Source organism: Pseudomonas sp. B2M1-30 (genome assembly GCF_025447575.1).
GTDB classification, from domain to species: domain Bacteria; phylum Pseudomonadota; class Gammaproteobacteria; order Pseudomonadales; family Pseudomonadaceae; genus Aquipseudomonas; species Aquipseudomonas botevensis.
Genome location: NZ_JAOEJT010000003.1, coordinates 1 through 55,910, shown reverse-complemented (window position 1 = coordinate 55,910; position 55,910 = coordinate 1). Strand labels below are relative to the sequence as shown.

Sequence of the window (55,910 nt, the reverse complement as noted above, 5' to 3'; positions counted from 1 at the left end):
CTGAGCCGCTGGCTCGGGCCGATCCAGCAGCTGCGCTGGTTCGGTGGCACCTGGGCCGATCTGGCAATGGGCAGCCAGGGCTGGCAGCAACTGCGCAATCCACGGCTGGCGGTGGAGCCGTTGCGGGTCGATGAGAGCCTGACGTCACGCCAGCGCGAACGCCTGCAAGCCTGTCTGCTCGATCAGCACATCTGGCGCTGGTGTCAGGCGGTGGGGGCGGATTTTTCGGTGCTCGCCGCCCATGTCCAGCAGGGGCTGGCGCTGGGTTTCGGCGAACGGGCGATGCTCGATGGCTGGCTGTGGCTGCGCCTGCAGTATCCGCGTGCCACATGGGTGCCGCCCCCGGCGGGGCTGACGCCACAGGAACGGCTCGAACACCTGCGCCGGCAATGGCAGGGCGATCAACCCTGAGACGTCGCTTCAGTGTGCGGTGCCGCTGAACCAGCCGTCATTGCGTCGCAGCCACAGGGCCAGGGTGCCGAGGGTCAGGCTGCGCAAGACCATGAACAACAGGAACGAGATCCACAGGCCATGGTTGCCCAACCCCTGCAGCACCCAGGCGACCGGCAGCATCAGCAGCACCGTGAGCAGCATGCCGTTGCGCATTTCCCGGGCACGGGTAGCGCCGATGAACAGGCCGTCGAGCAGGTAGCTCCAGACCGCGATCAGCGGCAGCATGGCGAGGTAGGGCAGGTAAACGAACGCGGTGTCGCGCACGCTCTGGATGTCGGTCTGCATCTCGATGAACAGATGCCCGGCGCACAAAAACAGCAGGGCGAAACCGACACTCGCCAGCAGCGACCAGCCGCCGGCCACCACCAGCGAACGGCGCAGGGCCAGCCGGTCGCGGGCGCCGATTGCGTGTCCGCACAGGGCTTCCACGGCGTGGGCCAGACCGTCCAGGGCGTGGGCGGTCAGCAACAGGCCGTTGAGCAGCAGCGCGTTGGCTGCGACCGTGGCGTCACCGAGACGTGCACCCTGCACGGTGATCAGGAAAAACACCGATTGCAGGGCCAGGCTGCGGATGAAAATGTCGCGGTTGACCGCCAGCAGCGCCCGCCAGCTCTGCCAGACCCTCAGCGCGGCCCAGACGATGTGCCCGGGATAGGCGCGCAAAGCCTTGCGGGTCATCCACAGACCGAGCAGGGCACCGCTCCATTCGGCGATCACCGAGGCCCGGGCCGAACCGACCACGCCCCAGTCCAGGCCGATCACGAACCACAGGTTGAGGGCGATGTTGATCAGGTTGGTGCTCAACAGAATCGCCAGCGGCGCCCGGGCGTTCTGGGTGCCGAGGAACCAGCCGACCAGCGCATAGCTGGCCAGCGCCGCCGGCAGTCCGAACAGACGGGTGTGGAAGAAGTCGCGGGTCAGTTGATCGAGTTCCGCCGAGGGTTGCATGAAGTGCAATGCGATGCCGCTCAGCGGTACGCCCAACAGGCCGAGCAGCAACGCCAGCCCCATCGCCAGCAGCAATCCCTGCAACAGAATCTGTCGCAACGCCGCGCCATCACTGCGCCCGGCCGCTTGGGCCGCGAAACCGGTGGTGCCCATGCGCAGAAAACCCATGGCCCAGGCGAGGAAGGTGTACAGGCTGGCGCCGACCGCCACGGCACCCAGTTGATGGGCGTGGGGCAGGTGGCCGATGACGGTGCTGTCGACCAGCGCCACCAGCGGCACGGAAATGTTCGAGAGAATCATGGGAGCGGCGAGCGCCCAGACCTTGCGGTGGGTCGCGCGGTCGCGCCAGTCGGTGATCAGCTTGGACATGCGGGCTCCTTGGGGGAGCTGGCATTGTAGCGATTCATTCGGGATTTGCTGTGGCTGTGATTGCCGACGCCCCTCACCCCAGCCCTCTCCCAGGGGGAGAGGGGGCCTGCCGAGGTATCTTACGTTCTCCATCGACCTGAAAGATCTTGGCGATTATGGATTCGGCAAAGGGCTAGTGAATAATCCAGCTCAACAACCACAACCCCAGCAACAACCAGATGATCCCGGCAACGATCGACGCATTCATGAACGCACGAATCGCCGACCACAACAGCATCAGCCCGACGATCAGCGCGATGATGCTGATGATCGACGTGTCCATTCCCAGGGTCTTGGCGAGTCCGTCGATAAAGTTGCCGCCGGCATTGCCCAGCACATTGAACAGACCGCTGAGACCGTCGACGATGAAGCGGATGATCGAGCCGAGCACCTGGCCGAGCCATTCGAAAAAGCTTTCTACCTGCATGTGTGCATCCTGATGAAAGAGCTGAGCCTTGGGCCGCGACGAGGTCGGCGTAGTTCCCTGCAAGCATAGAGGGTTTGCGCTGAAGCCGTGCAAGCGCGCTTGCCCACAAAAGCGACCGGCAGCCCCTTGCCTTCCCCCGGCATCCCCCCGAAGCTATACGCCTTCAGGAGAACCCGATGAACCTTGTTGAACTGACCGAACGCCTGCACGCCATTCGCGACCGCAATGACTGGCGGCAATTTCACAGCCCGAAAAACCTGGCGATGGCCGCCAGCGTGGAAATGTCCGAACTGGTGGAGATCTTCCAGTGGTTGACCGAAGACCAGTCGCGCCAGCTGCCGGCGGATAAGTTGGCCCACGCCGGGCAGGAAGTCGGCGATATCGTCCTGTATCTGTTGCTGCTGTGCAGCGAACTGGGACTGGACATGAATGAAGTGGTGCGCAGCAAGCTCGCCGACAGCGAACGGCGGTTCAGCTGATGAGCGACCGTCATTTCGATCAGTTGGCGACCCGTTTTGCCGAAAAAATCTACGGCGGCGCCAAAGGCGCGATCCGCCTCGCGGTGTTGCAGGCCGACCTCGCCGAAGCGCTTCCGGATCGTCCGCTGCGGGTGCTGGACATCGGCGCGGGCCTGGGCCACATGTCGTTGTGGCTGGCCGAGCGCGGGCATCAGGTGACACTGGCCGAGCCGGCCGAACCGATGCTCGAAGGCGCCCGCCAGCGCTTCGCCGAGGCCGGCCAGCAGGCCACGTTCATTCAGGCGCCGTGGCAGGATCTGCTCGGCCAGCTTACCGAGCCCTATGATCTGGTGCTGTGCCACGCCGTGCTGGAATGGCTGGCCGAACCCCATGCGATCCTGCCGGTGTTGCATCAACTGACCCAACCCGGTGGCTGGCTGTCGCTGGCGTTCTACAACCGTGATGCGCTGATCTACCGGAACCTGCTCAAGGGCCATTTCAAGAAGATGCGCAAGAACGACATGGCCGGCGAAAAGCAGAGCCTGACCCCGCAACAACCCCTCGATCCGCGAGAACTGGCCACGCAACTCGAAGGCTTGTGGCAGGTCGAAACCCAGAGCGGGGTCAGGGTTTTCCACGACTACATGCCGGTGGAATTCCAGTCCCGCGCCGAGCTGCTGGACTTACTCGAGATGGAGCTCGCCCACCGTCGTCACCCAAGCTTCGCCGGGCTTGGGCGTTACCTGCACTGGATCTGCCGGCCGATCTGATCGGAGCATGAAATGAAGGGTCATTCAGGGTTACTGCTGATCTGTCTCGGGTTGGCCGCGTGCCAGGGCAGCAACCCTTATGTGGCGCAGTCGCGGCCATTGCCGCCGGCCCCGCCGCAAGCGGCCACCACCTTCGACCGCAGCGCCTATCCGGCGCCGCCTCGGGACTATGGGCGCTACCGCAGCTGGGCGTGGCTCAACGGGCAACTGCCGCCGGGCACGGCCTGGGCGGATTCGGCGCAAGTGGCCGAAGCGGTCAGCAATGCCCTGGATCAACGCGGGTTGCGCCCGTTGCATGACAATCGTCCGGCGGATCTTTTCGTCAGCGCCCATTTGAGCCTGGAAACCCGCCTGCGCCAGGTGCAGGACGATTACGGTTACTACGGCGGCTATGGCGGTTACGACCGTTATGGCCGGGGCTACGGCATGTACAACACGGTGCCGATCGTGCGCACCTATCAGGAACAGGTCGTGGTGGTGCGGGTCGATCTGTTCGACGCCAGCAGTGGTCAGCCGGTCTGGAGCGCCAGCGCCGAAACCGGCACCCAGGGCAACCAGAGCGATCGCAGCGATGCGATCAGGGAGGCTGTCGAAAAGGCAATGTCGGCGTATCCTCCCAGTTAGCTTCCTGCAAATGAGAAGCTCTCACAGGTTCATGTCTTCAACCGGAGAAAAATCATGTTCCGCCGTCTCGCTCTACTGGCTGTGGCCGCGCTGCTCAGTGCCTGCGCCGCCAACCAGGTCAATCATGACTTCGATGCCAGCCGTGACTTTGCCGCTTATCGCAGCTGGAGCTGGAAAGAACCCGCCCTGCAATACCGTCCCGACGATCCCCGGATCAAGAGCGACCTGACCGAACAACGCATCCGCCAGGCCGTCGCCGATCAGCTCGATCAACGCGGCCTGCGCCCGGCCGCGGGCGGCAGCCGGGGTGATTTGAATGTGCAGACCTACCTGATCGTCGAGGATCGCCAGCAGCAGGTGACCACCAACTACGGCGGCGGTTGGGGCAACCCGTGGAACGGCTACTGGGGCGCCCCGATGTACAACGAAACCCGCAACATCACCTACAAGGTCGCGACGATCCAGGTCGATCTGCTCGACGGCAAGGACGGCAAACTGGTGTGGCGCGGCAGCGATGAGCAGATGCTCAGCAGCACGCCGAACCCGGCGGATCGCAGTAATGCCATCCGCGAAACCGTGACGCGGATCCTGGCCAACTACCCACCGCGTTAACGCTATCCCATTGTGGGAGCGGGCTTGCCCGCGAAGACGACGGCACAGTCGACTGGAACGTGCCAGACAGACCGCCTTCGCGAGCAAGTCCGCTCCCACAGGTTTTTTGGGGCTCAGTTTCTGTGGGGGAGCTGGCGGGTTGCCAGCAGTCTCGTCAGGTCGTGTCTACACTGATATTCACCAATGGAGGTTGCGCCCGGCGGTGCGCCGGCAAAGGAGTGCGCCATGTCTCCCCGTTCGCCGTTCAACGGCCCGGCTCGACAGCGCGGGGCCATCGGGTTGATCGCGGCATTGACCCTGGGGCTGGCGCTGGTGTTGATTCTGCTGGTGCTCGACAGCGGTCGTTTGTACCTGGAAAAACGCGATCTGCAACGGGTGGCCGACATGGCCGCCCTCGAAGCCGCGTCCCGGGGCGGCACTTGTGGCGCCGGGGCAACCGCCGATGCCTACGCCCGGGCCAGCGTGGCGCGCAATGATTTCCCGATCCCCAGCGCCGGCCGCACCCTGGCGGTCGCCTGTGGCGGGCTGACCGTGGATGCCAACAACCTGCGGGTGTTCACCGCCAACGCCGCCAGCAGCGAAGCGATCCGGGTCGTGGTCAGCCAGTCGGTGACCCAGAGTGTCGCCGGCGGTGTCGGGGCCTTGTTCGGCGGGGCCGGCCAAGGCGCGACCGTCACGCTCACGGCCACCGCTGTTGCTGCGCTGCCGCCTCCTTTGGCTTCGCTGACCATTCGCAGCAGCGCGGTGACGATCGATTCCTCCCGGTCGGCCGTTCTCAATGCGCTGTACGGTGGTCTGGTGGGCGGCAATCTCAACCTGAGCGCAGCCAGCTGGAACGGCCTGGTCAACAGCAACATCAGCCTGCTGGGCTATCTGGATCGCTTGAAAGTGGATATCGGCCTCAGCGCGGGCGGCTACGAACAAGTCCTCGGCAACAGCATCGCCGTCAGTCAATTGGTACAGACCGCAATCAACGTCCTCGACCCCAACGGCACCCTCGGCGCCACCGCCACCATCGTCGGCCTGCAAGCGATCAAGACGGCGGTCGGTGCTACGCAGGTGGTGCTGGGCAATCTGTTGAATGTGCAGGCCGGCACCCAGGCCACGGCACTGGCCGCGAATCTGCGGGCGTTCGACCTGATCCAGGGGTTCCTGCAACTGGCCAACAAGCAGAACGGCCTGGTCACCAGCCAGACGATCAATCTGGGCGTGGCGCAGGTCACCGCTCGGGTGCAAGTGCTGGAACCGCCACAACTGTCGGCCATCGGCGACCCGCGCAAGATCATGGCGCCGAACAATCCCTTGGGGGCGAACCGGATCTATGTGAAGACGGCCCAGGTGCGCACGTTGCTGTCGGTGCAACTGCCGATCCTCGACGGTATCGCGTCGCTGGTCAGCGGAGTCGCCGATCTTGCGGCACCGCTGGGCAGCATCCTCAGTTCGCTGCTGCATCTGGATATCAAGGGAGTGCTGGATTCGCTGACCTGTGCCCTGGGTATTCCTTGCCAGACCCCGGATGTGCAATTGCTGCCGGGGTCTTTTCGTCTGGATGTGCTGGTCGATGCCGCCAGCGCCAACAGTTACGTCACCGCCTACAGTTGCCTGACGCCGACCAACAAAACCCTGACCACCAATACCACGACATCCGTGGTGAACCTGAAAATGGGCACCATCGATGCCGCCACGGCGTTCGGCAATAACGTCACGCCTCCCACTGCCGTCGTGACACCGTTGAAGCTGATCGACATCGGCGTGAAAACCTGCTCGCGCGTGCTGCTCGTCCTGCCGTTCAACTGCACCCCGCGTACCGCCGGAGTCGGGGGTGGTATCAGTATTTCCGCCGACACCACCATCGGCCAGAACGCCAACCTGTCTCACGTCTATTCGGCGCCGGCGGCCAGCAGCCTGCCGGAGATCAACCAGCCGCCGTTCTATTACACCTACAGCACCACCAATATCGTCAGCAGCCTGAGTGACACCCTGACCAACATCAATCTCAACATGTACGGCCCGTCGGGTTCGCTGGTGAGTGCGCTGGGGGCGAGCCTGGGCACGGTGAAAGGTCTGCTGGTCACCGCGATCAATACGGTGCTCAGCCCGCTGCTCGACACGCTGGTCAACACCCTGCTGGCCGCGCTGGGGATCAACCTCAATCAGGTCGATGTCGGCGCCAACCTCAGTTGTCAGTCGGGGCGGGCGACGCTGGTGATCTGATCGTCCTCGGCAATCGGCAGCTCGATGCAGAACCGCGCGCCTTCATCGCCGTTGCGCACGCTCAGGCGTCCGCCCATGTTTTCGACGATGCCGTAGCTCACCGACAGCCCCAGACCAGTGCCGATCCCTACCGGTTTGGTGGTGAAGAACGGTTCGAAGATCCGCTCCAGCAAGCGCGGATCGATCCCGCCGCCGTTGTCCTCGACCCACAGCCGGACCACATGTTCATCGTGTTCGGCGTACACCGAAATCCACGGCTGGAAGTCGCGGTCGGCCTCGCGTTTGCTCAGCAGCGCATCCCGGGCGTTGACCATCAGGTTGATCAGCACCTGTTCCAGTTGATCGACGTAGCCGCGCACCTGTAGCTGGAACGTCGCCTCTCTGATTCGCAGCTCGACACCCTTGCCGCGCAAGCCTTCGGCGAGCAGCGACAGGGTGCCCTCGATTGCTTTCAGCGGATCGAACGGATGCTGCTCGATCTCCGAACGCCGACCGAATACCCGCATGTGATCCACCACCCGCGCGGCACGCTGGACCTGGGCGTCGATGCGGTTGAGCTTGTCGGTCAGGTAGTCGACCTGCACATCGCCGTTGCCCAGGCGTTTGAGCACATTGACGATGGCCATGCGCATCACGTTCAGCGGCTGGTTGATCTCGTGGGCCAGACCCGTGGCCATTTCGCCGAGGGTGGCCATTTTCGCGCTCTGGGTCAGTTGCTGCTGCGAGCGGCGCACTTCGGTGTTGTCGCGGCCCACGGCCTGCACTTCGAGCAAACGGCCGTGTTCGTCGAACACCCCGCGATCCGACCAGATCCACCACGCATGCTCGCGGCCCGGCAGGCGCAGATTGATTTCGGCGGTGCTGACCGGTTGTTCCGGGGTCAGTTGCGCGAGGCGCTGGACGAACGCCTCGAGCTGCTCTTCCGACATCCAGCCACCGAGATTGACCCCCGGCAGTTGTTCCGGGGTGCATTCGAGGTAGTTCGCCAGCGGCCGGTTGCCGAAGGTCAGCGTCAGGTCGGGGCGATAGCGGCAGATCATCGCCGGCGAGTCCTCCACCAGAATCCGGTAGCGCTCTTCGCTGGCCCTGACCCGTTCGGCGGCCAGGGTCGCCTCGGTCACGTCCAGCCACAGGCCCACGGCTTCCACCGGCAGTCCGAGGTCATCGCGCAGCAGCCTGGCTTCATCCAGCATCCAGTGGACGTTGCCCTGCGCGTCGAGTACGCGGTAGCGGGTACTCACCGAGCCTTCGCGCAGCAACTGGCGGCTGCGTTCGAAATAGAGCGCCTGATCCTGCGGATGCACATGCCTGACCAGTCCGTCATCGACGCAATCGGCCAGGCTCCAGCCCAGCAGCGATTGCAGGCTGGCGCTGAAAAACACCGGTTGCAGCGCACCCTCGTCATAGCGCTGTACGTAGATCACCGCCGGCGAACGGGCGATCAGATTGTCCAGGCGCGCGTGGGCAGCGGCGGCCTGTTGCTGCTGCTCCTTGATGTCGCTGATATCGAGCATGAAACCCACCAGCCGCCGCTCGGCGCCGATGCCCAGCGACTGGCCCTGCAAGCGATACCACGGCGGCAGCGGCGAATGCCCGACAGGCTGCAGGCGCACGCACAACTCCAGCGGCTGACCCTCATCCTGCAAGGCTTGCAGACGACCGCGCAGTTCTTCGCGATCGGCGGGATGCACCCGGTCGAACCAGTCCGTCAGCGGCAGCCGGGCGCGATCAAGCCCCAGATTTTCCGCCAGTCGCGGCGCCAGCAACACCTCGGCGCTGTCGCCGAGGACCTCCCACCAACCGCTGCCGAGCAAGGCTTGCAGGGTTTCCAGGCGCTCCAGTTGCAGGTGGTGACGATGCTCGCGCAAACGTTCGAGCAGCGGCGCGGCGACGGCCGCGGCGAGTTGCAGCCAGTCATGCTCGCTGAGATCCGCCGCGTGCTGCTGCACTGGGTAGCAACCGCACAGCAGCCACGCGGCCACGCCCTGGGCATCGCGGTAAGGCACGGCAAATCCTTCGCTCGGGCCGAACACTCCGGTCAGGCGCGGTTGTTCGTTCGCCAGCAAACGTTGCGGTGCGGCACCGTTCAGGCTGTCGAGGCCGGTGCCCAGCGACTGGCCGTTATGCCACAACTCTGGTGCGTCGTGCGCCGCGTAGTGCTGATGAATCAGCCAGGCCTGCTCGTGTTCATCGAGCAGGGCAACCGCCAGGCACGGAATGCTGAAACGCTGGCTCAGGCGCTCAAGCTGTTCGCCAAGCACAGGCGTCAGGCGCGCCAGACCGCACAGGCGCAATTGATCGCGGATCTGCGCGGCGAGCAATTGGCTTTGTTCGCGGCTGCGGGTCAGGCGCCGTTCGGCCAGCAGATCGCCGATGTCCAGCAATTGCAGGAGCCAGCCGTCGCCCTGCGGCTGCACCCAGCCACGCAAATGCAGCGGCGCCCCGGCCAGGCTGAAAAAATCCAGATCGAGCAGTTGCCCTTGCCAGTCCGCGGGTTTGCCTTCCACCGCGAGGATGCTGTGGGGCAACAGGTAGGCCAGCAGGTGCGGCGTGCGGTTGCCTGACTGTTGTTGCGCCAGCAGATGACGCAACGGCCCGGTGAGGTGATTAACGTGGCCGCCGTCATCCAGGTACAACTGCAGGCCGACGCTCAGCGCGCTCGGGCTGTCCACACTGTCGGACGGCGCGGACGATGGGCGGTTGAGCAGGCGACCGAACAGCTTGTCCCCGGAACTCAAAATTGCAGGCTCGAACTGGCGGTGAGGTTGGCAGGCAGGTTCGGCACCGTCCCGATGCCCGGCAACACCAGAAACGGCAGGGCCTGATTGAGTTTGCTGGTGGGGTAGTTGATGCGCACGGTCAAGAGTCCGCCGACGTAGGTGATGGTCGTGTCGGTGGTCGCGTTGAAGTTGAGGGCCGTGGGCAGCCAGGCCAGGCGCAGGGCCAATTCGTTGCGGGCGACGCTCTGGATGACGGTGGCGTAATTGGCCGTCGACGGGTCGAGGGCGACGCTGCGTCGCACGGCTTCGGCAGTGGACTGGGTGAACGCCTGCATCAGCAACAGCGGCAGGCTGTAGCTGACCAGCCCGTAGAACACCGCGAAGAAAATCACGAACACCAACGCGAACTCGATCGCGACGGCACCTTTTTGTTTGCGGGGGAGGGCGGTTTTCATGAGTGCGTCTACCCTGACAATCACTACGTAATATCAGCATAGAATCATTCAGCCAAAACGGACGTTTTTTACCGGATGCACAGCTTTGTCCTACTCATCTGGCTGACGCTGTGTGCGGCGCAGGATGCCCGACAGCGGCATATCGGCAATGGCCTGACCCTGGGCGTCGGCGGCCTCGCGCTGGTCTGGCTGCTGGGAACCGGCCGCACCTGGCTCGGTGCCGACGCGGCACAGGGCGCCTGGGCGGTGCTGCTGGCACTGGCCTTCACGTTGCCCGGTTATGCACTGCGCCGACTGGGCGGCGGCGATGTGAAACTAATGACAGCCTTGGCCCTTGCGACGGACGGCACACACCTGCTCGGCACCTTTATCGGCGCCGGATTTGCCACGGCCCTCTGGACGTTGCTGGCGCCGGGAATTTGGATGCATATGAGTCAAGGGCTTAGAGATCGTTTGCAGCTTTTCCGGCCTGAAGCGTCAAAAAAGCTGCCATTTGCACCGTTCGTGCTGGTTGGCCTGCTGGCTACCTTGCTCTGGATCCATTAGTCGCCAGATGCCACTACTGCTATGTACATAGTCGGAAAGTGCGTCTACTTTCAATTCATGGGTTTTACATTCACAAGCTGTCTGTACAGGAATTGTCAGCCTTGATCGAGCATGGAGTTGCAAGTGAACAAGCTTATGTCTGCTGTGAAAGTGCTGGTGGTCGACGATCAACCGCTGATTGTTGAAGAGCTGTGCGAATTCCTCGAGAGCAGTGGTTACCGGTGTGTGCCATGCGATTCGAGCCAGCAGGCGATCGAGCAGTTCATCGATGATCAGGATATCGGCCTGGTGCTGTGTGACCTGCAAATGCCGGACATGAACGGTATTGAACTGGTGCAGGAGCTGCAGCGTCTGTCGGGCAAGCATCGGGTGTTTGAAGCCATCATGCTCACCGGTCGCGCCGACAAACAGGATGTGATCAAGGCGTTGCGCGCGGGGATTGCCGATTACTACCAGAAGCCGATCGAGCTGGATGAGTTGCTCGAGGGGTTGCAGCGCCAGGAAGTGGCATTGCAGGAGCGGCAGAAGACGCTGCAACTGGGGCACCTGAATCAGAAGCTGCAGTTCCTTTCCGAGTCGATCGATGATCTTTATCAGGATCTGGACAAGGTGCGGCGCGGGCCTGCGCCGGTGAGCGATGAGCCGAGCGGTGAGGCGGACAGTCTGGAGATGCCGGCGATTTTCAATCAGTTGTCGCCCCGGCAACTGGACGTGGCACGGCTGGTGGGCAAGGGGCAGACCAATTATCAGATTGCCTGTGAGTTGGGGATTACCGAGAACACGGTGAAGCTTTATGTTTCGCAGGTTTTGCGGTTGACGCATATGCATAATCGGACGCAGTTGGCGTTGGCGCTTTCGCCGGGTTCTTCTGCGGTTCGGCAGCGGGTTACGGCGCACTGAGCTTGACCTTGGCGGCCTCTGGGCCGACCAGGCTCTTGGGGTTGGGGTGAATATCCGTTGCTTCGGTAACGGCGGCTTATGGTTTCGCCCTGACGGCGAGTCACCTTTTTCAGACGCCAAAAAGGTAACCCAAAAGGCTTGGCCCCGGCGTTCGGCTCCTCGCTGAGGCTCGGAGTTCCTTCGTTGCGGGATTCATCCGGGGGGCATCGCCTACGGTTTGCTTCGCTGCACCTCCTCTCGATGTGTTTGGCTGCGCCAAACGGTCGCTGCGCTCCCACCCCCGGATAAATCCCTCCACTCAGCCTGCCGAAGGGGCCGGCACGGCAAGATCAAAAGCGGTACTCGAGCTAACGCTCATTGTGTTGAGTGGTGGGAAGCGGGTGTGGACGGTTTTTGCTTTTGCTTTTCTGTGGGAGTGGGCTTGACCACGAAGGCGGCCTTCGGGCCGACCTGGTTCTGGTGGGTGTACGCCTTCGTCACTGCCACCTCACCCTAGCCCTCTCCCTCCGGGAGAGGGCTAGGGTGAGGGGCTTTTGATCTGAGTCCACAACCCCGGCCCTATCAATCAACTCCCGTTCCCGCTATCAACCTTCCCTCCCTGATCCTGATCGAAGAACTCCGGAATCTCATGCTGGTAGCTCTTCAGCCAGCGCTGCATGCTCAGTTCGCGTTCCGTCGGTGTGCTGGTCTGTGGTGTGGGCGAGGCGGCTTTGTTGCGGCTTTGCAGCAGGAGCCAGCCTTCGGTTTCCTGTTGTTGGGGTGAGGCGGGGCCGGCGTCGATGGCGTGGGTGGTGAGGGGCAGGGTCAGCAGGGTCAGGCACAGCAGGGTGGATTTCATGGCAGGCCTCCTTACGGGAGCGTCGCGGCGGCGAGGCGGTTGGCGGGGGCGGGGAGTTTGAGTTTTTCGGCGCGGGCCTGGGCCTCGCTGAATTGCTCCGGGCTCAGTTTCAGGCGGCTGACCAGTTCGGCGGCACGGGTCCAGTCGTCCTGGTAGAGCAGCAGCGTGACCAGGTTCAGGGCGGCCAGTTGATCGCTCTGCTTGAGCTCCATCGCGGTGAGGAATTCGAAGCGGGCGTCTTCCAGGCGCAGTTGGTTGAGGTACACCACGCCCAGGTCGTTGCGGATTTTTTCGTCGGTCGGGGCCAGGCGGGCGGCGCGTTGCAGGTGGGCCTGGGCCTGGCCGTAGTCGGCGCGGGCGGCGGCGAGTTGGCCCAGGCCGTGTTCGGCTTCGGCGGCCAGGCAGCTGCCGAGCAGGCTGCGGTAGAGCGGTTCGGCCTCGCTACGGCCGAGCAGGCGATAGACCTTGGCCTTGCGCAGGCGCACGTCGGCGAGGTTGTCCGGCAGGCTTTGCAGGTTGGCCAGGCTGGCGTGGAGTTTGCCGTCGTTGGCCATGTCGTCGGCCAGGTTCAGCGACAGCTGTTGCTCCGAACTCAGCTTGCCGCAACTGGCCTGGTTGGTCAGGGCATCCCATGGGGTCTGCCCGGTGTTCGCGCAGCCGCCGAGCATCAGCAGCGTCATACCGGCAATCATTGCTTTCATCACGATCCCTCTAAGAACCCAGTGCCCGCGCCAGGGCGGTGAAGCCCGGGCCGGCCAGGACGATCAACAGCGCCGGGAAGAGAAACAGCATCATCACGACGGACATTTTTGCGGACATTTTCGAGATGTATTCCTGCAGGCGCGTCAGGCGCCGGTCGTCGAGCAGTTGCTTGAGCGCGAGCAGCGATTTCATCGCGCCGCCACCCTGGTGCAGCAACTGCTGGAGGATCACGCAGGTGTCGGTGAATTCGTCCACCGCCATCAGGCGCGTGGCTTTGTTCAGTTCTTCGCCCAGTTCCAGACCGGAGTCGACCCGGGCCAGCACCAGGCGCAATTCGTGGGTGAGTATCGGCAGCAGCGCCCGCGCTTCATGGCTCAACACCCGTAGGGCTTGTTCCACGGCCATGCCGGATTCGAAGAGGATGCGCAGCAGCGGGATGAAGGTGGAAATCTCCGTCGACAGTTGCTTTTGCCGGCGGTTGGCCGCCATGGCGAGCAAGCGTTTGGGCAACAGGTAACCCAGACCCATGGCAAACAGCGGGGCGATCCAGTGCTTCTCCACCTGTGGGAAAAACACGCCCTGGATCAGTGCGACCATGACCAGTAGCAACAACGGTGAGCCGATCTGGCTGGCGGCGAACAGCGAACGCTGCCGGGCGCTGCGCCAGCCGAGGCGGTTGAGCAGGGTCTGGGTTTCGTTGTCGAGCCTGACGCTGTGCTGGCCTACCCTGCTCTCGCCGAGCACCTGCAAAAGCGTACCGAAGCGGTTGTCGCGGGTCAGCGTGCCTGCCAGTCGGCGGTTGATCTGGCGGGCGCGTCGGCGTTGCTCCAGAAGGTGGCCGAGCAGCAACACCGCCGCTGTCAGCAACAGCAGGGCGCCGAGCATCAGGGGGGCGTTCATAGGCTGCGCAACATCCGCCAGAGCAACAGACAGCCGAACACCTGCAAGCCGAACGCCGTGGCGAGCATCAGCTGGCCGGAATGGTCGTTCCACATGGCGATCAGGTATTTGGGATTGGAGATCAGAAAGTAGCCGGCGAGGCTCACCGGCAGCACGCCGAGGACCCAGGCCGTGACGCGGGTTTCGCCGGTCATGGCGCGCAACTGGCGCGAAGCCTGGTCGCGTTCGCGAATCATCTTGATCAGGTTCTCCAGCAGTTCGCTGGCGTTGCCGCCATAACGATGGTTGACCCGTAGACCAAGGGCGAACAGGCGCAGTTCGTCCCTCTCATAGAGTTCGGCCAGGTCCGACACGGCATCCGCCAGGCTGACCCCCAGTTGCACGTTGCGCTGCACCCGGCCCATGGCGTTTTTCAGAGGATCTTCGCTGGCCTCGATGGCGCCGAGCACCGCGTCGGCGAGGGTGCGACCGGACTTCAGGCTGCGCACGGTATGGTCGAGCAATGACGGCAGTTGTTCGATCATCCGCCGTAGCCGTCGCTGGTAACGCCAACTGACATACAGCCGCAGTGCCAGCGGCGGCAAGACCATGAACAACAGCAACCCGAGCCACTTGCCGAGGACGAACCCGAGCAAAACGCCGAATGCCCACAGCAACAGCCACACCCCGAGACGCTCGGTCGGGCGACCGAGGCCGGCCCGCAGGAAGGCCCGTTCCAGTCTGGCCCAGCGCGGTGCCTCGCTGCTCAGTTGCGGTTGTCCCTGATTCAGGCGTTGCAGCACGCGCTCGGTGCCGTTCTGCCGCCAGCCGTTGTAGAACAGGCGCAGCGACAGGCCGAGCAAGGTCAGGCAGACGAGGATCAACAGCAGTGGCTTGAGCATGGGCGGGCTCCCTCAGTGCGCCAGCACTGCGTCGCGGCGCAGCTTGTCGCCCGCCGGGTTGACCGCTTCGCGCAGGAAGCCGAAACCGCCGCGTCGGTCGAGGCGGAACAGGGTGTTGGTCACGTACACGTCGTCGCGGATGCCGACCACCTCCACCACTTCGCTGACGCAGCGACGGCCGTCGGGCATGCGCGTCAACTGGATGATCACGTCGAGCGCCGCGCAGATCATCTGCCGCAGGGTACGCTCGGCGATGCTGCGGCCGGTCAGGCCGACCAGGGTTTCCAGGCGCAACAGCGCGTCCTGGGCGTTGTTGGCGTGGACGGTGCTCATCGAGCCGTCATGGCCGGTGTTCATCGCGGTGAGCACGTCGAGCACTTCGACCCCGCGAATCTCGCCGAGGATGATCCGGTCCGGGCGCATCCGCAGGGCGTTGCGGATCAGGTCGCTGGCCTTCACTTCACCGTGGCCCTCGGCGTTCGGCGGACGGGTTTCCAGGCGTACCACATGCGGATGGCCGAGTTGCAGTTCGGCGACGTCTTCGATGGTGACGAGACGCTCGTGCGGGTTGATCAACTGGCTGAGGATGTTCAGCAGGGTGGTTTTGCCGGTGCCGGTGCCGCCGCTGATGAGGACGTTGCAGCGCTTGCCGACCGCCTCTTCGATGAAGTCGAAGATTGCCTGATCGATGGTCTGCATCGCCATCAGGTCGGTGCTCTTGAGCATGTCCTTGCGGAATTTGCGGATCGACAGGCATGGGCCGTCGAGGGCAATCGGCGGGATGATCGCGTTGACCCGGCTGCCGTCGGGCAGGCGTGCGTCAACCATTGGTGACGACTCGTCGAGGCGCCGGCCGAGCGGGGCGAGGATGCGTTGCATGACCCGTTCGACGTGATGCGCGTCGATGAAACGCAGGTCGCTGAGGTGCAGCACGCCTTCGCGTTCGATGAACACCCGATGCGGGCCGTTGACCAGGATTTCGGTCACCGCGCTGTCGCGCAGCAGCACTTCCAGGGGGCCGAAACCGGTCAGCTCATCGACGATTTCTTCGGCCAGGCGTTCCATCTCGTAGCGGGAAATCGCCAGGTGCAGACGGGCGATGTATTCGGCGACCTTGTCGATCACGAATTGCGCCAGCACCTGCCGTGAACCTTCCAGCAGATTTTTCCCCGACTCCTCGATGGCGTCGATGATGTAGCGGTGCAGCACCCGTTTCAGGCCGTCGTGATCGGCGTTGCCGACGGGTGGGCGCTGCGGCCCGCCGAAGAGTTGTTCGCTGCTCATGAGCTACCTCGCAAGCGTTCGAACCAGGTGGACTTGGGTTTGGCCAGGCCTTCGGAGCGTTTGGCCAGGCGTTCGCCGAGGGTGCGCAGGCTTTGGCTGAGGCTTTCGCGCGGGGCCAGTTCGAACAGGCTCACGCCCTGGTTCTTGGCGTTCAGTCGCACCTCGGGGCTGTAGGCGAGCACGGCGATGACGTCCAGGCCGAAGGTGCGGCCGAGGGTGTCCGAATCCGGGGCGACGTTGCGCAGGTAGCGATCCACCAGCAACCGGCCGTGATCGAGCTTCATGCCTTTTTCCCGCCACAGATTGAGCACGGCGAGATTGCGTCGGCAGTCGAGGACGTTCTGGTCGGTGTACCACAGCAGCTTGTCGCAATGGCTGACGAAGGTGCGCAGCGCCTCGCTGTCGGACTGTCCGGTGAGGTTCACGACGATGTGCTGGAAGTGTTGGCGCAGGGCGCTGAGCAACATGTACAGCTCGGCGGCGCTGGTACGTTCCAGCGGCTCGTCGCCGGGGGCGTAGGCGAGGATGCGCAGACCCGCTTCGGTGCTGGTGAAGGCGCTGTCGATCAGCGTGGTGTCGAGCCGGCGCAAGTGGCGCAGGGCGTCGCCGAAATGAAACGAACTCTCTAGGCCGAGCAGCGCCAGACTGTCACCCCGGGACTGGCCGAGATCGAGCAGCAGCGTCTGCTGACCGCTTTTCTGCACCACCAGCGCCATGTGGTTGGCGAGCAGCGCGCCATCGGCGTTGGTCTGTGGGCTGTACAGCACGGTCAAGCCGCCGAGCTGGGTGCTCGGCGCCACGGCGGGCAGGCGTTTGCTCAGGCGGCGCACCAGCCCGGCGACTTCGCTGGAGCGCGAACCGTAGGCGACGAAATCCCGCGCCCCGGCGCGCATCGCGTTGAGCACAAGCTGATTGTCCATGCCGTCGCCGAGGGCCACGATCGCCAGCATCGGCTTGGCTTCCAGCACCCCTTCGATCAACGCGCTCTGGGCCACCAGATGCTCGCGATCGAGGCCGACAAACACCAGGCTGGCAAAGGTTACGTCGACCAGCGCCAGCAACTCGTCGAGGCTGCCACCCCCGGCGCTGACCACCTGGCCCAGCGGCGCGAGCGCGCCTTGCAGCCACTCAAGATCAGTGTCGTTACGGGTGATGGCGAGGAAGGTCTGGCTCAGGTTCTGGCTCATTGCGATAATCCGCTGCGTTTATCGAAGTTGCCGTTTTCCAGGAAGTACAGGCGATACCAGTTCGGATCGTAGTTGCGCAGTTTCTCGCCGGGCAGCGCCGGCAATGGCGCGTTGGCTGCCAGCGGTTGCACCAGATGCGGCGTGACGATCATCAGCAGTTCGCGTTCTTCGCGATTGAGCGAGGTGTCGCGGAAGAACGCGCCGATCACCGGGATGTCGCCCAGTCCCGGGAACTTGTTGACCTGAGAGGCGTTGTGGGTGCTGATCAGACCGCTGATGACGAAGCTCTCGCCATCGGCCAGGGAGATGCTGGTGTCGGTACGGCGGATGGTGAATGCCGGCACCGTGGTGCCGCCGATGGTCACGCCGTTGTTGTAGTCGAGTTCGCTGACTTCCGGGGCGACCTTGAGGGCGATGCGCTCGTGACTGACCACGGTCGGGGTCAGGGTCAGGCGGATGCCGAATTCCTTGTACTCGATCGAGTAGCTGTTGCTGTTGGCGCTGGGCACCGGGATCGGGATTTCGCCGCCGGCCAGGAAGCTCGCACTCTGTCCGCTCAGCGCCACCAGGCTCGGCCGCGCCAGGGTGTAGGCGAACCCGCTGCCTTCCAGCGCATTGACGATGCCGAGGAATTTACTGCTGCCGCCGCCCCAGACGATGTTGAACATGTCGTTGGCGAGCGGGATGCTCGGCACCGCGATGCGCGGGTCGGGCAGGTTGCGCAGCGGCACCACGCCGGGGGTGACGGAGGTGTTTGGCACGGTGCCCGGTGCGCCGAACAGGAAGTTGTTCGAGCCCTTGCCGTAGATCGAGGTGCTGGCTTCTTTCAGTTTGGTGCGGCTGACTTCGACGAAGCGGATGTCGGTCTGCACTTGCGACGGCAGCGTCGGGTCTTCGCCGGCGGGCAACGTTACCGCAGCCATCGCCGCGCTGGCCTTGCCCTGGACGAATACCATGCTCTGGCGTGGCGCACTGGCGCAGGCGCTCCAGATCATCAGCGTGGTCGCACCGGGACCGACGCCGGTGAGCAGCACGGCCCGGTCACCGGTCACGCGTACATCGGCGATTTTTGGATCGCCAACGGCGACCCGAGTGATCGCCACCGGCGACTGCAATGCCTGCTGCAAGCCTTCACCGACTTCCAGCACCGCCGGCAACGGCCCGAGCGCGGAGCAACTGCCGGTGCCCGTCGCCGCAACGGCGCTGCCGATCGAGGCGGCACTCAGCAGCGAAACCCGGAGCAAACCGTGGAACAGGGGCGTGAAGCGTCTGCGCATGTAAGTGCGTCCTTGCTCGGATTTCAGGGAGTGGGTTGGACGGATTCGGTGCCACGGATGACCTCCACGGCGGGTTTGCGCAGGGCCGGTTGGCTGGCGACTGCAAAGGGTTTGGGCGGCGCCACCTGCGACAGTTGGCTGAACTCGATCAGCTCGCGGTGCGGGGTGTCGAGCGCGGCGGCAATCGCATCGTCGCCGGCCCAGTACTTCGCCAGTTGCTGTTCGTCGGCACTGCGCACGGCCAGCCGCAACACCCCGGCGCTGGAGGCGAGCATCAAGCGATTGCTCAGCGCTTCGGGCACGGCCAGCACCACGCTGCGGGCGACGGCGCGCAACTGTTCCTGCTTGAGTTTTTCCTCTTCAGTGTGGGCCGGGCTGGCGGGCTGGCCGTCGTTGGTCAGGCCCATCTGGCTACCGACACTCAGCACGCGCACCGCCGGCACCACCAATTGTGCGGAGGGCTGCGGGTTGCTCTCGTCCTTGCGCAGAAACAACAGCACATCCACGTAGTCACCGGGCGCCAGTTGCCCTCCGGCGTTGACCACCTCGTCCACCGACACCGCCAGCGCCCGTTCACCGGGGCGAATCATCCGCGCCAGCGGACTGCCCGGCGCGAAGCTTTCTTCATTCAACCAACTGCCGGCGGTCAGGGCTCGCCAGGGGGTACGGCCGATCACTTGATCGACACCGCCGAAGCTGCCGACGGGTGCGGTCCGCAGTTTCTCCACGGCCACATCGGCGGCAGTGATTTTCACGAATGGGGCAATGTCGCGCAGCAGTACCACCACCGGTTTGCGCGTCGGATCGTCTGCCGGTGAAGGGGCGACAGACGTCGGCGTCACGTCGACGGGAGCAGCGGCAACGGGTTCGGCGGCCGGTGCCTGGCGGCTCAATGTGAGGCCCCAGTAACCGGCGAGAATGGCACCCAGCAATAACAAGCCGGCCAGGCCCAGAGTGACGCGACTGTTCATGACGGCTCTCCCTTTCCCGCTGCGCTTTTATGTCTCTTGCAATGACCCGTGAATCCCGACGAGACAACTTCGCAATCAGGCAGCTATGAACAAGTAACTATTTCGCTATTTGACGGTAGCGCAGGGTGAACAAAACGCCATTACCGAGGCGGAAATATCGAGCAAAAGTAGGGGGCTAAAGCGCCAAACATGGTTTTTTGCAGTTATTTGGCGAACTACTACTTTTGGGTTAATTCGTTCTTACAGTTGTAGGGCCGGGGAATGCCGACAATGCTGATGCTGGCACAGGGGAATCATGTTGCGAACGCGCAACGCCCGTGCCTTTCAAGGAGAAGTCGTCATGTCCTTTGCAAAAAAAGCGCTGCTGAAAATCCAATCCGAAATTGCGTTTTATAAGGGGCTGGCCAAGGACACCGAAGGTGCCTCGGGTATCGAATACGCGATTGTCGCCGCCATGGTGGCGTTGGTGATTGCAGGACTTAGTGCCGGTATCGGAACGGATATCACCAACTTGTTCACTCGTATCTCTACCGCACTTCAATAACCGATGGGCCAGCGCCGGCAACTTGCGAATGCGCCCAAGGGGTTCTAACGTCAGGGCTCGGTCCATTGCAGGTATTGCCCATGAACTCCACCGCCAACTCCCGCCAACAATTGCTTCTGGTCGATGACGAGGAGGACGCGTTGCTGGAGTTGGCGGAGTTGCTGGAGGGGGAGGGGTTTGTCTGTCATACCGCGACGTCGGTGAAGCTGGCGTTGCACCATTTGACCCGGCATCCGGATATTGCGCTGGTGATTACTGATCTGCGGATGCCGGAGGAAAGTGGCATGTCGTTGATCCGGCGCTTGCGTGAGCATACTTCGCGGGAGCATTTGCCGGTGATTGTGACGTCGGGGCATGCGGATATGGAGGATGTGAGTGATATGTTGCGGTTGCAGGTTTTGGATCTGTTTCGCAAGCCTATCTATCATGTTCGTCTGCTCGAGACGCTCGATAATCTGTTTCCCCGGCTTCGGTGACTTGGCGGCCTCTGGGCCGACCAGGCTTTGGGTGTTTGGTGTACATATCCGTTGCTGCGGTAACGGCTTCCTATGGTTTCGCCCTGACGGCGAGTCACTTTGGCAAACGCCCCAAAGTAACCAAAAGTCTGTGCCCCGGCGTACGGCCCCTCGCTTAGGCTCGGGGTTCCTTCGCTCCGGGATTCATCCGGGGGGCATCGCCTACGGTTTGCTTCGCTGCACCTCCTCTCGATGTGTTTGGCTTCGCCAAACGGTCGCTGCGCTCCCACCCCCGGATAAATCCCTCCACTCAGCCTGCCGAAGGGGCCGGTACGGCAAGATCAAAAGCGCAGGCGAGCTGACACTCGGCCTATGGGTGGGCGCGTGATCTGCTTTCGCTTTTGTGCTTTTGTGGGAGTGGGCTTGCCCACGAAGGCGGCCTTCGAGCCGACCTGGTTTTGGCGGGTGTACATTTTTTTTCTGCCACCTCGATCAGTTCCCTCTCCCTCCGGGCGGTCCGACGTTTCGGGAGGGCTAGGGTGAGGGCTGCGATTCTGGATCTGTTTAAAGAACTGTCTGAATCCACAGATCCTTCCCACAAGGTTTTCAGGTTGTCCGTCGGAAGCTCGCTCTCTAGTCTTTTGGCTGTCGCTGAACACTCAGCGATCGGGTGTGAGAACCCGGCTACTTATGGTCATACAGAGTCTGTCCCCGCATAATCGCCGCCAGCAAATCCGCTGTCTGTAAATGCGTAATGGCGGCTGTGTGCGGGCAGGCTTTGGTCTGGCCGGGTGTCCATAACCGGTTTCTCACCCCGTACATAGCTGCCACCTTTTTGCCGTGTGAGAACGGCAAACATGGCACTCCAAGACATGTGAGGATTGTTTTAATGGACAAACTAATTCCCGACCCACCCCTCGAAGAATCAACCCCCCTCGCCGACGCCATGCGCGAAGAGGAGTTCGCCCGTAACCGCGAAGCCATCAAACGTGCCCTCGATTTTTACCTCGTCCCGGATTCCCGCAAGCCCGGTAAGCCGAGTCTGATGTTCATGGTTTGTCCCAACATCGATACCGAAAGTCTGCTGGCCCATGCTTGTGAATCCCTGGCGTCGGCCAATGTCATGTCGAGCAACTTTGCCAATGAGCTGGGCGGTGAGCAGCGCAGTACGGCGCTGGCGATTCAGCAGATTGTGATGCTGGCGCAGTTGGCGGTGAACCGGGCGCTGGATCGGGTTGATCCGCGAACCTGATTCTCCGGGAGACGGGGCATTGTCCTTCGCGAGCAACCCCCTGTGGGAGCGGGCTGCCCGCGAAGGCGGCGTCTCAGCCAATCCGTTTCCAACAAACAGCTCTCTACAACTGATAACTGAAACTGATGCTGTACCGCGCCCGTCGGTTGAACGTATCCAGTGCTTCATCCGACATCGGCTTCGCCGCTTCCAGGGCGATGTTGTAGTACTTGGCGTCGCCGAAGCGCAGGCCGATGGCGGCCGAGGACAGGTCGTTGTCCTGGACGGCCAGTCGGTTGAACCAGGATTTCGAGCGGTCGAGCACGAAGTACGGTTGCAGGATGCGCACCCAGTTGCCGTCGCGGTTGAAGCTGTAGTTGATCTCGTAGGCCACGCCCCAGCCCTTGTCGCCGGAGGCCTGGTCGTCGGGGTAGCCGCGACCGAAGTTCTGCCCGCCGAAGACGGCGCGTTCGCTGTCGGGCAGGGTGTCGGCGCTCCAGTACAGCGCGGCGGAGATCACGCCTTGCCAGTTGTCGAAGAACTTGTCGCTCTGCACCCCCGACAGTCGCAGCCGGAAGAAGTCCAGGTCGATGGCGCTGTTGTTGGTGTGTGCGCCCATGCTGTCGAAGCCCTGGTAAACACCGCCGCTGAGGATGCGCAGTTGGCGGGCGTCGGCCACGCGCCAGTCGCTTTCGAAGGCGAGGGCGCGGATGTCGGTGCGTACTTCGGCGCTCAGCGGATAGCCGATCACTTTGTAGCGGGTCTTGTCGTTGACCGCGTACAGGCGTGAGCCGGCGGTCAGCAGTTCGTTGGGGGCGGCGATCAGGGGCAGGCTGAAGCCGAGTGAGTAGCGGTCGTTCTCGCGGTGGGGCTTGAGTTGCAGGCCGTTGTCGAGCAGCAGGTTGGTGCCGGGGTCGGCGCGGTAGCGCGAGGCGGAGAGGGCCAGTTGGGTGCCTTCGTCGTCGATGAACTGGTTGTAGTCCAGGCGATAGTAATGTTCGTGATCGTCCCCCGGCGGGAACAGGCCGCTGAGCGACAGTTGCTCGCCCATCGAGGTCTGCGAGTTGCTGGTGATGCCGAACAGGGCCTGGGTGCCGTTGCGGTTGTCTTCGGTCATGTTGAGGCTGGTGGTGACCGGTTTGCGGCTGGCCTGGGCGATCAGCGACGTGGCGCCGTCGGTGGTGCCGGGCGGTGGCACCTGGGCCTGGATCGTCACGCCGGGGATGCGGCTCATGAGCGTGGTGTAGCGCTCGAAGGTCTTGCGCGTCAGCGGGCGTTCGGCCTGGAGTTTCGCCACCAGTTTGTCGAGCAGGCCCTTGACCCGGCCGATGTCGCCCTGCAACTGGTAATCCTTGACGTAGCCTTCCACCAGCACCACCCGCGCCACGCCGTCGTCGAAGGTTTGCTGCGGCAGGAAGGCGTAGGACAAAAGATAGCCGTCCTGCTGGTAACGGCGGGTGATGGTGCGGGTAGCTTCGATCAGGTCGGCGAGGCTGCTCTGTTTGCCGATCAGGGGTTTGTAGACCTCGGCCAGTTCGTTGAGCGGATAGATCGTACCGCCCTCGATCTGCACCGTTCTGAGGTTTATCCGGGTGCCCATCATCAACGGTTCCGCCGCTGCGGCGCCGGGTTCCGGTACTTGCAGGGGCGTGGCGCCCGGACGGTAGGCATCGGCCGGGAGGTTGGGCACCGGCAGGTTGCGGATCGTTTCGTTGCTGTTGAGAAAGCTGGGCAGCGTGTCGGCGAGGGCAGCAGAACTGAGACTGAGGAACAGCAGGGATGCCATTACGCGCATAGGACACTCCATGTTCAAACCGCAGCACCTGGCGGGTTTTCTTCCAAGAAAAAGGCGGAAGATTCGGGGGAATCTTCCGCCTCCAACCAAGCGTAGGCGCTGTAGGTAAGGCCGTCGAATCGGCCAGGTGCAATTCAGCGTTTGTTGCCGCCCAGGGTGCCGGTCAGGCCGCCGAGCACACCGCCCAGACCACCGCCGGTTGTGCCGCTGGCGCCGGTGTTGAGCACTCCGCCGACGGTGCTGGTGACGGTGTTGACGGTGTTGCTGACCACCGTGGTGACCGGACTGACCACCGGAATAGTGGCGCCTGTGCCGGTGCCTCCATTGAGCGCCCCGCCGACAGCGGCGACGGTCGTGCCGACAGTCCCGACGGTGCCACCCACGGCGTTGACGATCGGGTTGCTGGTGCTGCCCGCGAGGGTGCCTCCCAGGTTGCTGACGGCCCCGCCCACTTGTGCGGTGAGGGTCGAGACCGGACTGCCGAGGCCGGTGCTGGCGCCGACGTTCTGGGTCAGGTTGGTGACGGCGGTGGTGACTGGCGCCAGGCCCGCGCCAATGCTGTTGGTGGCGGTCGCCAGTGGTGTGGTTGGCGGTGTGATGGTGGTGCCCGGGCCACCCAGCGCGGTGTTGAGCGAGGCCACGGTGCCGCCGGTCGAGGCGAGGACGTTGCCGGCCGGTGTCAGGGCGCCATTGCCGGTGCTCAGACCGCTGCCGACGTTGGCCACTGCGCCGCCAACGGTTTGCAGCAGACCGGTGCCGCCGAGGCCGCCAGTGTCGCCTCCGGTGCCGTTGGACGTCAGCCCGCCAGACTTGGCGACGGTGGTGCCGACGTTGTTCAGGGCGCCGCCGACGCTGTTGGTCAGTACGTTGCCATTGCCGGCTCCGGCGACCTTGTCGCCCAGGCCATCGACAGTGCCGCCGACTTTCTGGATCATGCCATTGAGCGGACTGCCCAGGCCGGTGGTGCTGCCGATCTTGTCGGTGGTGCTTTCAACCATGGCGATCACCGGCACCAGTTTCTGGCTGACCTGCGTGGTGAGGCCGCCGAGAGGACCTGTGGTCGTGGCGGTGCTGAGGGTGTCGCCGAGCATGGTGACTCGCTCGCCAACGCCGCCGAGTACCGGCGCCACCCGGGTGACCACGCCACCGACGACCGGAATACTGCCGGTGGCGGTGGCCAGTTTGCCGCTGACATCGGTGACTCCGTCGCCAACATCCTGCACCACGCCACCGACCGACGAGGCGGTCACGCCCACACCGTTGGGCGTGCTGGCCAGTTTGCCGATGCCGTTGGACACGCCGTCGCCCAGCGTGGTGACGACATTGCCTGCGGTTCTGGCTGCGCTCTGCACCACACCGCCGACCAAGGGAGCACCGCTGAGTGCATCCCCGACCTGACCGACGCTATCGCCAACGCCGCTGACGGTGTTGCCGACATCCTGAACCAGTGTGGTGGTGACCAGCGCAGGCGTGGTCGGGTTAGTCGGGTTGGTTGGATCGGTAGGGTTGGTTGGGTTGGTCGGGTCGGTGCCGCCAGTACCGCCGGTGCCTCCTGTTCCGCCCGTGCCACCAGTCCCGCCGGTGCCTCCCGTGCCCGCTGTGCCGCCGGTGCCGCCAGTACCTCCTGTGCCCGTACCGCCCGTACCGCCGGTTCCACCCGTGCCCGTCGTACCATCGGTTCCGCCAGTGCCACCAGTGCCACCAGTGCCACCCGTACCGCCTGTACCCGCCGAATCACCGCTGCCACCCGTGCCGCCACTGCCTGCTGCCGCGCTGTCCGGCGATGAACTGCCGGAGCTGCTGTGATGACCGCCACCGCCGCTGCTGCAACCGGTGAGGCCGAGGGAGAGGATCAATGCCAAAGCTGTTGCCGATTTGTACCAGACTTGAGTTTTCATGATTGAGAGTCCTTGCACCTGTCACAACGTTCGTTGCCTTCGATGGCTCGCCGATTCTGTTGCCGGCAATGCCTTCGTCCGTTGTGCCCATCTCAATCCCGGGGTTGGATCCACGCCATTCTCAAGTTGGTATTAACGCCTTTATATACAGCGCCGAGGGTACTTCCCAAGGACTAATCCACAAGATATAGGCGGGCAAAAAAAAGCCTTGAGAATCAAGGCCGGAAGATTTTCGTCAGCGCGCACAAGCGCCGGAAACACTTAAGTTATATACACACAATTGACATGCTCTCCGGCGCTCGGGCCCCTTTGTCACGAAGATACTCAGGCAATCGGCTGCCAGTTGCCGACCATGTGTTCCAGATCCCCGGCTCCGATCAGCCGCAGTTCGCCACTGGAACCGGCCGCGCTCGCCAGCAGGGTCACTTCGCTGGGCAGGCGAACCGGTTTACGGAAATGCACGGCAATTTCCAGATTGGCCCTGGGCAAGTGATCGGCCAGCGCCGCCAGGGTACGGGCCTTGTTCCACAGGCCATGGGCGATTGCAGTGGGGAAGCCGAACAGCCGGGCGCTGACGGCGCTCAGGTGGATCGGGTTGTAGTCCCCGGACACCCTGGCGTAGTGGCGACCGATGTCCGCCGGTGCCGGCCATTGCGCCACTTGCACCAGGGGCAGCGTCGGCTCCCAGGTGCGCTCGATGGCTTCCCCCTCCAGTTTCACGCCGCGACACAGCATCTGGCTTTCCGCTTCCCACAGCGGCCCGAGTTGATCGTCGAGGGTGGTGAGCAGATCGAACGTCGCGCCTTTCGGGTGTGCTTGCAGGTTATGCACGCGGACGCTGATCTGCGCCCGGCTGATCCCGCCCATCGGGCGCAGCACGCGAATCCGGTTGCTCAGGTGAATCAGCCCCAGCAGCGGGAACGGAAAGTCTTTGGCGGTGAGCAATTGCATTTGCAGGGCGAACGCGAGGATGTGTGGATAAGTCGGCGGCAGCAGACCGTCATCGACAAAGCCGCAGACCTTGCGATAGGCCGCCAGGCGTTTGCCATCGACGTCGACCCAACAGCGCAAACCGCTGTCGGGCAGGTGGGTGCCGGTGATTTTGCGGCGCGTCGCCGCCCGCGCGTAGAGGCCTGGCAGGCTCGGTTCGCGCGGCAGGTCTTGCCATTCGATGCTCATGCCTAAGCCCCCAGAACACTTTGTCCACAGACCCGCAACGCCTGTCCGGTGAATGCGCCCGTACCCGGTTGCGCCAGCCATGCCACGGCTTCGGCGACGTCCTGGGGCAAACCGCCCTGGCCCAGCGAACTCATGCGCCGCCCGGCCTCGCGCAGGCCGAACGGGATGTGCGCGGTCATCTGGGTTTCGATGAAACCGGGCGCCACGGCGTTGATGCTGATGCCACGTTCGAGCAGGCTCGGTGCCCAGGCCTGGGCCAGGCCGATCAGCCCGGCCTTGCTCGCCGCGTAGTTGGTCTGCCCACGGTTGCCGGCGATGCCGCTGATTGAGGCCAGCAGCACCACCCGTGCGTTGTCGCGCAGGGTGCCGTTGTCGAGCAGGGCCTTGGTCAGCACTTGCGGCGCATTGAGGTTGACCGCCAGCACCGCATCCCAGAATTCCGGGGTCATGTTGGCAAGGGTCTTGTCGCGGGTGATGCCGGCGTTGTGGACGAGGATATCGAGGCCGTCCGGCAGTTGTTCGGTCAACTGCGCGGCGGCGTCTTCGGCGCAGATGTCGAGGGTAATGGCGCGTCCGCCGAGACGCGCGGCCAGGGCTTCAAGATCGTTTTTGGCCGGTGGCACGTCAAGCAGGATCACTTCGGCGCCATCGCGCGCCAGGGTTTCGGCGATCGACGCACCAATACCCCGTGCCGCTCCGGTGACCAGTGCCTTGCGTCCGGCCAGTGGTCGCGTCCAGTCGCTGACCTGGGTCGTGCAGGCGTTCAGGCGAATCACCTGGCCGGAGACGAAAGCGCTTTTCGGCGACAGGAAAAACCGCAGCGGCCCTTCGAGTTGTTCCTCGGCGCCGTCACCGACATAGATCAGTTGCAGCGTGCCGCCGCTGCGCAGTTCTTTGGCCAGCGAGCGGGAGAAACCTTCGAGTGCCCGTTGCGCACTGGCGGCAAACGGCTCGCGCAGGGTTTCCGGCGCGCGACCGAGGATCACCAGATGCGCGCTGGCAGCGAGGTTTTTCATCAGTGGTTGAAAGAATTCGCGCAGTTGCTTGAGCTGGTCGGTGTGCTGCAAGTCGCTGGCGTCGAACACCACGGCCTTGAGTTTCGGGCCATGGCCGGGGATCCATTGGGTGGCCCCCGTGGGTTGCTCGCCGTAACGGTAGATCGCGTCGGTCAGGCGATTGGCGAAAGCGCTGACGTGCTCGGCCAGCGGCCCGCCACCGATCAGCAGCGGCCCGTCCACCGGCCGCAGGCGCCCGGCCTGCCAGCGTTCCAGGCGCACCGGCGACGGCAGGCCCAAGGCCCCGACCAGGCGGTGGCCGATGGACGAGTTGGCGAAGTCGATATAGCGGTCAGACATGGAACGCTCTCCAGAAGATGGGGTTCAAAGTGTGGACTGCATCGGGCAATCAATCGTTCGATCCACGCAATAAGGCCTACGCTAGAACAGCAGAGTAGTTTGCCCCCGGTGGTTTTGTGGGCGGATTGGATTTCAAGAAGTGACTGGCCCGGCGAGAGCGGGCCAGCGGTGAATTCGATATTTTTTGAAAAGGAGCTTTTCATGACCCAGCTGCGCCGCGTCGCGATCATCGGTGGCAACCGCATCCCTTTTGCCCGCTCCAACGGCCCCTACGCCACCGCGAGCAATCAGGCGATGCTCACCGCCGCCCTGGAAGGATTGATCGAACGCTACAACCTGCACGGTCAGCGCATCGGCGAGGTGGTGGCGGGGGCGGTGCTGAAGCTGTCTCGGGATATGAACCTGACCCGCGAATGCGTGCTCGGCTCGCGCCTTTCACCCACCACGCCCGCCTATGACATCCAGCAAGCCTGCGGCACCGGTCTGGAAGCAGCGTTGCTGGTGGCAAACAAAATCGCCCTCGGCCAGATCGATTGCGCGATTGCCGGCGGGGTCGACACCACGTCCGACGCGCCGATCAGCGTCAGTGAAGGCCTGCGCAAAATCCTCCTGCAAGCCAACCGCGCCAAGACCACCGGCGACAAACTCAAGACATTTCTGCAGCTGCGGCCCAGGCACCTGATCCCGGAGTTTCCGCGCAACGGCGAGCCGCGCACCGGGCTGTCGATGGGGCAGCATTGCGAGCTGATGGCGCAGACCTGGAATATCCCTCGCGAGGCGCAGGATCAATTGGCGCTGGAAAGCCACCAGAAACTGGCCGCGTCCTACAGCGAGGGCTGGCACAACGATCTGATGACACCGTTCTCCGGTCTGACCCGCGACAACAATCTGCGCCCGGACGTGACCCTGGAAAAACTCGCGAGCCTCAAACCGGCCTTCGAAAAAAGCGCCAGGGGCACGCTGACCGCCGGCAACTCCACACCGCTCACCGACGGTGCATCGGTGGTGCTGCTGGGCAGCGAGGAATGGGCGAAGGAGCGGGGGCTGCCGATTCTCGCGTACCTGCGCGATGGAGAAGCGGCGGCGGTGGATTTCGTCAACGGCGCCGAAGGCTTGCTGATGGCGCCGGTGTACGCGGTGCCACGCTTGCTGGCGCGCAACGGCCTGACCTTGCAGGACTTCGATTACTACGAAATTCACGAGGCATTCGCGGCGCAGGTGTTGTGCACATTGAAGGCCTGGGAGGATGCGGAATATTGCCGAACCCGGCTGGGACTTGAGGCGCCGTTGGGTTCGATTGATCGCAGTCGTCTGAACGTGAAAGGCAGCTCGCTGGCGGCGGGACATCCGTTTGCGGCAACGGGCGGGCGGATCGTTGCCAACCTGGCGAAGTTGCTGGATGCGGCGGGGCAGGGGCGGGGGTTGATTTCGATTTGTGCGGCGGGCGGGCAGGGGGTGACGGCTATCGTTGAGCGCTGAAAGCCCCCTCACCCTGACCCTCTCACGGAGCGAGAGGGTCAGGGGGGCGTTCCGATGAGGGGCTTTTCAGCCCCTTGATCTCAAGTCTTGAACCGACGCACCAACCCGTCCAGTTCATTCGACAACCCGGCCAGGCTCTGCGAGTCCAGCCGCGCCGAGTTCGCCAGTTCCGCCACCAACTGCGCATCGCCATGGATCTGGCTGATGTGCCGGTTGATGTCCTCAGCCACCTGATGTTGTTCTTCGGCGGCCGTGGCGATCTGGGTGTTCATGTCGCGGATCACGTCCACCGATTCGCGGATCTGCCCGAAACTTTCCCGCGCCTCACCAATGCGTGCCACCGACTGTTGCGAGACATCGAGACTGGCGCGCATCTGCTGCGTCACCGCGCTGGTGCGCTTGGCGAGGTTGCCCAGCAGCCCGTCGATTTCCGCCGTCGAATCCGCCGTGCGTTTGGCCAGTGCGCGAACCTCGTCCGCCACCACCGCAAAACCGCGCCCCTGCTCGCCGGCCCGCGCCGCTTCAATCGCGGCGTTGAGCGCCAGCAGGTTGGTCTGTTCGGCGATGGAGCGAATGGTGCCGAGAATCGACTGGATGTCGTTGCTGTCGCGTTCCAGTTGCTGCATCGACTGCGCCGACTGCTCCAGTTCCTGGCTCAGTTGATCGACGCTGTTCACCGCCGCATCGATCTGCTGCTGGCCCTGGCGTGCCTGGCGCTGGCCGCTGTCGGCCGACTCGGCGGCCTGGCTGCACGAACGCGCGACTTCGTTGGCGGTGGCGACCATTTCGTGGAACGCGGTCGATACCATGTCCACCGCTTCACGCTGGCGCCCGGCGGCTTCGGCCATGTCGCCGGAGACGCGGGTCGAACTCTGCGACGTGGCGAGGATTTTCCCCGCTGCGCCACCGATGTGCTGGATCAGGCTGCGGATCGCGGTGAGGAACTGGTTGAACCAGTTGGCCAGTTGCGCGGTTTCGTCGCTGCCCCGGATGTCGAGGTTCTTGGTCAGGTCACCTTCGCCCTGGGCGATGCCTTCCAGACCGCTGGCGACGCTGCGGATCGGTCGCACGATGAGACTGGCGAAGCTGGCGCCGACCACCGCGAACAACACCGCCAGCACTGCGGCGATGATCGCGATCAGCCAGGTCAGTTGGGTGGCCGAGCTCATCACTTCGTTTTGCTTGATCAGGCCGATGAAGGTCCAGCCCAGTTGCTCCGACGGCCAGACGTTGGCCATGTAGCGCTCGCCGTTGAGTTCGACTTCGACCAGACCCTTGCCGGCTTTCGCCAGTTGCGCGTAGCCGTCACCGAGGCTGTCGAGACGTTTGAAGTTGTGTTCCGGCTGCTTTGGATCGACCAGCACCGTGCCGGTGTTTTCCAGCAGCATCAGGTAACCGGTGTCGCCGAGTTTGATCTGCTTGACGATCTCGGTGAGTTGCTTGAGCGAGACGTCGATGTTGATCACACCGCCCTGGGCGCCCAACTGGTTGGCGACGGCTCGCACGGTGCTGACCAGCACGGCGTCATCGCCGGCCCAGTAATAGGCCTCGGTGCGCAGGGTCTTGCCCGGATTGGCCATGGCCGTCTTGTACCAGGGGCGGGAGCGCGGATCGTAGTTGGACATCTTCGGATCGCCCGGCCAGAAGGCATAGCCACCGCTGCTCAAGCCGTAGGACACGTAGGAGTAGGCCGGGTGCGACTTCGCCAGGCCTTCGAACAGGGCGAACAGTTGCTTGTCGAGTTCGCCATCGGAGGTGTCGGACGCGTTCGCGCTCATGCGACTTCTGACGGTGCCGTCGGCGCTTTTCACCAGCGGTTGCGCCGCCAGGTAATCGACGTTCTGGCTGATGCCGTCAAAAAACAGCTGCATGGCATTGCTGACCTGGCGGATCTCGCGTCCGCTGCCGTCGACAAAATCATCCCGGGCATCGCTGCGCAGGTTCAGTACCACCAGTGTGGCGACCAGCACCACCGGCAAGCAGGCGATGATTGCAAACGCCCAGGTCAACTTCTGTTTGATGTTCATCCGCGCTCCAGATTTTCTTGTAGACCCACGAAGTGCAGATGACCCGCGGTTTATTGGCAGCCGAAAACGTTATGCGTCCCCCGAATCCTTGAGAGCGGCAATTTTTTGAACGATTGTCGGACAAATCCCTCTGTCACTGAGGAAATCGGCTGCCCTTGAGGGAAATTGAGGCCTGCCGCGAAAAATCTTGCGGGCGAGGAAAACCGGGATGTCAGATTCTGTCGCAAATGCCCTCAAGTCCTGTGGCCAACAACTTGTGCAGGCTCGGCTATGATTCGCAGCGGTCGAAATGAGGACGGATTGTGCCGACGGATCCGGCATGGTGTGTGCATTCACAGGTTCACAGGTCGGCAACCCCTCCCCGTGGTGCGAGGATTGCCGTATAACGACTGTCATTCGCGTGTTTGGTAATAAAGGACCCACAATAAAAGCTGATGAAGACTCCAAAACGCATTGAACCCCTGATCGAGGACGGTCTGGTCGACGAAGTGCTGCGCCCACTGATGAGTGGCAAAGAAGCAGCTGTTTATGTGGTGCGCTGCGGTAATCAGTTACGTTGCGCGAAAGTCTACAAGGAGGCGAACAAACGCAGTTTCCGCCAGGCGGCCGAGTATCAGGAAGGTCGCAAGGTTCGCAACAGCCGGCAGGCCCGGGCGATGGCCAAGGGCTCCAAGTTCGGTCGCAAAGAGGCCGAGGACGCCTGGCAGAACGCTGAAGTCGCGGCGCTGTTCCGATTGGCCAACGCCGGTGTGCGAGTGCCCAAGCCGTACGACTTCCTTGAAGGTGTATTGCTGATGGAAATGGTGGCCGACGAATACGGCGATGCTGCGCCGCGTCTGAACGACGTGGTGCTGGAGCCGGATCAGGCCCGCGAGTACCACGCTTTCCTGATTACGCAGATCGTGCTGATGCTGTGTACCGGTCTGGTGCATGGCGACCTGTCGGAGTTCAACGTGCTGTTGACCCCGAACGGACCGGTCATCATCGACCTGCCGCAAGCGGTGGACGCGGCGGGCAACAACCACGCGTTCAGCATGCTTGAACGTGACGTCGGCAACATGGCGTCGTACTTCGGCCGGTTTGCCCCGGAGTTGAAGAAGACCCGCTACGCGAAGGAAATGTGGGCGTTGTACGAAGCCGGCACCTTGCACCCCGGCAGTGTGCTCACCGGTGAATTCGACGATCCCGAGGAGCTGGCGGATGTCGGCGGCGTGCTGCGGGAAATCGAAGCGGCGCGGCTGGACGAAGAGCGCAAGCAAGCGATCCGCGCGGCGGACGACGAGCCGAAGGGCAAGTCCGACGAACCGCCTCCGCCACCGTGGATGCAGTGATTGCCTGAATGGAAACCCGGTCTTGGCCGGATTTCTTCTGGGCGTCTGTTCTGTTGCGGTGCGCCAGTGCAATCGCTGCCCTCACCCCAGCCCTCTCCCGGTGGGAGAGGGAGCCGACCGGGGGGGCTGCCGTTATCCGTTGACCCGAATGACCGAGTCGATTGTGGATTCGGTGAAGAACGCTCAGGTCGGCGTATCTCTGCCATATCCCCCGATCAGTCCCCTCTCCCCCTGGGTGAGGGGATATCCACCGCCCCACCCACACTCAAGGATTGAATGTGACCACCCCGCGCAATGCCCACCTGATTATCACCGCGCGTCTGATCTCCGACTTTGGCGCATTCCTCAACATGGTCGCGCTGGCGACATACGTTTATCTGCTGAGCAACAGCGCCATGAGCGTCGGGATCTTTCTCGCCAGCCGCGTCGGTGGCGGGATCTTCGCCAGTCTGATCGGCACCGCGTTCTATCGGCGATTCAGCGGACGCCTGCCATTGATCGCGTTCGATCTGCTGCGTGCTGCCGTACTCGGGCTGTTGCTGATCGTTCCGGTCAGTCAGCAAGCGTTGCTGTTGCCGCTGATTGCCTTTGGCCTGGGATTCGGCAACTCGATGTTTGCCATTGGCCTCAACAGTCAGTTGCCGCACCTGATCGAACCTTCGCAACTGCTCAAGACCAACGCCTGGATCACCTCGGCTTCGTCCATCGCGATGGTCAGCGGTAGCCTGGTGTCCGGGTTGCTGGTGGCCGGATTCGGCTTCGAAACGGTGTTCGCACTGAACGCCGTAACGTACTTGCTGGCGGCGCTGTTGATCGTGCCGCTGCGATTCACGGCGCCGGAGTCTGCCACCGAATCAGAAGCCGGGCGCGGCGAATGGTCAGCGCTGTTGCAGGGCCTGCGCCGCGCGCCGGTGGTCGCGGCGATGCTGGCGGTCACCATGGCCGATACCCTCGGCAGCGCCGCGCACAACGTCGGCTTCCCGATCATTTCCAGACTGCTCACGCCGGACTCGGCCAGTACCACCCTGGGGCTGATGCTGGCGGTGTGGGCATGCGGCAAACTGCTGGGCGCGCGGATCGCCAGCCGACTCAAAGGCTCGGAAAACATCAATCTGGAGCGGCGATACTTCGGTGGGGTGTTGCTGATGTCCTGCGGTTTCATCCTGATGTTCCAGCAGCACAGCCTTTACGGCTTGCTGCTGTTTTCTCTGCCGGCCGGGCTGGGCGACGGTTTCTCGGAGGTCAGCCTGATGTCCCGGCTGCAACGCGAACCCGATCATCTGCGCCTGCCGATCTTCAGTTTCCTGACCCTGTTGCAGATGACCGGATTCGGCATCGGCATGCTCATCGCCGCGCCGTTTTACGGCTGGTGGACGCCGGGGGCCGTGGTGCTGCTGTTCCACGGCATTCCCCTCGGCACGTTGCTGACGGTGAAAGGGCTGGCGCTCAGGCGCGGGCGGGTTGCGCGCAGCAGCCCGACGCCAGTTCCTTGAGGATCGGGCAGTCCGGGCGATGGTCGCCGTTGCAGTGCTCGACCAGATCCTGCAGGGTGTCGCGCAGCTCGCCGAGTTCGCGGATCTTCTGGTTCAACTCGTCGATGTGCTGACGGGCCAGGGCCTTCACATCGGCGCTGGCCCGCTGGCGATCCTGCCAGAGGGTCAGCAGCTTGCCGACTTCTTCCAATGAAAAACCGAGGTCGCGCGAGCGCTTGATGAACGCCAGGGTATGCAGGTCGTCGTCACCGTAGACCCGATAGCCGCTGTCGGTGCGGTGCGCCGCCTTGAGCAGGCCAATGGACTCGTAATAGCGAATCATCTTCGCACTCAGGCCACTGTGGCGGGCCGCTTGGCCGATGTTCATCGGTTGTCCTCCAGATCCTCGGGTTTCCAGGTTTTCAACAGTAGTGCATTGCTCACCACGCTGACGCTCGACAGCGCCATTGCCGCCCCCGCCAGCACCGGGTTGAGAAAACCGAACGCCGCCAGCGGAATGCCGACCAGGTTGTAGACGAAGGCCCAGAACAGGTTCTGACGGATCTTCGCGTAGGTCTTGCGACTGATCTCCAGCGCCGCCGGCACCAGGCGCGGATCGCCGCGCATCAGGGTGATGCCGGCCGCGTGCATGGCAACATCGGTGCCGCCGCCCATGGCGATGCCGATGTCCGCCGCCGCCAGCGCCGGGGCGTCGTTGATGCCGTCGCCGACCATCGCCACGACTGCGGTTTTTTTCAACTCGGCAACGGTCGCGGCCTTATCCGCCGGCAGTACTTCGGCGTGGACACTGGCGATGCCCAGTGCTTCGGCGACCACTCTGGCGCTGCCACGGTTGTCACCGGTCAGCAGATGGCTGTGGATATCTCGCGTTGCCAGTTGTTGCACGGCATGCAGGGCGCCGGGCTTCAAGGTGTCACCGAAGGCGAACAGGCCGAGGACGCGCGGCTCGGGGCTTTGTTCGAGCAGCCATGACAATGTCCGGCCTTCGGCTTCCCAGGCGTTGGCGGATTCGGCCAGGGCGCCGGCATTCAGGCCGCTTTCTTCCAGCAGTCGACGGTTGCCCAGCGCCAGGCGCCGACCGCCGAGATGACCGGCGATGCCGCGACCGGTCAGGGACTGGCTGTCGCTGACGTCGGGCACGTTCAGATCGCGTTCGGCGCAGGCGTCCAGCACCGCTTTGGCGAGGGGATGTTCGCTGCCCCGTTGCAACGCGCCGGCCAGTGTCAGCAGGGTATTTTCATCGCCGTCGAGCGCAGTGAAATGCGCGATGCGCGGAGTGCCGGACGTCAGCGTACCGGTCTTGTCGAACACCACGGCGCTGACTTCGTGGGCGCGCTCCAAGGCTTCGGCATCCTTGATCAGAATCCCGTGACGCGCCGCCACGCCGGTGCCGGCCATGATCGCCGTAGGTGTCGCCAGACCGAGAGCACACGGGCAGGCGATCACTAATACTGCGACCGCATTGATCAGCGCGGTTTCCAGCGGCGCACCGTACAGCCACCAGCCGATCAGCGTCGCCAGGGCCAGCAGCAGCACGGTCGGCACGAACACCTGGCTGACTTTATCCACAAGCTTTTGAATCGGCGCTTTCGCCGCCTGGGCGTCCTCGACCAAACGGATGATCCGCGCCAGTACGCTTTCCGCGCCGAGGGCCGTGGTGCGCACCAGCAAGCGACCTTCGCCGTTGATCGCACCGCCGGTGACGTTGTCTCCCGGTTGCTTGGGCACCGGCAGGCTCTCGCCGCTGATGAGTGCTTCGTCGGCGTGGCTCTGGCCTTCCAGCACTTCGCCGTCCACCGGGAAACGTTCGCCGGGTTTGACCAGCACCACGTCATTGAGGCGCAGGGCGCTGATGGCGACATCCTGTTCGCGGCCATCGATGACTTGCAGCGCTCGCTCCGGGCGCAGGGCTTCCAGTGCCCGGATGGCGCTGGCGGTCTGACGCTTGGCGCGGCTCTCCAGGTATTTGCCGAGCAGCACCAGGGCGATGACCACCGCCGACGCTTCGAAATACAAGTGCGGCATACCGTCGGTCGAGGTCGCCCATTCGTAGAGACTCAGGCCGTAACCGGCGCTGGTGCCGAGGGCGACCAGCAGGTCCATGTTGCCCGCCCCGGCGCGCACAGCCTTCCACGCCGCCACGTAAAACCGTGCGCCGAAGATGAATTGCACCGGCGTGGCGAGGACGAATTGCACCCAGGCCGGGAGCATCCAGTGAATGCCGAACGGTTGCAGCACCATCGGCAGCACCAGCGGCAAGGCGAGGGCGATGGCGCAGATCAGCGCCCAGCGTTCATGGTGAAGGCGTTGTTCGCGGTTGTCGGTTTGGGGTTGTTCGGGTTCAAACACGCTGGCCGAATAACCGGCCTTGCCGACGACGCTGATCAGGCTCTGTGGATCGACCGCGCCGAGCAGTTCGAGGTGCGCGCGTTCATTGGCGAGGTTGACGCTGACGCTTTTCACCCCCGGCACTTTATTCAGCGCCCGTTCGACGCGACCGACGCAGGACGCGCAGGTCATGCCGTCGATATTCAGTTCCAGGGTCTGCTGCGGCACGCTGTAACCGGCACGCTGCACCGCCTCCATCAACGCCGGCAGGCTGTCGCCGGGCGCCTGCACGCGGGCCTGTTCGGTGGCGAGGTTGACACTCACGGCACTGGCGCCGCTGACCTTGCTCAACGCCCGCTCGACACGCCCGGCGCAACTGGCGCAGGTCATGCCGGCAATCGGCAGATCGAAGGTGGTGGAATCGGACATCGGTCGTACTCCCTGTAGTGGATGTCTACAAGGATCAACCTTGCCATGCGGGCAAGGTCAAGCGCCAATCTTCAGACCCCGCTCAGGGCAGGTCACTCAGTAGCCGAGGGTCGCAGGCTTGAGGTACATGCCTTCGGCGTTCATCGCGATCCGGAACTTCAGGATATCCCCGGCATGCAGTCTGATTTCCTGGGAACCCGGCGCGAGCATCCCCGGATTGCAGCCCGGCATCTGTCCCGGCAGCAGCTTCAGCCGCAGCGAGACATTGCCCGCCGGCAGGTTGAACGAGGTGCTCTGTTCCTGGAACAGCCGTGCCGACAGTTGATCCTGGATGTACACACCGATCTCGCAGGACGTCGCCACTTCCAGGCGCTCACGGGAAATGATCAGCACCCCGTAATCCTCCCCGGCGGCTTGCACCGAAGGGACTGCGGCAAAGAGGCTGAGTAGGCCAAACAGGCTGAAAGCTGACCAGCGCATAGCTGAATCTCCTGAATTCGAATCATTGATGCACGCAGCTTGGCCGAGCGCGGCGCCGATTGCCAGCCCGGCAGTTTTTTGCAGAACTTGACCTTGCCATGATGGCAAGCTCGAAACTGCCGGCAATCTCACGAAAAGGAGTCATTCCATGCAAGTGTTCAGTGTTGAAGGCATGTCCTGCGGTCATTGCGTCAAAGCCATCACCAACGCCGTGCAGGCCAAGGATCCTGCCGCCAGTGTGCGGGTCGATCTGGCAGCCAGGGAGGTCGGCGTGGAAAGCATATTGAGCGCCGAACAGGTGATCGCCGCGATCAGCGAGGAAGGTTATGGCATCAAGCTCGTGTGATTTTTAATAGTTAGCGAGCTACCGGAATGTTCAAGGCGTTCTCTCGGGGCTAGACTGTTGGGCCGCATACCTGCACCCAATTGTCTGACCCAGGACGCCTGATGAACTTCCGTATCATTTTGATTCTCGGTGCCTTGAGCGCCTTCGGCCCGTTGGCGATCGACTTCTACCTGCCGGCGTTCCCGACCATGGCGCTTGCGTTCGGCACCGATGAGAAACATGTCCAGCTGACGCTGGCGGCGTATTTCCTCGGTCTGTCGATCGGCCAGCTGTTGTATGGCCCGGTGGCCGACCGCTTTGGCCGGCGCGTTCCGTTGCTGGGCGGCGTCGGGTTGTTTACCCTTGCCTCACTGGCCTGTGCCTATGCGCCGAATCTGGAATGGCTGATCGGCGCGCGCTTCGTTCAGGCCCTGGGCGGTTGTGCGGGGATGGTGATTTCCCGGGCGGTGGTCAGCGATAAATGCGATGCGGTGGGAGCGGCGAAAGTCTTCTCGCAACTGATGCTGGTGATGGGCCTGGCACCGATTCTCGCGCCGATGCTGGGCGGGCTGCTGGTCAATACGTCGGGCTGGCAGTCGATCTTCCTCGTACTGACCGGTTTCAGTGCCCTGGCCGGATTGGCCGTGGCTCTCGGGCTGCCGGAAAGTCTGCCGGCCCATGTACCGCGCCAGCCGTTGTCCGGTGCGCTGCGCCAGTATGGCCGGCTGATCAAGGATCCGGTGTACCTCGGCCATGCCCTGACGGGCGGCATCGCCATTGCCGGGATGTTTTCCTACATCGCCGGTTCGCCATTCGTGTTCATCAAACTCTACGGTGTCCCGGCCGAGCATTTCGGCTGGCTGTTCGGCACCAACGCGGCGGGATTCATTCTCGTGGCGCAGATCAATGCGCGGCTGCTGGCCAAACGTGGTCCGGCGTTTCTGCTGGCACGGGCGGTGTGGGTCTATCTGGGCGCGGGCCTGGCGTTGCTGGCCGTCAGTTCCTTGCACACCGCGTCGCTATGGCCGCTGCTGATTCCGTTGTTTGTGTGCATCGCCAGTCTCGGCTGCATCCTGCCCAATGCCTCGGCCTGTGCAATGAACGGCCAGGGGGCGCGGGCCGGCAGCGCCTCGGCGCTGCTCGGTTTTCTGCAATTCAGTGTTGCGTCCGGCGCGGCGGCGCTGGTCGGTGTTTTGCACGATGGCACAGCCGTGCCGATGGCCATGGTCATCAGCCTGTGCGGAGTGCTGGTAGTGAGCGTCGCGATGCTCACCCGGCGTTTGCAGAATGCCCGGGCACTGGCGCAAGCCCAGGCCGGAGCGTGAGCGACTGGCCTCAGCCGGCAGCGCGGTGCTGGCTCAGGTCGGGAATCTGATGGGGCGCGTACAGGCGCGCTTCGAGGGTGCGAGTGAAGGCCCGTGCTTCGGCCTCACTGCGGAACGTCACGGCATGCTGATCGAGCCGGACTTGCCACTGGGACTTTGCCACTTCTTTTATCAGGATCTTCATTGCTGACCTCCCGTGCGTAAAAGATGTACCGCAGAGGCTTCGATTGTAGTCCTGAATACGATCGCAATTGTGACAACGGTCAATTGTCGGACTGACGGCAAAAAACACCGCCATCCCCGTTGCAACTGGCGGGGACGGCGGTGTTTCGCTGTTTCAGAAACCTTCTAAAACAATTTTCCCCTTGGCCTTGCCGCTTTCGAGCAATTCATGGGCGCGGCGCAGGTTGGCGGCGTTGATGCTGCCGAAGTGCTCGCCGACCGTGGTCTTCAACGTCCCCGCATCAATCAACGCGGCCACCCGGTTGAGCAGCTTGTGCTGCTCGATCATGTCGGCTGTTTCAAACAGCGAACGGGTGTACATGAACTCCCAGTGCAGCGACAGGCTCTTGCGCTTGAGCCTGGTCACGTCCAGGGTCTTCGGATCGTCGATCAGCGCCAGTTTGCCTTGCGGCGCCAGCGCCTCGACCAGTTGATCCAGGTGATGATCGGTCTGGGTCAGGCTGGCGACGTGGCTGACGTTCGCGACCCCGGCGCGTTTCAGTTCTTCACTCAGCGGCTGGCTGTGGTCGATCACCAGGTCGGCGCCCAGCTCGGTCACCCAGTCACGGGTCTGCGGACGGGAAGCGGTGCCGATCACCTTGAGGCCGGTCAACTGACGGGCCAGTTGGGTCAGGATCGAACCCACGCCTCCGGCAGCGCCAACGATCAACAGGCTCTGGCCTTCGTCGGTCTTGCCTTCGCGGATCTGCAGGCGTTCGAACAGCAGTTCCCAAGCGGTAATGGCGGTCAGCGGCAGGGCAGCGGCGTCGGCGAAACCCAGGGTTTTCGGCATATGACCGACGATGCGCTCATCGACCACATGCCGCTCGCTGTTGCCGCCGGCACGGGCGATCGAGCCGGCGTAGAACACCTTGTCGCCAGCCTTGAACAGCGTCACCTCACTGCCGACAGCCTTGACCACCCCGGCCACGTCCCAGCCCAGCACTTTCGCTGCGCCGCCTTCAGGCGCAACGTTCTGCCGCACCTTGGTATCCACCGGGTTGACCGAGATGGCTTTGACTTCCACCAGCAGATCGCGCGGGCCGGCGACCGGCTCCGGCAGCTCGATGTCCTGCAGGGATTTTTCGTCGCTGATCGGCAGCGACGCGTAATAGGCGATGGCTTTCATGGCTTGCTCCGTAACAGTAATAGAAGAAGGATTCAGGCGAGGGGGCGCAGGCGCTTGAGTTCGAAATGCTCGAGAAACTCGCCAGCCCTGGCCCGGAAGTTCTGGATATGTGCGCTGGCATCGTGGGCCTGCAGGGCTTCGTCACTGGCCCAGTGTTCGATCATGTAGAAGGCGAGCGGGTTGGCCAGGTCCTGATGCAGGTCATACTGGCTGCAACCGGCCTCGGCGCGGGTCGGTTCGATCAGTGCGCGCAAGGCGTGTTCGAGGCTGTCTTGCTGGCCGGGTCTGGCGATCAGGGTGGCGATGGCGGTGAATGCTTGGGACATGCTCGGCTCCGGAAACGGGATGAATACGATGGACCAGATGATTGGCTATTTCTCCGCAAGATAAAACCCGTTAAAAGAGCAGTCTCTTTCAATATTTTTTTGATAATCGGGGCTGAAGATGTTGCGTTTCGACGACTTGCAGTTGTTTGTCCGGGCGGCGGACCTGGGCAGTCTGTCGGCTGCCGCGCGGGTCATGGACATGTCGGCGGCAGTTGCCAGCGCGGCCCTCAAACGCATCGAACAGCAGCTGGGCGCGAGGCTGTTGGCGCGCTCCACCCGCAGTCTGCGCCTGACGGCGGAAGGCGAGGGGTTTCTCGAATATGCCCGGGCGGCGCTGGGCAATCTTGAGGAAGGCCGACGGCTGCTGGCGAGCGGGCAGGATCAGGTCAGCGGGATTCTGCAGCTGTCGGCGCCCTCGGATTTTGGCCGCAACCTGCTGTTGCCGTGGCTCGACGAGTTTCAGCGCGAACACCCGAAACTCACCGTGCGCCTGCTGCTGGGGGACCGGATCGCCGATCTGTTTCGCCAGCCGGTGGACATCGCCCTGCGCTATGGCGAGCCGGAAGACTCCAGTCTGGTGGCGCTGCCCATCGCCCCGCACAACCGCCGGGTACTCTGTGCCGCGCCGGGTTATCTGGCACGGCACGGCGAACCGCAACAGCTCGAACAACTGGCGCAGCACAATTGCCTGTTGTACATGCTCGGCAGCCGGGTGCATGACTACTGGAGTTTCCATGACGGCAAACGAGAGGTCGGCCTGACGGTCAGCGGTGACCGCTTCAGCGACGATGCCGATGTAGTGCGCCTGTGGGCGCTGGGGGGGGCCGGCATCGCCTACAAGTCGTGGCTCGACGTGGCCGCCGATGTGCTCGCCGGGCGTCTGAAAGTCCTGCTTCCGGAGCTGTTGTGCGAACGCGCACCGCTGAATCTGCTGTGCGCCCATCGCGCTCAATTGAGTAAGCCAGTGAACCTGCTGAGGGAAATGCTCGCCAGCCGATGCACCGAATTGAGTAGCCGATTTCCCGCTTTCTCCAAGGCTGCTCATTAGTCGCAGGTAAATAGCGAAATTTCTGTCAGGAACAATCACCAACCGCGCCGGCTCCGACGCAGGAAGCGGCGAGCAACCGGCTTATACTAGCGCCCGCCGCATGCCTGTACCGGCATGCCGGACCGGGCACGATTACATTGAGTCGCCCGGGCGCGGACTGCGGTCGCGCAAGGGGCGCGGGTTTTCGCCGCAGCCTGCTGCGCCAGCGGTCTGCCTTGCCCCGGTTCAGGGCGATTTTCGCGTCTTGGCCGACGACTCATTACTGGTCAAGATGTCCGTGAGCAGCAGACGATACGATTCAACAGGGAGTGAATACATGGAACATGCACCTTGCATCAGCCAGATCGCCACGTTGCTGGCCGATCCCAAACGCAGCGCGATGATGTGGGCGTTGATGGATGGCTCGGCCCGGCAGACCGAGGAGCTGGCGTTGCTGGCGGGGCTGTCGCCATCCTCGGCCAGTGCGCACCTGGGGCGTTTGTCCGCTGGCGGTCTGTTGAAAGTCGAGTCCCGTGGACGCAAGCGCTATTTCCGTCTGGCCGCTCCGGAAATCGGCGCCGCCATCGAAGCCCTGGCCAGTGCCACGATTGCCAGTGCCCCGCAGCCCATTCCCGAAGCGTTCAAACGCAGCACTCCCATCGCCCGCTCACAGGCGGCGCCGTCGTCGCTGTTGCGCGCGCGGTTCTGCGACGACCATCTGGGCGGTACGCTGGCGGCCGATCTTTATCAGCGTCTGCTCGATGCCGGCTGGATCGAACAGATCGAACATCGGGTGGTGGTCACGCACAAGGGCTCGACCCAATTGGCCCGCCGCGGCGTGTTCATCCAGGCCCTGGCCCATCGCAACGTGCAGGTGGCCTGTGCCTGTCCGGACTGGAGCGAGCGGCGTCCGCACATGGGCGGCACCCTCGGCGCAGCGTTGCTGCAATTGTTCATGCAGTCCGGCTGGCTGACCCTGCCCAATGATTCCCGCGCCCTGCAACTCACGGCGGCCGGGCAGCGGGAGATTCATCGTTTCGCCCAGGAAACCGAACTGGAAATGGCGTTGTAGAGCGCTTTCGCAAACATGGTGTCAGTGCCGGCGTCGTCCACGACTGCGAACAGGTCGCATCCAGCACTGAGCCGTCGGGCCTATCGCGCACACTCGATCCGGGGATTTTCCGGATGGGGGGATGTGGCATGGACAAACAAGGCTTCAGTGCGGCGGAACGACTGGAACGGCTGCCGCTCAGCGGTTATCACCGGATCATTTTCATCATCATTGCCCTGGCGTTTTTCTTCGACTCCATGGACCTGGCGATGATGACTTTCCTGCTCGGCTCGATCAAAACCGAGTTCGGCCTGAGCAGTGCCCAGGCCGGGTTGCTCGCCAGTTCGAGCTTTTTCGGCATGGTCCTGGGCGCGTCGCTGTCGGGCATGCTCGCCGATCGCTTCGGGCGCAAACCGGTGTTCCAGTGGAGCATCGTGTTGTGGGGCGTGGCCAGCTACTTGTGCTCCACGGCGCAAACCGTCGAGACGCTGACCCTGTTCCGCATCCTGCTGGGGATCGGCATGGGCATGGAGTTTCCGATTGCCCAATCGATGCTGTCCGAGCTGATCCCGGCCAGTCGTCGCGGGCGCTACATTGCCTTGATGGACGGTTTCTGGCCGCTGGGCTTCGTCGCTGCCGGGGTGTTGTCGTATTTTCTCCTGCCGGTGATTGGCTGGCGCGACATCTTTCTGGTGTTGGCGGTGCCGGCAGTGTTTGTCCTGGCGATCCGCTTTTTCATTCCCGAGTCGCCGCGCTGGCTGGAACAGGCCGGACGTCACGCGGCAGCGGACAAAGTGTTGAATGCAATAGAAGATCGGGTGCGCTCATCCCTCGGTGGCGCGTCATTGCCGGAGCCGGTGCGGTTGCCGAGAACCGTGACGCCACCGGGCAATTTCTTTTCGGCGCTCAGGCAGATCTGGTCACCGCTGTATCGCCAGCGCACGACGATGATCTGGAGCCTGTGGTTCTTCGCCTTGCTGGGCTTCTATGGCCTGACCTCCTGGCTCAGCGCACTGTTGCAACAATCGGGGTTCGCCGTGACTCAGTCGGTCTACTACACCGTGCTGATTTCCCTCGGCGGAATTCCCGGATTTCTCATGGCGGCGTGGCTGGTGGAGCGCTGGGGGCGCAAGCCGGTGTGCATCGTCACCTTGCTCGGCGGCGGGGTGATGGCGTTTCTCTACGGTCAGAGCGCGGTGTTCGGTGGCAATGTGGCGCTGCTGATCGGCTCAGGCCTGCTGATGCAGTTTTTCCTGTTCGGCATGTGGGCGGTGCTCTACACCTACACGCCGGAGTTGTACCCGACATCCGCGCGGGCCACGGGCTCGGGCTTCGCCTCGGCGATCGGCCGTGTCGGTTCGCTGCTCGGGCCACTGGTCACCGGGCTGGTGTTTCCGGTCACCGGGCAGGGCGGGGTGTTTGCGTTGGGCGCGTTGTGTTTTGCGATTGCGGCGGGGGTGGTGTGGCTGTTCGGGATGGAAACGCGAGGGAAGACACTGGAGGAGTTGACTGAGGTCAGCGGTTGAACTGGAACCTGTGGGAGTGGGCAAGCCCACCCCCACACGGGATCACGGTTTCACCAACCGGGCATCCAGGCTGTTCTGCGCCAGGCGCTTGGCCTGATCCTGGGTCATGCCCAGGTGGGTGTGCAGGGCGTGGAAGTTTTCGGTGACGTAGCCGCCGAAATACGCCGGGTCATCGGAGTTCACCGTGACCTTCACGCCGCGCTCGAGCATGTCGAGGATGTTGTGCTGCGACATGTGATCGAACACGCAGAGCTTGGTGTTCGACAGCGGGCACACGGTCAGCGGGATCTGCTCGTCGATGATCCGCTGCATCAGGCGCTCGTCTTCGATGGCGCGCACGCCATGGTCGATGCGCTGGATTTTCAGCAGGTCGATGGCTTCCCAGATGTACTCCGGCGGGCCTTCCTCGCCGGCGTGGGCGACGGTCAGGAAACCTTCGGCGCGGGCGCGATCGAACACACGCTGGAACTTGCTCGGCGGGTGACCCATCTCGGAGCTGTCCAGACCCACGGCGACGAACGCATCACGGAACGGCAGCGCCTGGTCGAGGGTTTTCTGTGCTTCTTCTTCGCTCAGGTGACGCAGGAAGCTCAGGATCAAGCCGCTGGTGATACCCAGTTGCTGCTCGCCATCCTTCAGCGCGGCGGCGATGCCGTTGAGCACCACTTCGAAGGGAATGCCGCGATCGGTGTGGGTCTGCGGATCGAAGAACGGTTCGGTGTGGATCACGTTCTGTTCTTTGCAGCGCAGCAGGTACGCCCAGGTCAGGTCGTAGAAATCCTGGGAGGTGCGCAGCACATCAGCGCCCTGGTAATACAGGTCGAGGAATTCCTGCAGATTGTTGAAGGCATAGGCCTTGCGCAGGGTTTCGACGTCGCTCCACGGCAGGGCGATCTTGTTGCGTTCGGCCAGAGTGAACAGCAACTCGGGCTCCAGCGAGCCTTCGAGGTGCAGGTGCAGTTCGGCCTTGGGCAAGGCGTTCAGCCAGTCGTACATATTCTTTTCTCATCAGGTGCAGATCGCCGCCATTCTACAGGTGCGCGTCGAAACAATTGGCAAAACCTGACCAGTCGATCCGTCGGGGCAAGTGACGGGCGGGTGCCGAGGCGGTGAACATCAGTCCGGGCTCACGCGAACTCCCTGTGGGAGAGGGTTTGCCCGCGAAGAGGCCCGCACCGGCAACACCTGAGCAACCCCCCACGCCAATTCAAAAAACAGGAAACCCACCAGCAACGAGCTGGCGCCATGCAGCAGCGCATAAGCCTGCCAGGCCGCGAACAAGAACCGCGCCACCGCGTCATAGCGCCCATAAATGATTTGCGGATCGCGAATCCGCAGCACCGCCCACACGCACACCACCGATCCCAGCAGATTCGCCATCAACATATGCACAGGCTCGAAGACCGGCAGTTCACCGGGCAACTCCAGCGTCCGGCTGAGCGTGGTCAAAACCCCATGCAGTGCGGCAAAGGTCCACGGTGTGGCAAATGCGGCCGTGACAATCAGGTCATACCAGGCACTGCCGCGCACCAGTTGTCGATACTGCGTCGAAGTCCACATCATCCATGCTCCAGAAATTCAGGGAGCATCCACGGTAAAGCCTGGAGTATGCTCCAGGGTCAATAGCCCATTCGAGACATCCGCCATGCGCATCGGTGAGTTAGCCCAGGCCAGCGCCGTCAGCCGTGACACCCTGCGCTTTTACGAGCAGCGCGGGCTGATCGCGGCGCAGCGCAGTGCCAACGGTTATCGCGACTACCCACCGGAAATGGTGCAACTGGTGCTCTACATCAAGACTGCGCAGCGACTGGGCTTTACTCTTGGCGAGATCGGCAACAGCGTCGCAGCGTTATGGAATGCGCCCGATCCCGACAATGCCGTAAGCCAATTGCTGCGCGACAAATTGCAACTGATCGAAACCCGCATGAGCGAACTCGGTGCCTTGCGCCACGAGTTGCAGCAACGGCTCGGTCAACGCTGTCCATTGAATCCGTGATCCCCTTCAATCAAGGAAACCCACATGTCCAAGGCAAAAAACGCACTGATCATCGGCGCCTCCCGTGGCCTGGGCCTCGGGCTGGTGAAGACGCTGCTGGCCGACGGCTGGCAAGTCACCGCCACCGTGCGCAACCCGCAGAGCGCCCAGGCCCTGCAAGCGCTGGGGCCGGTGCGCATCGAGAAGCTCGACATGGACGACCAGCAAGCGGTCATCGCCCTGAGCCAGCAGCTCAAGGGTGAAATGTTCGACCTGCTGTTCGTCAATGCCGGGGTCAAGGGACCTGAAGTGCAGACGCCGGGTGGCGCGACGCTGGCGGAAGTCGGCCAGTTGTTTTTCACCAACGCCGTGGCACCGATCAACCTGGCCCAGCGCTTTGTCGGGCAGATTCGCGACGGCAGCGGTGTGCTGGCGTTCATGAGTTCGGGGCTGGGCAGCGTGACCGTGGCCGACGCGCCGGAACTGGCGTTGTACAAGGCCAGCAAGGCGGCGCTGAACTCGATGACCAACAGCTTCGTCACGCAATTGGGCGAGCAGAAACTGACCGTGCTGTCGCTGCATCCGGGCTGGGTGAAAACCGACATGGGCGGTGACGGTGCCGACATCGACGTGGAAACCAGTACTCGCGGCCTGGTCGATCAGGTCAATGCGTTTACCGGCAAGGGCGGGCACTACTTCATCAACTACAAGGGCGAAACGATTCCCTGGTAAACAGTGAAAATCGTGCCTCTGTGGGCGCGGGCTTGCTCGCTCTCACAGAGGACCGGTGCTGTCCTGTCGGGTTGGGCTTGCCCGCCGCAACAAATTGTTTGAAACTCCGCACCTCGTCCTCGCGACGACCCTGGATCAGCAGACAGGGCAACACTGAGCTGGCAACCCTGAACCCAACTTTCAGAGGAGCCGGCCACAATGCCTGCGACCCGTATCTGGTTAAAAAATCCCCTCGCCATTTTCACCGCCAACGGTCTCGATGCCCGTGGTGGCCTGGTGCTGCAAGACGGTGTGATCAGCGAAGTGCTTGGCGCCGGCCAGCAACCGTCCGCGCCGTGCAGCGAAGTGTTCGACGCCCGTGAACATGTGGTCCTGCCGGGCCTGATCAACACCCATCATCATTTCTATCAGACCCTCACCCGCGCCTGGGCGCCGGTGGTCAATCAGCCGTTGTTCCCGTGGCTGAAAACCCTGTACCCGGTGTGGGCGCGCCTGACCCCGGAAAAACTGGCCCTCGCCAGCAAAGTCGCACTGGCCGAGCTGCTGCTGTCGGGTTGCACCACCGCAGCCGATCACCATTACCTGTTCCCGGACGGTCTGGAAAACGCCATCGACGTACAAGTCGAAACCGTGCGTGAACTGGGCATGCGCGCCATGCTCACCCGTGGTTCGATGAGCCTCGGCGAAAAGGACGGCGGTCTGCCACCGCAGCAGACCGTGCAGGAAGGCCAGGTGATTCTCGACGACAGTCAGCGCCTGATTCACGAGTACCACGAGCGCGGTGACGGCGCGCAAATCCAGATCGCCCTGGCGCCATGCTCGCCGTTCTCGGTGACTCCGGAAATCATGTCCGCCAGCGCCGAACTCGCCAACAAACTCGATGTGCGCCTGCACACCCACCTTGCCGAAACCCTCGACGAGGAAGATTTCTGCCTGCAACGCTTCGGCCTGCGTACCGTGGATTATCTGGACAGCGTCGGCTGGCTCGGCCCGCGCACCTGGCTGGCCCACGGCATCCACTTCAACCCGGATGAAATCGCCCGCCTCGGCGCGGCCGGCACCGGCATCTGCCATTGCCCGAGCTCGAACATGCGCCTGGCGTCCGGTATCTGCCCAAGCATCGAGCTGACGGAGGCTGGCGCATTGTTTGGCCTGGGTGTGGACGGTTCGGCGTCCAACGATGCCTCGAACATGATCCTCGAAGCTCGTCAGGCCCTGTACATCCAGCGCCTGCGTTACGGCGCCGAGAAGATCACGCCGGAGCGCGTGCTGGGCTGGGCGACCAAAGGCTCGGCGAGCCTGCTGGGGCGTACCGACATCGGTGAGCTGGCGGTGGGCAAACAGGCCGACCTGGCCTTGTTCAAACTGGATGAACTGCGCTTCTCCGGCAGCCACGATCCGCTCTCGGCGCTGCTGCTGTGCGGCGCGGATCGGGCGGATCGGGTGATGGTCGGCGGCCAGTGGCGAGTGGTCGACGGTCAGGTCGAAGGGCTCGATCTCAAAGGCCTGATTGCCGATCACAGCCAGGCGGCGCGGCAGTTGATCGCCGGTTCCTGATTCCCCGCCGATAAAAATTGTGGGAGCGGGCTTGCTCCCACATTTTTGGAGTTTATGCTGCTTTCAAAGGCCCAACAGCGACAACATGATGAATGTCGCAAACAGCACGAAATGTGTCATGCCTTCGATGGCATTGGTTTCCCCGTCGTTGAGGTTGATCGCGCTGACGATCAGCGTCAGGAAAATCATCACCGTCTGCACGGGCGTCATCGCCATCTGGAACGGCTGGCCGGTGTAGAGCGCCATCGCTTCCATCACCGGCACCGTGAGGATCACCGTCGACAACGATGCGCCCATGGCGATGTTGACCACCGACTGCATGCGGTTGGCCAGCGCTGCGCGCAGTGCGGTCAGAATTTCCGGCGCGGCCGAGATCGCGGCCACCAGGATCGCCGTGATCACCGGCGGTGCGCCGCTGCCTTCCAGGCCCAGATCGAGGGTCTTGGACATCACCTCGGCCAATGCGCCGATCACCACCACTCCGAACACCAGAATGCTGATCGACAGGCCCAGGCTGAGTGGTTTCGGCTCCTGTTCCACCGGTTCTTTCCGGCGGCGTTTGTCCGGATAGCTGTAGCTGAAAAAGTAACTGTGCGGGCCGACCTGCATCCGCAGGAACAAGGCGTAAAGCACCACCATCGCGCCAATGGTGAAGGCCGAGTAGAGCTTCCAGTTGGCCTCGGGAATGAACTCCGGGACCACCATCGATACGCCCATGGCGGTAAGAATCATCACGCTGTAACTGCGCGCCGAATCGTCGTTGTAGGACTGTTCGCCATGCTTGATTCCGCCCATCAACGCGGCGAGACCGAGGATGCCGTTGATGTCGAGCATCACCGCCGAGTAAATCGTGTCGCGCACCAGGGTCGCCGAGGCTTCGTTGCTCATCATGATGGCCAGAATCACCACTTCCACCAGCACCGCGGCCAGCGTCAGGATCATCGTGCCGTAGGGGTCGCCGACCTTTTCCGCGAGCAGTTCGGCCTGATGGGCGACGCGCATCGAGGCGGCGACAATGAATGCGATCAGCACCAGACCGGCGACCAGCGCGACGACCTGGCCGCTGTGCAGCAACCAGTGTTCCAGTGGATAAGCGACGATGGCGGCGATCAGGGCCAGCAGCAGAAAGGTTTCTTGCTTGAGGATCGAGAGCATGGCGGGCCTTTTTGCGCAGGGGGCGGATGAGCTACTGACTGCGAGGCGGCACTAACGTTTCGTTACACCTTAGCCCAGCCTTGGGTTGCATCCGTTTCAGTTTGTAGTCGCTGCGGGCTGGTTAAAAAATAGGCAAAAGCTCAGGGGCTATGCGGAACCTGCGACTGCGCCAGCCATGAACGGGTTATCCACAGGTTGCTCCACAGTATTTGTGCGCAAGCGGCGAGACCGGGCATAAGCACTGCGGTGCTTTCTTCTAATGGTGATAAACGAAGCTAACTGGTTGTTTCTAATTGAAATTTACAGTTCGTCGACGGAATTGAACGAAAAGTGAGCAAATGCCGCAAAGCCGCATTACAGAAGGGTTACAGCGGTATGTGCTCAGGTTATCCACAGTTGGGTACACAGCAGATGTGGGCAACTCGATGGAATAAGCCATCGTCTAGCGCTGGAGCAAAATCCGCCCTCGACTCAGATCCGCCAGTTGACTCTGCAGCAGCGCGATCTGCGCTTCACCCAGCGCCAGTCGCAAGTCGACGCCATTGGCCGTGAAGTGTTCCTCCACCACCAGGCCACCGAGGTCCGCCACGCGCAATTTCACCAGTGCCAATTCGGCGAAACCGCAGGAGCAGTGCAACGGTACGCGGCTGATCAACTCGACTTTGGCCGCCGCTTGCAGGCACTTGTTCGCGCCGCCGCCATAGGCCCGGGCCAGTCCGCCGGTGCCCAGTTGAATGCCGCCGTACCAGCGGATCACCAGCACCGCGACCTGATCGCAGTCCTGCGCCTCGATCGCGGCCAGGATCGGCCGGCCGGCGGTGCCGCCGGGTTCGCCGTCGTCGTTGCTGCGGTATTGGTCGCCGAGTTTCCACGCCCAGCAATTGTGCGAGGCGTTCAAGTCGCTGTGCTGTTCGATGAACGCCTGCGCTTCGGCGGGGCTGCCGATCGGGGCGGCGAAGGTGATGAAGCGGCTTTTGCGAATCTCTTCGCGGTATTCGCAAAAGCCGCTGAGGGTGAATGGCATAGACGTCTTATAGAGAAGAAGTGAGGCCGCAGCCTTTGAGAATGATGCGGATCAGGTTGTTGCCGGCATCTTCCATGTCTTGCTTGGTCAACTTGCTGCGCCCGGTGACACGGCAGATCTGCGTGGCGAAATCGGCGTAGTGCTGAGTGCTGCCCCACAGCAGGAAAATCAGGTGTACCGGGTCCACCGGATCCATCTTGCCAGCGTCGATCCATGCCTGGAACACCGCCGCCCGGCTCTGGAACCAGGCGCGATAATCCTGATTGAAATATTCGCTGAGGCATTCACCGCCGCTGATCACTTCCATCGCAAAGATTCGCGAGGCCTGCGGCTGGCGTCGGGAGAACTCCATTTTCGCGCGGATATAACGGGTCAGCGCTTCGGCCGGATCGTCTTCGGCGGTGAGGGTGTTGAAGGTGCTGTCCCACAACTCAAGGATGTTGCTCAGCACCGCCACATACAAACCGAGTTTGTTGGTGAAGTAGTAATGCAGGTTCGCCTTGGGCAACCCGGCCTTCACGGCGATGGTGTTCATGCTGGTGCCTTGATACCCGTGACGGGCGAACTCGTCTTCGGCGGCTTTGATGATGGTCTCTTCGTTTTTCTGACGAATGCGGCTGGCGGGTTTGCCGCCATGGGCAGGGACTTCAAAGGTCATGGGCGTTTCCGGGTTTGTCGGTGGGTGCAACCATTTGCGTTGATAGCGCACCTGCCAGCATCCGACAAGTCCTGACACGACAAAATCGTTGTGCCTGTTCGATCTTGTTCAGCGAGTGGCTGCCAGACTTTCGAGAAAACTCTCCAGCACCAGATGCGGACGTCGGCCCTTGCGGGTGACCGAGGCGAGACTCAGGTCGTAGAACCGTGTTGTCGATTTCAGCGCACGCAGGCGTCCCTGCTGCACCCAAAGGCTGGCGTAGTGATCCGGCAGATAACCGATATAGCGCCCGGTGAGGATGAGAAAGGCCATGCCCTCGCGGTCGGAGGCGCTGGCGGTGCAATTGAGCGCCTGATAGTGCGCCTGGATTTCCGCCGGCAAGCGGAAGGTCGGGGCGATGGCGTCCTGACTGTTGAGACGTTTGTCGTCCAGTTGTTTGTCATCGACGTAAAAAAGCGGATGGCCGACCGCGCAGTAGAGCAACGAGCGCTCGCTGTACAACGGCTGGTACTCCAGCCCGGACAAGGCACTGGCCTGCGGCACCACACCGACATGCAGACGTCCGTCGAGTACGCCTTGTTCGACTTCGTTGGGCGCGATCATGCGGATCTGGATCTGCACATCCGGCCCGCGCTCCTTCAACTGGGCGAGAGCGTGGGTGATGCGCATGTGGGGCAGGGTGACCAGATTATCGGTCAGGCCAATGATCAACTCGCCCCGCAAGTGCTGGTGCAGACCGTTGACCTCGGTGCGGAAACTTTCCAGGGCACTCAACAGCTGCAACGCCGATTGATAGACCTCGCGACCTTCTTCGGTCAGGGAAAAACCGGCGCGTCCGCGCTGACACAGGCGCAGGCCGAGACGTTGTTCCAGGTCGCTCATTTGCTGGCTGATCGCCGAGCGCCCGATGCCGAGCACGGTTTCCGCTGCCGAGAAGCCGCCGCATTCCACCACGCTACGAAAAATCCTCAGCAGGCGAATATCAAAGTCGCTGACCTGGGCCAGCGGATCGGGGCGGCGGGTGCTCATTCGGGAATATCCAATAGTTTAGTAATGGGCTAACTGAAGGTTAGAAGAGTTGAATTTCACCGACTTTATCGCCGTGGCAATTTAGCTGCAACAACGCTTTCTATCTCCCTGCTGCTTATGCCCTGCGAGGTTTTTCCCGATGAACATGCCTGAAAACGCGTCGTCGCCACTGGCCAGCCAACTGAAGCTGGACGCGCACTGGATGCCGTACACCGCCAACCGCAACTTTCAGCGCGATCCGCGTCTGATCGTCGGTGCCGAAGGCAGCTGGCTGATCGACGACAAGGGCCGCAAGGTGTACGACTCGCTGTCCGGTCTGTGGACCTGCGGCGCCGGTCACACCCGCAAGGAAATCCAGGAAGCGGTCGCCAAACAACTGGGCACCCTCGATTACTCGCCAGGCTTCCAGTACGGCCACCCGCTGTCTTTCCAGCTGGCGGAGAAAATCACTGAGCTGACCCCGGGCAACCTGAATCACGTGTTCTTCACCGACTCCGGCTCCGAATGTGCCGACACGGCGGTGAAAATGGTGCGTGCCTACTGGCGCCTGAAAGGCCAGTCGACCAAGACCAAAATGATCGGTCGCGCCCGTGGCTATCACGGTGTGAACATTGCCGGCACCAGCCTCGGTGGCGTCAACGGCAACCGCAAGCTGTTCGGTCAGGCCATGATGGATGTCGATCATCTGCCGCACACCCTGCTGGCGAGCAATGCATTCTCCCGTGGCATGCCGGAGCAGGGCGGCATTGCCCTGGCCGACGAGCTGCTGAAGCTGATCGAACTGCACGACGCTTCGAACATCGCTGCTGTCTTCGTTGAGCCGCTGGCCGGTTCCGCTGGCGTACTGGTTCCGCCGCAGGGTTACCTCAAGCGTCTGCGCGAAATTTGCGACCAGCACAACATCCTGCTGGTGTTCGACGAAGTGATCACCGGTTTCGGCCGTACCGGCACCATGTTCGGCGCCACCACGTTCGACGTGACCCCGGACCTGATGTGCATCGCCAAGCAAGTCACCAACGGCGCGATCCCGATGGGCGCAGTGATTGCCAGTTCCGAGATCTACCAGACCTTCATGAACCAGCCGACTCCGGAGTACGCCGTGGAATTCCCGCACGGTTACACCTACTCGGCGCACCCGGTGGCCTGCGCCGCTGGCCTGGCTGCACTCGATCTGCTGCAAAAGGAAAACCTGGTACAGAGCGTCGCCGAAGTTGCACCGCATTTCGAAAACGCGCTGCACGGCCTGAAAGGTTCGAAGAATGTCATCGACATTCGCAACTACGGCCTGGCCGGTGCGATCCAGATCGCCGGCCGTGACGGCGACGCCATCGTGCGTCCGTTCGAAGCCGGCATGGCCCTGTGGAAAGCCGGGTTCTACGTGCGTTTCGGCGGCGACACCCTGCAGTTCGGCCCAACCTTCAACAGCAAGCCGCAGGACCTCGATCGTCTGTTCGACGCGGTCGGCGAAGTGCTGAACAAGCTCGACTGATTTTCCCTTCTATATAGATACGCAAATAGCAGACGTCCCTTGCGGGCGTCTGCGCACAAGAATTCAGGAGTTCCCCGATGAGCGTTATCCCGCATTTGATCAATGGCGAACTGGTGACCGAGAACGGTCGCGCGGTCGATGTGTTCAACCCGTCCACCGGCCAGGCGATCCACAAGCTGCCATTGGCCAGCCGCGAAACCATCCAGAGCGCCATCGATGCTGCCAAGGCTGCCTTCCCGGCATGGCGCAACACACCACCGGCCAAGCGTGCCCAGGTGATGTTCCGCTTCAAGCAACTGCTGGAGCAGAACGAGGCGCGCATCGCGCAATTGATCAGCGAAGAACACGGCAAAACCCTGGAAGACGCCGCCGGTGAACTGAAGCGTGGTATCGAGAACGTCGAGTTCGCTTGCGCCGCTCCGGAAATCCTCAAGGGCGAGTACAGCCGCAACGTCGGCCCGAACATCGATGCCTGGTCGGATTTCCAGCCGCTGGGCGTGGTCGCCGGTATCACGCCGTTCAACTTCCCGGCCATGGTGCCGCTGTGGATGTATCCGTTGGCGATCGTCTGCGGCAACTGCTTCATTCTCAAACCATCGGAGCGCGACCCTAGCTCGACGCTGCTGATCGCCCAACTGCTGCTGGAAGCCGGCTTGCCGAAAGGTGTGCTGAGCGTGGTGCACGGTGACAAGACAGCGGTGGATGCGCTGATCGAAGCGCCGGAAGTCAAAGCGCTGAGCTTCGTGGGCTCGACGCCGATTGCCGAATACATCTATGCCGAAGGCACCAAGCGCGGCAAGCGCGTCCAGGCACTGGGCGGGGCAAAGAACCACGCGGTATTGATGCCGGACGCGGATCTGGACAATGCCGTCAGCGCACTGATGGGCGCGGCCTACGGTTCGTGCGGCGAGCGCTGCATGGCGATTTCTGTCGCCGTATGTGTCGGCGATCAAGTCGCCGATGCACTGGTGGCCAAACTGGTGCCACAGATCAAGGCGCTGAAAATCGGTGCCGGTACTTCTTGCGGTCTGGACATGGGGCCATTGGTCACCGGTCAGGCGCGAGACAAGGTCAGCGGTTATGTCGAAGATGGCGTAGCGGCGGGCGCGAAGCTGGTGGTCGATGGTCGTGGCCTGACCGTTGCCGGTCACGAAGACGGCTTCTTCCTCGGTGGTTGCCTGTTCGACAACGTCACGCCAGAGATGCGCATCTATAAAGAAGAGATCTTCGGGCCGGTGCTGTGCGTTGTTCGGGTCAACAGCCTGGAAGAGGCGATGCAACTGATCAACGATCACGAGTACGGCAACGGCACCTGCATCTTCACCCGTGATGGTGAGGCGGCGCGGTTGTTCTGCGACGAGATCGAGGTGGGCATGGTTGGCGTCAACGTGCCATTGCCGGTGCCGGTGGCTTATCACAGCTTCGGTGGCTGGAAGCGTTCGCTGTTCGGCGACCTGCATGCCTACGGCCCGGATGGCGTGCGCTTCTACACCCGGCGCAAGGCGATCACCCAGCGCTGGCCGCAACGTGCGAGCCATGAAGCTTCGCAGTTCGCGTTCCCTAGCTTGTAAATAGAAGGGATGTATCGAAAGCCGGCCTTATAAGGCCGGCTTTCGCTTTTTCGGGCTTTTTTGACCGATATGACAGAAATGTGAAAATAGGTGTTGACGGCAGATTCAGGAGGTCTATAATTCGCCCCACTTCCGGCGCAGTCGAAACGGAAAACTCCTTGAAATTCAACGAGTTATACGGTTTTCGACA

Annotated in this window: 53 protein-coding genes (1 of these 53 running past the window's edge); 24 read left to right on the top strand and 29 right to left on the bottom strand. The window is 62.8% G+C overall.

All coding sequences use genetic code 11. The features are described from left to right. Nucleotides 1-411 carry the 3' portion of a DUF4123 domain-containing protein gene (locus tag N8H74_RS06970; RefSeq protein WP_262146747.1) on the top strand. It extends 384 nt beyond the left edge of the window, so 411 of the gene's 795 nt are visible here — the last part of the coding sequence; its start codon lies off the left edge, out of view; its stop codon occupies nucleotides 409-411. A 9-nt stretch (nucleotides 412-420) separates the two neighbouring features. On the opposite strand, the gene N8H74_RS06965 is transcribed toward N8H74_RS06970, so the two are convergent. Then, nucleotides 421-1,770, bottom strand: a complete 1,350-nt coding sequence (locus tag N8H74_RS06965; protein WP_262146746.1) for an MATE family efflux transporter — start codon at nucleotides 1,768-1,770, stop codon at nucleotides 421-423. A 172-nt stretch (nucleotides 1,771-1,942) separates the two neighbouring features. Continuing rightward, nucleotides 1,943-2,236 carry a hypothetical protein gene (locus tag N8H74_RS06960; protein ID WP_217834547.1) on the bottom strand — a complete coding sequence of 98 codons (294 nt, stop codon included), beginning with the start codon at nucleotides 2,234-2,236 and terminating at the stop codon, nucleotides 1,943-1,945. A 176-nt stretch (nucleotides 2,237-2,412) separates the two neighbouring features. Between N8H74_RS06960 and N8H74_RS06955 the strand changes: the two genes are divergently transcribed. From N8H74_RS06955 to N8H74_RS06935, 5 genes are all read left to right on the top strand, one after another. Further along, nucleotides 2,413-2,715 (top strand): MazG-like family protein, encoded by a 303-nt coding sequence (locus N8H74_RS06955; RefSeq protein ID WP_007951009.1) that lies wholly within the window; start codon nucleotides 2,413-2,415, stop codon nucleotides 2,713-2,715. Further along, complete coding sequence (locus N8H74_RS06950; protein WP_217834546.1) at nucleotides 2,715-3,464, top strand: methyltransferase domain-containing protein; 750 nt, start codon at nucleotides 2,715-2,717, stop codon at nucleotides 3,462-3,464. Before N8H74_RS06955 ends, N8H74_RS06950 begins: the two co-directional genes overlap by 1 nt. 12 nt (nucleotides 3,465-3,476) lie before the next feature. Continuing rightward, nucleotides 3,477-4,088, top strand: a complete 612-nt coding sequence (locus N8H74_RS06945) for a DUF4136 domain-containing protein (RefSeq protein ID WP_262146745.1) — start codon at nucleotides 3,477-3,479, stop codon at nucleotides 4,086-4,088. A gap of 54 nt (nucleotides 4,089-4,142) precedes the next feature. After that, nucleotides 4,143-4,700, top strand: a complete 558-nt coding sequence (locus tag N8H74_RS06940) for a DUF4136 domain-containing protein (protein WP_217834544.1) — start codon at nucleotides 4,143-4,145, stop codon at nucleotides 4,698-4,700. Nucleotides 4,701-4,925: 225 nt separating this feature from the next. Continuing rightward, nucleotides 4,926-6,914, top strand: coding sequence for a TadG family pilus assembly protein (locus N8H74_RS06935; RefSeq protein ID WP_262146744.1), 1,989 nt, complete (start codon nucleotides 4,926-4,928; stop codon nucleotides 6,912-6,914). Here N8H74_RS06935 and N8H74_RS06930 read toward each other — a convergent pair. Then, on the bottom strand, nucleotides 6,884-9,652 hold the full coding sequence (locus tag N8H74_RS06930) for an ATP-binding protein (protein ID WP_262146743.1): 2,769 nt from the start codon (nucleotides 9,650-9,652) through the stop codon (nucleotides 6,884-6,886). The genes N8H74_RS06935 and N8H74_RS06930 overlap by 31 nt on opposite strands. Continuing rightward, nucleotides 9,649-10,089, bottom strand: a complete 441-nt coding sequence (locus N8H74_RS06925; protein WP_262146742.1) for a TadE/TadG family type IV pilus assembly protein — start codon at nucleotides 10,087-10,089, stop codon at nucleotides 9,649-9,651. Before N8H74_RS06925 ends, N8H74_RS06930 begins: the two co-directional genes overlap by 4 nt. A 75-nt stretch (nucleotides 10,090-10,164) precedes the next feature. Here N8H74_RS06925 and N8H74_RS06920 point away from each other — a divergent pair, with 75 nt between their 5' ends. Both N8H74_RS06920 and N8H74_RS06915 read left to right on the top strand, forming a co-directional pair. After that, nucleotides 10,165-10,635, top strand: coding sequence for a prepilin peptidase (locus tag N8H74_RS06920; RefSeq protein WP_262146741.1), 471 nt, complete (start codon nucleotides 10,165-10,167; stop codon nucleotides 10,633-10,635). A 123-nt stretch (nucleotides 10,636-10,758) separates the two neighbouring features. Next, a complete protein-coding gene (locus N8H74_RS06915; RefSeq protein ID WP_318837884.1) occupies nucleotides 10,759-11,535 on the top strand; it encodes a response regulator transcription factor in 777 nt (258 codons plus the stop codon). A gap of 565 nt (nucleotides 11,536-12,100) precedes the next feature. On the opposite strand, the gene N8H74_RS06910 is transcribed toward N8H74_RS06915, so the two are convergent. The 8 genes from N8H74_RS06910 to cpaB are packed head-to-tail and all read right to left on the bottom strand — an operon-like array spanning nucleotide 12,101 to nucleotide 19,575. Then, on the bottom strand, nucleotides 12,101-12,373 hold the full coding sequence (locus N8H74_RS06910) for a DUF3613 domain-containing protein (protein WP_262146740.1): 273 nt from the start codon (nucleotides 12,371-12,373) through the stop codon (nucleotides 12,101-12,103). An 11-nt stretch (nucleotides 12,374-12,384) separates the two neighbouring features. Then, on the bottom strand, nucleotides 12,385-13,074 hold the full coding sequence (locus N8H74_RS06905; RefSeq protein ID WP_262146739.1) for a tetratricopeptide repeat protein: 690 nt from the start codon (nucleotides 13,072-13,074) through the stop codon (nucleotides 12,385-12,387). 10 nt (nucleotides 13,075-13,084) lie between these two features. Further along, the gene (locus N8H74_RS06900) at nucleotides 13,085-13,975 is read right to left on the bottom strand and encodes a type II secretion system F family protein (RefSeq protein WP_262146738.1); all 891 of its coding nucleotides are present in this window, start codon (nucleotides 13,973-13,975) and stop codon (nucleotides 13,085-13,087) included. Next, a complete protein-coding gene (locus tag N8H74_RS06895) occupies nucleotides 13,972-14,856 on the bottom strand; it encodes a type II secretion system F family protein (protein ID WP_217834535.1) in 885 nt (294 codons plus the stop codon). Before N8H74_RS06895 ends, N8H74_RS06900 begins: the two co-directional genes overlap by 4 nt. Before the next feature lie 12 nt (nucleotides 14,857-14,868). Beyond that, nucleotides 14,869-16,140, bottom strand: a complete 1,272-nt coding sequence (locus N8H74_RS06890; RefSeq protein ID WP_217834534.1) for a CpaF family protein — start codon at nucleotides 16,138-16,140, stop codon at nucleotides 14,869-14,871. Beyond that, nucleotides 16,137-17,327, bottom strand: coding sequence for a pilus assembly protein (locus N8H74_RS06885; RefSeq protein ID WP_262146737.1), 1,191 nt, complete (start codon nucleotides 17,325-17,327; stop codon nucleotides 16,137-16,139). Before N8H74_RS06885 ends, N8H74_RS06890 begins: the two co-directional genes overlap by 4 nt. After that, complete coding sequence (locus N8H74_RS06880; RefSeq protein WP_262146736.1) at nucleotides 17,324-18,604, bottom strand: type II and III secretion system protein family protein; 1,281 nt, start codon at nucleotides 18,602-18,604, stop codon at nucleotides 17,324-17,326. The genes N8H74_RS06885 and N8H74_RS06880 overlap by 4 nt, the downstream gene beginning before the upstream one ends. 23 nt (nucleotides 18,605-18,627) lie before the next feature. Next, a complete protein-coding gene (gene cpaB / locus N8H74_RS06875; RefSeq protein WP_262146735.1) occupies nucleotides 18,628-19,575 on the bottom strand; it encodes a Flp pilus assembly protein CpaB in 948 nt (315 codons plus the stop codon). 340 nt (nucleotides 19,576-19,915) lie between these two features. Here cpaB and N8H74_RS06870 point away from each other — a divergent pair, with 340 nt between their 5' ends. The 3 genes from N8H74_RS06870 to N8H74_RS06860 all read left to right on the top strand — a co-directional run bounded on the left by N8H74_RS06870 (nucleotide 19,916) and on the right by N8H74_RS06860 (nucleotide 21,826). Further along, on the top strand, nucleotides 19,916-20,119 hold the full coding sequence (locus tag N8H74_RS06870; protein WP_217834530.1) for a Flp family type IVb pilin: 204 nt from the start codon (nucleotides 19,916-19,918) through the stop codon (nucleotides 20,117-20,119). Between the two features lie 80 nt (nucleotides 20,120-20,199). Continuing rightward, complete coding sequence (locus N8H74_RS06865) at nucleotides 20,200-20,595, top strand: response regulator (RefSeq protein WP_217834529.1); 396 nt, start codon at nucleotides 20,200-20,202, stop codon at nucleotides 20,593-20,595. Nucleotides 20,596-21,463: 868 nt separating this feature from the next. Continuing rightward, nucleotides 21,464-21,826, top strand: a complete 363-nt coding sequence (locus tag N8H74_RS06860; protein ID WP_262146734.1) for a DUF6124 family protein — start codon at nucleotides 21,464-21,466, stop codon at nucleotides 21,824-21,826. 103 nt (nucleotides 21,827-21,929) lie between these two features. On the opposite strand, the gene N8H74_RS06855 is transcribed toward N8H74_RS06860, so the two are convergent. The 4 genes from N8H74_RS06855 to N8H74_RS06840 form a co-directional block, all read right to left on the bottom strand. After that, nucleotides 21,930-23,600 carry a POTRA domain-containing protein gene (locus tag N8H74_RS06855; protein WP_262146733.1) on the bottom strand — a complete coding sequence of 557 codons (1,671 nt, stop codon included), beginning with the start codon at nucleotides 23,598-23,600 and terminating at the stop codon, nucleotides 21,930-21,932. Nucleotides 23,601-23,734: 134 nt separating this feature from the next. Next, nucleotides 23,735-25,498, bottom strand: coding sequence for a collagen-like triple helix repeat-containing protein (locus tag N8H74_RS06850; RefSeq protein ID WP_262146732.1), 1,764 nt, complete (start codon nucleotides 25,496-25,498; stop codon nucleotides 23,735-23,737). 324 nt (nucleotides 25,499-25,822) lie between these two features. Continuing rightward, nucleotides 25,823-26,677 carry a MaoC/PaaZ C-terminal domain-containing protein gene (locus N8H74_RS06845; protein WP_262146731.1) on the bottom strand — a complete coding sequence of 285 codons (855 nt, stop codon included), beginning with the start codon at nucleotides 26,675-26,677 and terminating at the stop codon, nucleotides 25,823-25,825. Nucleotides 26,678-26,679: 2 nt separating this feature from the next. Next, nucleotides 26,680-28,032 carry a 3-oxoacyl-ACP reductase gene (locus tag N8H74_RS06840; protein ID WP_262146730.1) on the bottom strand — a complete coding sequence of 451 codons (1,353 nt, stop codon included), beginning with the start codon at nucleotides 28,030-28,032 and terminating at the stop codon, nucleotides 26,680-26,682. Nucleotides 28,033-28,233: 201 nt separating this feature from the next. Here N8H74_RS06840 and N8H74_RS06835 point away from each other — a divergent pair, with 201 nt between their 5' ends. Then, entirely contained in the window at nucleotides 28,234-29,511 is a 1,278-nt protein-coding gene (locus N8H74_RS06835) for an acetyl-CoA C-acetyltransferase (protein WP_217834523.1), read from the top strand. A gap of 80 nt (nucleotides 29,512-29,591) precedes the next feature. On the opposite strand, the gene N8H74_RS06830 is transcribed toward N8H74_RS06835, so the two are convergent. Beyond that, entirely contained in the window at nucleotides 29,592-31,538 is a 1,947-nt protein-coding gene (locus N8H74_RS06830; protein WP_217834522.1) for a methyl-accepting chemotaxis protein, read from the bottom strand. A gap of 434 nt (nucleotides 31,539-31,972) precedes the next feature. Here N8H74_RS06830 and N8H74_RS06825 point away from each other — a divergent pair, with 434 nt between their 5' ends. Together N8H74_RS06825 and N8H74_RS06820 are read left to right on the top strand one after the other, a co-directional pair. Then, nucleotides 31,973-32,869 carry a PA4780 family RIO1-like protein kinase gene (locus N8H74_RS06825; RefSeq protein ID WP_262146729.1) on the top strand — a complete coding sequence of 299 codons (897 nt, stop codon included), beginning with the start codon at nucleotides 31,973-31,975 and terminating at the stop codon, nucleotides 32,867-32,869. Nucleotides 32,870-33,147: 278 nt separating this feature from the next. Next, nucleotides 33,148-34,362, top strand: coding sequence for an MFS transporter (locus N8H74_RS06820; protein ID WP_262146728.1), 1,215 nt, complete (start codon nucleotides 33,148-33,150; stop codon nucleotides 34,360-34,362). Here the strand turns inward: N8H74_RS06820 and cueR are convergent. The 3 genes from cueR to N8H74_RS06805 form a co-directional block, all read right to left on the bottom strand. Then, entirely contained in the window at nucleotides 34,316-34,729 is a 414-nt protein-coding gene (gene cueR / locus N8H74_RS06815) for a Cu(I)-responsive transcriptional regulator (protein ID WP_025111722.1), read from the bottom strand. The genes N8H74_RS06820 and cueR overlap by 47 nt on opposite strands. Then, on the bottom strand, nucleotides 34,726-37,119 hold the full coding sequence (locus tag N8H74_RS06810; protein WP_262146727.1) for a heavy metal translocating P-type ATPase: 2,394 nt from the start codon (nucleotides 37,117-37,119) through the stop codon (nucleotides 34,726-34,728). The genes cueR and N8H74_RS06810 overlap by 4 nt, the downstream gene beginning before the upstream one ends. A 96-nt stretch (nucleotides 37,120-37,215) precedes the next feature. Continuing rightward, complete coding sequence (locus N8H74_RS06805; protein ID WP_217834518.1) at nucleotides 37,216-37,599, bottom strand: hypothetical protein; 384 nt, start codon at nucleotides 37,597-37,599, stop codon at nucleotides 37,216-37,218. Between the two features lie 148 nt (nucleotides 37,600-37,747). On the opposite strand from N8H74_RS06805, the gene N8H74_RS06800 reads away from it, so the two are divergent. Beyond that, a complete protein-coding gene (locus N8H74_RS06800) occupies nucleotides 37,748-37,945 on the top strand; it encodes a cation transporter (protein WP_262146726.1) in 198 nt (65 codons plus the stop codon). 101 nt (nucleotides 37,946-38,046) lie between these two features. After that, nucleotides 38,047-39,249 (top strand): multidrug effflux MFS transporter, encoded by a 1,203-nt coding sequence (locus N8H74_RS06795; RefSeq protein ID WP_217834516.1) that lies wholly within the window; start codon nucleotides 38,047-38,049, stop codon nucleotides 39,247-39,249. A gap of 10 nt (nucleotides 39,250-39,259) precedes the next feature. On the opposite strand, the gene N8H74_RS06790 is transcribed toward N8H74_RS06795, so the two are convergent. The 3 genes from N8H74_RS06790 to N8H74_RS06780 all read right to left on the bottom strand — a co-directional run bounded on the left by N8H74_RS06790 (nucleotide 39,260) and on the right by N8H74_RS06780 (nucleotide 40,926). Next, a complete protein-coding gene (locus N8H74_RS06790) occupies nucleotides 39,260-39,433 on the bottom strand; it encodes a hypothetical protein (RefSeq protein WP_217834515.1) in 174 nt (57 codons plus the stop codon). A gap of 153 nt (nucleotides 39,434-39,586) precedes the next feature. Then, nucleotides 39,587-40,600, bottom strand: coding sequence for a zinc-binding alcohol dehydrogenase family protein (locus N8H74_RS06785; protein WP_262146725.1), 1,014 nt, complete (start codon nucleotides 40,598-40,600; stop codon nucleotides 39,587-39,589). Nucleotides 40,601-40,632: 32 nt separating this feature from the next. After that, the gene (locus N8H74_RS06780) at nucleotides 40,633-40,926 is read right to left on the bottom strand and encodes a putative quinol monooxygenase (protein WP_262146724.1); all 294 of its coding nucleotides are present in this window, start codon (nucleotides 40,924-40,926) and stop codon (nucleotides 40,633-40,635) included. Between the two features lie 118 nt (nucleotides 40,927-41,044). Here N8H74_RS06780 and N8H74_RS06775 point away from each other — a divergent pair, with 118 nt between their 5' ends. The 3 genes from N8H74_RS06775 to N8H74_RS06765 all read left to right on the top strand — a co-directional run bounded on the left by N8H74_RS06775 (nucleotide 41,045) and on the right by N8H74_RS06765 (nucleotide 44,530). Then, nucleotides 41,045-41,974 carry a LysR family transcriptional regulator gene (locus N8H74_RS06775; RefSeq protein ID WP_262146723.1) on the top strand — a complete coding sequence of 310 codons (930 nt, stop codon included), beginning with the start codon at nucleotides 41,045-41,047 and terminating at the stop codon, nucleotides 41,972-41,974. Between the two features lie 316 nt (nucleotides 41,975-42,290). Then, nucleotides 42,291-43,025, top strand: a complete 735-nt coding sequence (locus N8H74_RS06770; protein WP_217834511.1) for a helix-turn-helix transcriptional regulator — start codon at nucleotides 42,291-42,293, stop codon at nucleotides 43,023-43,025. A gap of 128 nt (nucleotides 43,026-43,153) precedes the next feature. Then, entirely contained in the window at nucleotides 43,154-44,530 is a 1,377-nt protein-coding gene (locus N8H74_RS06765) for an MFS transporter (RefSeq protein WP_262146722.1), read from the top strand. 42 nt (nucleotides 44,531-44,572) lie between these two features. Here the strand turns inward: N8H74_RS06765 and N8H74_RS06760 are convergent, their stop codons facing one another. Next, nucleotides 44,573-45,526, bottom strand: a complete 954-nt coding sequence (locus N8H74_RS06760; RefSeq protein WP_217834509.1) for an adenosine deaminase — start codon at nucleotides 45,524-45,526, stop codon at nucleotides 44,573-44,575. Between the two features lie 120 nt (nucleotides 45,527-45,646). Further along, entirely contained in the window at nucleotides 45,647-46,090 is a 444-nt protein-coding gene (locus tag N8H74_RS06755; RefSeq protein ID WP_262147098.1) for a hypothetical protein, read from the bottom strand. 85 nt (nucleotides 46,091-46,175) lie between these two features. On the opposite strand from N8H74_RS06755, the gene N8H74_RS06750 reads away from it, so the two are divergent. From N8H74_RS06750 to N8H74_RS06740, 3 genes are all read left to right on the top strand, one after another. After that, entirely contained in the window at nucleotides 46,176-46,526 is a 351-nt protein-coding gene (locus N8H74_RS06750) for a MerR family transcriptional regulator (protein ID WP_217834507.1), read from the top strand. 24 nt (nucleotides 46,527-46,550) lie between these two features. Beyond that, nucleotides 46,551-47,237, top strand: a complete 687-nt coding sequence (locus N8H74_RS06745) for an SDR family oxidoreductase (protein ID WP_262146721.1) — start codon at nucleotides 46,551-46,553, stop codon at nucleotides 47,235-47,237. 198 nt (nucleotides 47,238-47,435) lie between these two features. Then, a complete protein-coding gene (locus tag N8H74_RS06740; protein WP_262146720.1) occupies nucleotides 47,436-48,794 on the top strand; it encodes an 8-oxoguanine deaminase in 1,359 nt (452 codons plus the stop codon). A 63-nt stretch (nucleotides 48,795-48,857) separates the two neighbouring features. On the opposite strand, the gene N8H74_RS06735 is transcribed toward N8H74_RS06740, so the two are convergent. The 4 genes from N8H74_RS06735 to N8H74_RS06720 all read right to left on the bottom strand — a co-directional run bounded on the left by N8H74_RS06735 (nucleotide 48,858) and on the right by N8H74_RS06720 (nucleotide 52,660). Next, a complete protein-coding gene (locus N8H74_RS06735; protein WP_262146719.1) occupies nucleotides 48,858-49,949 on the bottom strand; it encodes a calcium:proton antiporter in 1,092 nt (363 codons plus the stop codon). A gap of 442 nt (nucleotides 49,950-50,391) precedes the next feature. Next, the gene (locus N8H74_RS06730; protein ID WP_262146718.1) at nucleotides 50,392-50,973 is read right to left on the bottom strand and encodes a YigZ family protein; all 582 of its coding nucleotides are present in this window, start codon (nucleotides 50,971-50,973) and stop codon (nucleotides 50,392-50,394) included. Between the two features lie 7 nt (nucleotides 50,974-50,980). After that, nucleotides 50,981-51,631 (bottom strand): TetR/AcrR family transcriptional regulator, encoded by a 651-nt coding sequence (locus tag N8H74_RS06725; RefSeq protein ID WP_262146717.1) that lies wholly within the window; start codon nucleotides 51,629-51,631, stop codon nucleotides 50,981-50,983. Between the two features lie 108 nt (nucleotides 51,632-51,739). Next, the gene (locus N8H74_RS06720) at nucleotides 51,740-52,660 is read right to left on the bottom strand and encodes a LysR family transcriptional regulator (protein WP_262146716.1); all 921 of its coding nucleotides are present in this window, start codon (nucleotides 52,658-52,660) and stop codon (nucleotides 51,740-51,742) included. A 139-nt stretch (nucleotides 52,661-52,799) separates the two neighbouring features. On the opposite strand from N8H74_RS06720, the gene N8H74_RS06715 reads away from it, so the two are divergent. Further along, a complete protein-coding gene (locus N8H74_RS06715) occupies nucleotides 52,800-54,149 on the top strand; it encodes an aspartate aminotransferase family protein (RefSeq protein WP_262146715.1) in 1,350 nt (449 codons plus the stop codon). A 77-nt stretch (nucleotides 54,150-54,226) separates the two neighbouring features. Further along, a complete protein-coding gene (locus tag N8H74_RS06710) occupies nucleotides 54,227-55,720 on the top strand; it encodes a CoA-acylating methylmalonate-semialdehyde dehydrogenase (RefSeq protein ID WP_262146714.1) in 1,494 nt (497 codons plus the stop codon). Nucleotides 55,721-55,910: the final 190 nt, after the last annotated feature.

Coding starts and splice junctions, on each gene's coding strand:
- N8H74_RS06965 (WP_262146746.1), bottom strand. CDS start 1,770: ATGTCCAAGCTGATCACCGACTGGCGCGACCGCGCGACCCACCGCAAG.
- N8H74_RS06960 (WP_217834547.1), bottom strand. CDS start 2,236: ATGCAGGTAGAAAGCTTTTTCGAATGGCTCGGCCAGGTGCTCGGCTCG.
- N8H74_RS06955 (WP_007951009.1), top strand. CDS start 2,413: ATGAACCTTGTTGAACTGACCGAACGCCTGCACGCCATTCGCGACCGC.
- N8H74_RS06950 (WP_217834546.1), top strand. CDS start 2,715: ATGAGCGACCGTCATTTCGATCAGTTGGCGACCCGTTTTGCCGAAAAA.
- N8H74_RS06945 (WP_262146745.1), top strand. CDS start 3,477: ATGAAGGGTCATTCAGGGTTACTGCTGATCTGTCTCGGGTTGGCCGCG.
- N8H74_RS06940 (WP_217834544.1), top strand. CDS start 4,143: ATGTTCCGCCGTCTCGCTCTACTGGCTGTGGCCGCGCTGCTCAGTGCC.
- N8H74_RS06935 (WP_262146744.1), top strand. CDS start 4,926: ATGTCTCCCCGTTCGCCGTTCAACGGCCCGGCTCGACAGCGCGGGGCC.
- N8H74_RS06925 (WP_262146742.1), bottom strand. CDS start 10,089: ATGAAAACCGCCCTCCCCCGCAAACAAAAAGGTGCCGTCGCGATCGAG.
- N8H74_RS06920 (WP_262146741.1), top strand. CDS start 10,165: ATGCACAGCTTTGTCCTACTCATCTGGCTGACGCTGTGTGCGGCGCAG.
- N8H74_RS06910 (WP_262146740.1), bottom strand. CDS start 12,373: ATGAAATCCACCCTGCTGTGCCTGACCCTGCTGACCCTGCCCCTCACC.
- N8H74_RS06905 (WP_262146739.1), bottom strand. CDS start 13,074: ATGAAAGCAATGATTGCCGGTATGACGCTGCTGATGCTCGGCGGCTGC.
- N8H74_RS06900 (WP_262146738.1), bottom strand. CDS start 13,975: ATGAACGCCCCCCTGATGCTCGGCGCCCTGCTGTTGCTGACAGCGGCG.
- N8H74_RS06895 (WP_217834535.1), bottom strand. CDS start 14,856: ATGCTCAAGCCACTGCTGTTGATCCTCGTCTGCCTGACCTTGCTCGGC.
- N8H74_RS06890 (WP_217834534.1), bottom strand. CDS start 16,140: ATGAGCAGCGAACAACTCTTCGGCGGGCCGCAGCGCCCACCCGTCGGC.
- N8H74_RS06885 (WP_262146737.1), bottom strand. CDS start 17,327: ATGAGCCAGAACCTGAGCCAGACCTTCCTCGCCATCACCCGTAACGAC.
- N8H74_RS06880 (WP_262146736.1), bottom strand. CDS start 18,604: ATGCGCAGACGCTTCACGCCCCTGTTCCACGGTTTGCTCCGGGTTTCG.
- cpaB (WP_262146735.1), bottom strand. CDS start 19,575: ATGAACAGTCGCGTCACTCTGGGCCTGGCCGGCTTGTTATTGCTGGGT.
- N8H74_RS06870 (WP_217834530.1), top strand. CDS start 19,916: ATGTCCTTTGCAAAAAAAGCGCTGCTGAAAATCCAATCCGAAATTGCG.
- N8H74_RS06865 (WP_217834529.1), top strand. CDS start 20,200: ATGAACTCCACCGCCAACTCCCGCCAACAATTGCTTCTGGTCGATGAC.
- N8H74_RS06860 (WP_262146734.1), top strand. CDS start 21,464: ATGGACAAACTAATTCCCGACCCACCCCTCGAAGAATCAACCCCCCTC.
- N8H74_RS06855 (WP_262146733.1), bottom strand. CDS start 23,600: ATGCGCGTAATGGCATCCCTGCTGTTCCTCAGTCTCAGTTCTGCTGCC.
- N8H74_RS06850 (WP_262146732.1), bottom strand. CDS start 25,498: ATGAAAACTCAAGTCTGGTACAAATCGGCAACAGCTTTGGCATTGATC.
- N8H74_RS06845 (WP_262146731.1), bottom strand. CDS start 26,677: ATGAGCATCGAATGGCAAGACCTGCCGCGCGAACCGAGCCTGCCAGGC.
- N8H74_RS06840 (WP_262146730.1), bottom strand. CDS start 28,032: ATGTCTGACCGCTATATCGACTTCGCCAACTCGTCCATCGGCCACCGC.
- N8H74_RS06835 (WP_217834523.1), top strand. CDS start 28,234: ATGACCCAGCTGCGCCGCGTCGCGATCATCGGTGGCAACCGCATCCCT.
- N8H74_RS06830 (WP_217834522.1), bottom strand. CDS start 31,538: ATGAACATCAAACAGAAGTTGACCTGGGCGTTTGCAATCATCGCCTGC.
- N8H74_RS06825 (WP_262146729.1), top strand. CDS start 31,973: ATGAAGACTCCAAAACGCATTGAACCCCTGATCGAGGACGGTCTGGTC.
- cueR (WP_025111722.1), bottom strand. CDS start 34,729: ATGAACATCGGCCAAGCGGCCCGCCACAGTGGCCTGAGTGCGAAGATG.
- N8H74_RS06810 (WP_262146727.1), bottom strand. CDS start 37,119: ATGTCCGATTCCACCACCTTCGATCTGCCGATTGCCGGCATGACCTGC.
- N8H74_RS06805 (WP_217834518.1), bottom strand. CDS start 37,599: ATGCGCTGGTCAGCTTTCAGCCTGTTTGGCCTACTCAGCCTCTTTGCC.
- N8H74_RS06800 (WP_262146726.1), top strand. CDS start 37,748: ATGCAAGTGTTCAGTGTTGAAGGCATGTCCTGCGGTCATTGCGTCAAA.
- N8H74_RS06795 (WP_217834516.1), top strand. CDS start 38,047: ATGAACTTCCGTATCATTTTGATTCTCGGTGCCTTGAGCGCCTTCGGC.
- N8H74_RS06790 (WP_217834515.1), bottom strand. CDS start 39,433: ATGAAGATCCTGATAAAAGAAGTGGCAAAGTCCCAGTGGCAAGTCCGG.
- N8H74_RS06785 (WP_262146725.1), bottom strand. CDS start 40,600: ATGAAAGCCATCGCCTATTACGCGTCGCTGCCGATCAGCGACGAAAAA.
- N8H74_RS06780 (WP_262146724.1), bottom strand. CDS start 40,926: ATGTCCCAAGCATTCACCGCCATCGCCACCCTGATCGCCAGACCCGGC.
- N8H74_RS06775 (WP_262146723.1), top strand. CDS start 41,045: ATGTTGCGTTTCGACGACTTGCAGTTGTTTGTCCGGGCGGCGGACCTG.
- N8H74_RS06770 (WP_217834511.1), top strand. CDS start 42,291: ATGGAACATGCACCTTGCATCAGCCAGATCGCCACGTTGCTGGCCGAT.
- N8H74_RS06765 (WP_262146722.1), top strand. CDS start 43,154: ATGGACAAACAAGGCTTCAGTGCGGCGGAACGACTGGAACGGCTGCCG.
- N8H74_RS06760 (WP_217834509.1), bottom strand. CDS start 45,526: ATGTACGACTGGCTGAACGCCTTGCCCAAGGCCGAACTGCACCTGCAC.
- N8H74_RS06755 (WP_262147098.1), bottom strand. CDS start 46,090: ATGTGGACTTCGACGCAGTATCGACAACTGGTGCGCGGCAGTGCCTGG.
- N8H74_RS06750 (WP_217834507.1), top strand. CDS start 46,176: ATGCGCATCGGTGAGTTAGCCCAGGCCAGCGCCGTCAGCCGTGACACC.
- N8H74_RS06745 (WP_262146721.1), top strand. CDS start 46,551: ATGTCCAAGGCAAAAAACGCACTGATCATCGGCGCCTCCCGTGGCCTG.
- N8H74_RS06740 (WP_262146720.1), top strand. CDS start 47,436: ATGCCTGCGACCCGTATCTGGTTAAAAAATCCCCTCGCCATTTTCACC.
- N8H74_RS06735 (WP_262146719.1), bottom strand. CDS start 49,949: ATGCTCTCGATCCTCAAGCAAGAAACCTTTCTGCTGCTGGCCCTGATC.
- N8H74_RS06730 (WP_262146718.1), bottom strand. CDS start 50,973: ATGCCATTCACCCTCAGCGGCTTTTGCGAATACCGCGAAGAGATTCGC.
- N8H74_RS06725 (WP_262146717.1), bottom strand. CDS start 51,631: ATGACCTTTGAAGTCCCTGCCCATGGCGGCAAACCCGCCAGCCGCATT.
- N8H74_RS06720 (WP_262146716.1), bottom strand. CDS start 52,660: ATGAGCACCCGCCGCCCCGATCCGCTGGCCCAGGTCAGCGACTTTGAT.
- N8H74_RS06715 (WP_262146715.1), top strand. CDS start 52,800: ATGAACATGCCTGAAAACGCGTCGTCGCCACTGGCCAGCCAACTGAAG.
- N8H74_RS06710 (WP_262146714.1), top strand. CDS start 54,227: ATGAGCGTTATCCCGCATTTGATCAATGGCGAACTGGTGACCGAGAAC.